The following is a 57,671-nucleotide window of genomic DNA, read 5'->3' on the forward strand; positions in this document are numbered from 1 at the left end:
AGGAAGGTGTAGTTGCGATCGCGCTCCTGTTCCAGGTTGCGGCGCTCGGTGATGTCCTCGATCGTGGCGACCCATCCGCCCTGTGCGAGCGGCGTGTTGATGACCTGAAAGGCGCGGCCATTGGCCAGTTGATGGGTCAGCGTCGCGACCGTGCCTTCTGCGACGACCCGCATGACCTCGGCGCAGAATGCCTCGACGTCGCCGTCGAAGGCGCCGCGCTCCTTGCGATGATACATCGCCTCACGAATGTGACAGCCGGGCTTGATGACGTCGTGCGACAGGCCGAACATGTCGGCGTAGCGGCGGTTGCAGGTGACGATGTATCCGGCGGCGTCGTACAGGATCAGCCCCTGCGACATGTTGTTGAGGGCGGTGTCGAGCCGCAGCCGCTCCGCCTCGATCCGCTGCTGAGCCTCGCGGTTCTGCCGGTTGATCTGGCGGATGATCAGATAGAGGATCAGCGCGATCACGCCTGCCGAGAAGCCTGCCGTTGCCACCATGAAGCCGGTCTGCTGCCGCCAGTCCGCAAGGGCTGCGGCCGTGGTGTTGGTGGCGATGATGACCAGCGGGAAATGCGTCAGCGACGCGGCCGAGCCGAGCCGCTCCTCGCCGGTGACGGGGCTCCTGCCGCGGAGCGTCTGCTGACCGCCTTCGACCAGCACTTTTTGCATCAGCGGGGCATCCTTGAAGTTCCGCCCGATCAGCTCCTCGTTATGCGGATAGCGCGCCAGCAACTTGCCCTCGCGATCGAGCAGCGAAATGGCCGTGCCGTCGGCGAGCGCGACCGATGCGAAATATTGCTGATAGCTGTCCGGATCGATTCGGCGGACCATGGCGCCCAGGAAGGTGCCTTCCGCGCCGCGCAGCCGGCGCGCGACGACCGTCGTCCATTTGCCGATGATGAAGCTGCGGACCGATTCCAGGATGACCGGCTCGGCCGCCGGATTGGATTTGAACGACTGGAAATAGGCGCGCGATGAGACGTTGATCTTGGGCAGCGGCTGGGCCCGCGACCAGTTGATCAGCTCGCCCTCGGCATCGTAGATCGCGATGTCGCCGAGATACGACACGGAGCTGATCTTGCTGCGCAGCATCTGGTTTGGCCCAGGCCCGGACATGCGCTCGCGGAACATCGCTGGCGAGGTGATCTCCGGCAGGTTCATCTGCCCGATCAGGTCGGCGGCGACGACGTCGGAATCCTCGAACTGCTGATCGAAATGCCGCGCGATCAGCTTCACCGTGTTCTCAAGCTCGCGTTCGCGGTTGGCGAGGGTCCGCTCGCGAAACTCGCCGATGGCGATGGCCGTAGCGATGAAGATTCCGGCGACCAGAAACACGCCGCACAGGGTCAGCCACAGGACGGGACCACGGCGCGCCAAGGCCTCCCAGCCGTTTCTCGCGGCTTGAGACATTCCGGCTGCTACCCTGGCAAAGACCTGGCGCATTCCCCCTCACTGGAGGACCAGGAATACACCGCACAAATGGCGCAAACCTTAGGAAAGCCAGTTACCTAAGCATTAATGCAGCTGGGCTGATCGCACATCCATATGCAGCACCGCGTGTATCACGCACGAGGATTGTGTCGCGCGCGCCGCAATCACAGCGCTGCATCATGAATCATCGGTTAATGCGAGGGCCCGGCGGTCTTCTTGCCGCCGCCATGGCGCAGCCGTCCGACCACGCCGGTCGGGAAGAAATAGACGCTGGCGATGAACAGCAGCCCGAGCCACAGCAGCCAGCGGTCGGGATGCAACAGCCCCGGCAGCAGCGGCAGGCCGGCTTCGTCCGCCGCCTTGGAGGCGACGCCCATCAGCGATTGCAGGTAGTTCTGGGCGAGGATGAAGATGGTGGCACCGATGATCGCACCGTAGATCGTGCCCATGCCGCCGATCACCACCATCAGCAGGATGTCCAGCATGATGGAGAAGCTGAGCGAGGTGTCAGGACCCGCATAGCGCAGCCACAGCGCGTTCAGGATGCCGGCGCTGGCGGCGACCAGCGCCGCGAGGCAGTTGGCGTAGGTCAGGTGGAACACGGTGCGGAAGCCGAGCGCCTCGGCGCGAAAGCGGTTCTCGCGGATCGCCTGCAGCACGCGCCCGAACGGCGAGTTCACCACGCGGAGCAGAGCGAGGATCATCAGGCCTGAGATCGCGAACACCAGGTAGAAGGTCAGGATGCGGCCGTTGATCTCGAATCCGAACAGGTTCTTGGGGATCAGCACCGTGCCCGGGCGCAGCAGCTCCGGCAGTTGGAAGCTGCGCCCGTCCTCGCCGCCGGTCAGCCAGGACAGCTGCGAGGCCAGCACCTGGAAGGCCGAGGCGACCGCGAGCGTGATCATGGCAAAGAAGATCGCGGCGACCCGCAGCGAGAACAGCCCGATCGCCAGCGCGAGCAGGGCGGCGAGCGGCAGGCCGGTGACGATCCCGGTGCCGACCGCCGCCCAGTTCGGGCCCATGCCGTACAGCGCGATCGCGATGGCGTAGCTGCCGATGCCGTAGAACATGGTGTGGGCGAACGACACCGACCCGGTATAGCCGAGCAAGAGATCGTAGGAAGCGACCAGCGCGGCGAAGATGCAGATCTTGGCCGCGACGTTCAGCGCCTTGGCACCCGGAAACAGGAACGGCGTCGCCGCCAGCGCCAGGATGATGACGACGAGAACGAGGGTCAGGACGCGGCTCTTCGGCGGATCGCCTGAGAGGATCATCATCGGCTGGTCACCGCATAGAGGCCGCGCGGCCGCCACATCAGAATGGCGACCATCAGCAGGATGTTGGAGACGAGGGCGAGCTTCGGCACCAGGAAGCCGCCGTAATTGGCGACCATGGCGACGAGGATGGCGCCGATGAAGCAGCCGCCGATCGATCCCAGCCCGCCGATGATGACGACGATGAAAATCAGCACGGTGAGGTCGTCGCTCATGGAGGCGTGGACCTGCTCGCGATAGAGCGCCCACATCACGCCGCCGAGGCCGGCCAGCGCCGATCCCGTCATGAACACGCCGAGGAACAGGCGGCGGATGCGATAGCCGAGCGCCTCGACCATCTCGCGGTTCTCGACGCCGGCGCGAATCAAAAGGCCGAGCTTGGTGCGGTTGAGCACGAGCTGGATCGCGATGAAGACAGAAAGCCCGATCAGCATCGCCAGCACGCGATACTTCGCGATCGCGACGTCGCCGAGGATGAAGGAGCCGCGCAGCGAGGCCGGCAGCGGCATCGGGATGATCTGCGGCCCCCACAGCGCATAGAGCGTCTGTTCGGCGACGATCAGGCCGCCGGTCGTCATCAGGATCTGCTTCAGGTGCTGGCCGTAGACGGGGAGGATCAGCACGCGCTCGACGACGAGGCCGAGCGCGCCGGAGACCGCCATCGAGAGCAGCGCAGCCGGGGCCAGCACCGCGAGGTTCGTCCAGAGCGAGTCGGCCTGGATGGACGCCGCGAACGGCGCCAGCACCAGGGTCGCGACATAGGCACCGACGGCGATGAAGGCGCCGTGGCCGAAATTGAGCACGTCCATCAGGCCGAACACCAGCGTCAGCCCCGAGGCCATGATGAAGATCATCATGCCCATTGCGAGGCTCGCGACGGTCAGGGTCAGCCAGGACGAGGTCGACCCGATCAGCGGGATCATCAGCAGGGCCAGCGCGAGCGGCAGCAGGATCGGCGCGAGGTCGCGCTTCGGCTTCGGCAGCGGATCGGTTGCGGCAAGGTCTGTCACTGATGCGCCTCCAGGCTCAGGCCGAGCAGCCGCTCCTGCAGCGGCACGTCGGCGGCGAGCGCCGCCATCTCGCCGCGATGAACGATGGTGCCGTTGTCCATGACCAGCACGTTGTCGCCGAGCTCGCGGGCGGCAAAGAAATTCTGTTCGACCAGGAGGATCGTCGCGCCCTTGCGCTTGATCTCCTTCAGGCACTCGATCAGCGCCATCACGATGGCGGGCGCGAGCCCCTTGGTCGGCTCGTCGATCAGGAGCAGCTTGCGCGGCTCGACGATGGCGCGGGCGATCGACAGCATCTGCTTCTGCCCGCCCGACAGGCTTCCCGCGCGCGACAGCCAGAAGCGGCGCAGCGCCGGGAAGAAGCCGAAGATCCAATCCAGCTGCTTGTCGTCGAGCGGCGCGTCGCGCGCCGCCAGCACCAGGTTCTCCTTCACCGTGAGGTCGGAGAACACCGCCATGCTCTCCGGGACATAGCCGACGCCGAGCCGCGCGATGTCCGGCGTCGCAAGGCTCTCGATGCGCTGGCCTGCGAGGGTGATCTCGCCCTTCGAGGCCTGCCACAGGCCCATGATGGTGCGCAGCGTCGTAGTCTTGCCGGCGCCGTTGCGGCCGAGCAGCATCGTGACCTGCCCTTGCGGCACCGTGAGATCGATGCCCTGGAGGATGTGATAGCGCCCGATATGGGTGTGCACGCCGGACAGCTTGAGGAGATCGCTCATGATGCGCTCCCTACCGCGCTCTCTATAGCGTTCTTGGGCGCGACGCCGAGATAGGCTTCCTGCACGATCGGCGAGGCGATCACCTCAGCCGGCGGACCATCCGCGACGAGCTGTCCGTTATGCAGCACGATGATGCGGTCCGCGAGCGAGCGCACCACGTCCATCTTGTGCTCGACCAGCAGGATGATCTTGCTCCTGTCCTGCTTGAGCTGCGCGATCAGGTTGAGGACGACGGGCACCTCGTCGATGCTCATGCCGGCGGTCGGCTCGTCGAACATGAACACCTTTGGCTCCAGCGCGATCATCAGGGCCACTTCCAGCTTGCGCTGGTCGCCATGCGACAGCGCGGTGGCAGTGACGCCGCGGCGGTTGCCGAGCGCCACCTGGTCGAGAATGGCATCGGCGCGCGCGATCAGGTCGCGCCGCACCATCCAGGGCCGCAGCATGTCGTAATGGGTGCCGCTGGCGGCCTGCACAGCGAGGCGGACATTCTCTTCCACCGTCAGGTTCGGGAAGAGATTGGTGAGCTGGAACGCGCGTCCGAGGCCCGCACGGGTCCGCATCGGTGCGGAATGCTGGGTGATGTCGGTGCCGTCGAACAGGATGCTGCCGCCGGATGCCCGCAGCTGGCCCGAGATCAGATTGAAATAGGTGGTCTTGCCGGCGCCGTTCGGCCCTACGATGGCGGTGAGCTCGCCCGGGCGAAACGTGCAGGAGACATTGTTGACCGCGACATGGCCGCCGAAGCGAATGGTGAGGTCGCGGGTTTCGAGGGTGAGCGGCATGGAGCGTCTGGCAATAGTGAGATGAGATAGATCCGCGGGGCACGCTGCGCTCCCTCCCCCGTGTGCGGGGGAGGGCGGGGGAGAGGGCTATGTCAGCAGGCGAGAACCCCCAAGAGGAGAGAGCCCTCTCCCGGCCTCTCCCGCAAGCGGGAGAGGTGAAGCAAGAAAGATCACCGCTTGTTCTTGATCGGAACGTCCATGTCCTCGATCTTCAGCTCGCGCACCGGCTCGAGCACGGCCCAGGCGATGTTCGGATCGACCTTGACCTTGAAGTGATACATGCTCTGCAGCGCCTGATGGTCTTCCTTGCGGAACACCATCTTGCCCTTGGGCGTATCGAACTCCAGGCCTTCCATCGCAGTGATCAGCTTCTCGGAGTCGGTCGACTTCGCCTTGGTGACGGCGGCGACGACGGACATCGCGGCCGCGAAACCGCCCGCGGTGAAGAAGTCCGGCGGCGCGTTGAAGCGCTTCTGGTGCTCGGCGACCAGCCAGTCGTTCACCGGGTTCTTGGGGATCTCATAGAAGTAATAGGTCGCGCCTTCCATGCCGGGCAGGCCCTTGTAGGCTGCGAGCGCCGGCAGGATGTTGCCGCCGGTGGAGAGCTCGATGCCATAGCGCTTCGGATCCATGTCCTGGAGCTTGGCCAGCGGATTGCCGGCGCCGGCCCAGATCACCCAGATCACCTTGCGACCGGGCTTGTCCTTCAGCGCGTCGAACAGGCGCTGGCCGACCGCGGTGAAGTCGGTGGTCGAGGTCGGGGCATATTCTTCGGCCGCGAGCGTCGCGCCGGTCTTGGCCAGCGCCTCCTTGAAGGCGGCGACGCCGTCGCGGCCGAAGGCGTAGTCCTGCGCCAGCGTTGCCACGGTGACGCCCTGCTTGCCGATCGCGACCGCGTTGGAGATCGCGTCCTGTGACGAGTTGCGCGCGGTGCGGAAGATGTAGCGATTCCACTTCTCGCCGGTAATCTGGTCCGCGACCGCGGGCTCGACGATCAGGATCTTCTTGTTCTCCTCGGCGACGGGAAGAATGGCCAGTGCTGCGGCCGACGACGTCGTGCCGATCGCGATGTCGGCCTTGTCGTCCTGATAGGCTTCAGCGAGCGCGGCCTTGGCCAGGTCCGGCTTGCCCTGGTCGTCCTTGGTGATGATGACGATCTTGCGGCCGTCGAGCGTCATGCTGCCCTTGGTGGCGTATTCGAAACCCATCTTCAGGCCGGTCTCGGTCTGCTTGGCGTAGGCCTCGAGCGGACCGGTCTTGCCGTAGATCAGCGCGATCTTGAGATCGTCGGCCAGCGCGGAGGTGCCCGCGCCGAGCGCGAGAATGGTTGTTGTTATGATGAGTGATCGACGCACGATGGTCCCTCCTGATTCAAAGTTTCTCTGCAACAGCGATTTGCACAACGTTACGAACATTGCAATTGAACCTTCCGCCTGAGTATCTCGGCCCTTCGAACATGCATCATTTTTGAGCTTGCCGCGCAGCCCCGGCGCCCTCGGCTTGACGCCGATCAGACTGCGCTTCCTCCGCGCTCTCGAAGATGTGCGGCGCGACGCCGCGCTTCTCCAGGGCTTCGCCGAGCTTGATGCGCAGGAAGCCCGACGTGGTGTAGCGCGACACGCCGGAATAGAAGCGGTCGACGAGGCTGCGCACCATCGCCGAATAATCGTCCATCAGCTCCGGCAGGATGGAAAAATTGTCATAATTGACGATGGCGTAGACCCGGCGTCCGAGCGGCGCGAGCCTCGCCTCGACGATGGCAGCGATGGTGTCGATCTCGGCCTTGCTGCGCAGCGGATAGCGCTCGAGATTGACGAAGAACAGGTTTTGCTGCTCGTCCAGCGTGAAGCGCTGGTCGAGCGGGATCGTGAGCAGGCGCTCGCGCAGCTCCATCAGCCCGTCGCCGAAAATGCGCGGGTCCATCAGCGCCGGATCGCGCGGGATCAGCGGCTTGAAATCCATCAGGCGCAGGATGTCGCGCTCGATGTCGATGCCGGGCGCGATCTCGATGAGCTCGAGCCCGCCCGGGCGGAGCTCGAACACGCAACGCTCGGTGACGTACAGCGTGCGCTGCTTGCGCGCGGCGGCAAACGGGCCGCTGAAGGTGACGTGCTCGACGCTCTCCACGAACTTGCGCGACGTGGCCTCGTCGAGGATGGCGAGCTTGCCGTCCTTCACCGCAATGCGCTGCTTGCCCGCGCCGAAGGTGCCGACGAAGATCACGTCCTTGGCGTTCTGGCTGATGTTGATGAAGCCGCCGGCCCCGGCAAGCTTCGGTCCGAACTTGCTGACATTGAGGTTGCCCACGCGATCGACCTGGGCGAGGCCGAGGAAGGCGGCATCGAGGCCGCCGCCGTCGTAGAAATCGAACTGATAGGGCTGGTCGATCACCGCCTGCGTGTTGATCGCCGCGCCGAAATCGATGCCGCTCGCCGGAATGCCGCCGATCACGCCGGGTTCCGCCGTCAGCGTGATGAGATCGATGATGCGCTCTTCGTTGGCGACCGAAGCGATCCCCTCCGGCATGCCGATGCCGAGATTGACGACGCTGTTGGCCTTCAGCTCCAACGCGGCACGCCGGGCGATGATCTTGCGCTCGCTGATCGGCATCATCGGCAGCGAGGCGGCGCGGACCCGGATCTCGCTCGAGAACGCCGGATTGTATTGCGTGCCGAACGTCTGCCAGTGGTTCTCGGGCTTCGCTACCACGACGCAGTCGACGAGGATGCCGGGAATCTTGACCTGGCGCGGATTGAGGCTGCCGGCCTCGGCGACGCGCTCGACCTGGGCGACGACGATGCCGCCGGAATTATGCGCCGCCATGGCGATGGTGAGCGCTTCCAGCGTCAGCGCTTCCTTCTCCATGGTGAGATTGCCGTCGGGATCGCCGGTGGTGGCGCGGATGATCCCGACATCGACGGGGAAGGTCTTGTAGAGCAGGCACTCCTCGCCGCGCAGCGTGATCAGCTCCACCAGGTCCTCGGTGGTGCGCGCGTTCAGCTTGCCGCCGCCATGCCGGGGATCGACGAAGGTGCCCATGCCGACGCGGGTGATGTGGCCGGGCCGGTGCGCAGCGATGTCGCGGAACAGATGCGTGATGACGCCCTGCGGCAGGTTATAGGCCTCGATCTTGTTCGCGATCGCGAGCTGCTGCAGTTTCGGGGCAAGACCCCAATGCCCGCCGATCACGCGCCGCACCAGGCCTTCATGCGCGAGATGATTGAGGCCGCGCTGCTTGCCGTCGCCCTGTCCGGCCGCATAGACCAGCGTCAGGTTGCGCGGCTTGCCTTGCGTATAGGGCGCATCGCCCTCGTGGGACAGATAGAGCTCCTCCAGCGCGACCGCGATCTCCTCGGCAAAGCCGATGCCGACGAAGCCGCCGGTCGCCACCGTGTCGCCGTCGCGGATCAGCATGACGGCTTCATTCGCCGAGACGACCTTGCCCTTCTCGGAGTTGCGTAAGTAAGGCAGAGCTGGATGATGGCTCACGGCGTTCCTCCCGCTCCCTGGACCGTAGGCCTTGTTTTGCTTGATCTTATCGCGAAGAGCTGCCCCGGAACAGGTTGCTCCTCGCGAATGAAAGACGGCAAAGCGGATAGCAAGGTCCGCGCCAGATCCCGCAGTGCCGCGCAAAACGGCTGAAATCTGCGGCAATTGCCTGCAATTCACCCCCCGAAGAGCGGCCGGATGCGGTGTCCGGGATCCGAGACTCCGGACACTCCCATGTCTCGAAACTCAGACGGGCGCCGATCCCGAGGCGAGGCCGAATTTGGCGAGCTTCTTGTAGAAGGTTGCGCGCGAGATCCGCAGCATCCTGGCGGCCTCGGTGATCTGGCCGTTGCTGGCGGCGAGCGCCTGTTCGAGTGTCTGCTTCTCGAACTCGGCCTCGGCCTCGGCATAGGGCACCACCGATCCGGCCGGGCGCTCGGGCGGTGCGAGCCTGACCTCGGTCTCGATCGGGAGGATGCGGGCGACATCCTCGCCGGTCAGCCGCCCGGAATCGCTGAGGATCAGAGCCCGCTCGAGGATGTTGCGGAGCTCGCGGACATTGCCCGGCCAGTCGTAACGGGCGAGCGCAGCGAGCGCGCTCGGCGTGATCTTCGCCTTGACGTAGTCGCCCGATGCGCTGATGTCGTCGAGCAGCCGGGCGCAGATGTCGGGGAGATCGTCGAGGCAGTGGCGCAGCGGCGGCAGGTCGACCGCAAGCACGTTGAGACGGTAGTAGAGGTCGGCGCGAAATGCGCCGTCGCTGACGCGCTTGCGCAGATCCACATTGGTCGCGGCGATGACGCGGACGTCGACCCTGGTGATCTTGTCCGAGCCGAGCGGCTCGATCTCGCGCTCCTGGAGCACCCGCAACAGCTTTGCTTGGAGCTGCAGCGGCATCTCGCCGATCTCGTCGAGGAACAGCGTGCCGCCGTCGGCAATGCGGAATTTGCCCTCGCGTCCCCGGCGGTCGGCGCCGGTATAGGCGCCCGGCGCAGTGCCGAAGAACTCCGACTCGATCAGCGTCTCGGGGATGGCGGCGACGTTGACGCTGACGAACGGCTTCTCGGCGCGCGAGGAGGCGTTGTGGATCGCCTGCGCCAGCATCTCCTTTCCCGTCCCGGTCTCGCCGGTGAGCAGCACCGTGACGCTCTGCCGCGCGGCGCGGCTTGCGAGCTCCTTGGCGCGCGCGATGGCCGGCGTCGTGCCGACGAAATCGGCGAAGGTGAAACGCGCCGCGCGGGCGTTGGACAATTGCCGCCGCGCCAGCCGCAGATCGCTCTCGAGCTGGGCGACGCGGGCGAGCAGGGGCTTCAGGCTTTCGAGATGATCGTAGAGCACGAAGCCGATCGCGCCGATCACCGTCCCGTTCTCGTCCTCGATCGGCATGCGGGTGACGACGAGCTGCTCGCCGCCGAGCTCCATGATGTCGAGCAGGATCGGCTCGCCGGTCTCGGCCACCTTCCGCATCAGGCTGTTGGGGATGACCTCCTCGATCGACCGGCCGATCGCCTCGCTGGGATGGTTGAGGCCGAGGGCTGCAAGGTATTTCTCGTTGACGTAGACGACGCGCCCGCCGCGATCGATCGCAATCGCGCCCTCGCAGAGCTTCTCCAGCCGCTCGAACAGCGTCTCCATCGCGCGCGCACGGAGATAGGCGGGATCGCTGATCGAGGAGGAAGCGGCAGGCATGTGATACCTCGGGGAGGTCCGCCTGTGTATTACCAAAAGTGTAGCGATTTCAAAGGGGGAAATGGGGATTGAGGTGCAGCCGCACCCGCCACTGTCGTGCCCCGGCTTGACCGGGGCATCCAGTACGCCGTGGCCTATCGATTCTACAACGACTGTCTCTGGAATACGGGGTCGCCCGGTCAAGCCGGGCGACGACACCGCGAAAAGAGGCGCCTTCGCCCCTACCGCCGATACCCGCTCGCCCGTGAATAGCCCTGGCGGTTCTGTTGCGCCGGGCGGCTTGCCACGCTGGCCCGCGCCTCGCTCGAGGAGGGCGTTGCGAGCTTCAGCTCCTCCAGGAAGATCGGCCGGGAGAAGTAATAGCCCTGGGCATAGCGGATCTTGGTGGCGGCCTGCAGATAGGCCAGCTCCTCGTAGGATTCCAGGCCTTCGGCGATCACCGTCATGCCGAGCGCCTCGCTCAAGGATTCGATCGCGCGCAGGATGCCCTGGCTGCGCGGGCGCTTATGGATGTCGGTGATGAAGGAGCGGTCGATCTTGATCTCGTCGGCGGTGATGTCGGCCAGCGCCGAGAGCGAGGAATAGCCGGTGCCGAAATCGTCGATGGAGATGCCGACGCCGAGCTTGCGGAACATCGGCAGGATCTCGGCCTGGAAGTGATTCTTGGCGACGAAGGCGTCTTCCGTCACCTCGATCATGAACCGCTGCGGAAAGCCGGTCTCCTCCAGCGCCTGCGCAAAGCTGCGCATGAACTCGGGATTGCCGGCCTGCTTGGCGGCGACGTTGATGCTGATGGTCGCTTCCGGGCCGAACGTGGCGTTGATCAGATCGATCGACTTGACGATCTCGGCGAGCACGAGATGGGTCAGCTCGTCGATCAGGCCGAGCTCGCCGGCAAGATTGATGAACGAGCCGGGTGCCTGGATCACGCCTTCGTCGTCACGCAGCCGCACCAAGGCCTCGATGCCCTTCACGGCCTGCGTGCGGATGTCGACCTTGGACTGGAAGGCGCAGCAGAAGCGCTTTTCCAGGATCGCGAGCCGCAGCGACTGCTCGACCTTCATCCGCGCCTGCGCCTCGCGCTCCATGCTGGCATCGAAGAAGGCGGCCAGTCCCTTGCCGTTGTTCTTGATGCGGTACATCGCGATGTCCGCGTTTTGCCGCAGCGTCTCGAAGCTGCCGCCATGGTCGGGATAGAGGCTGATGCCGACCGAGGTCGAGGCGAACACTTCCGAATGGTCGATGAAGAACGGCGCGGTCAGCCGCTCAAGCGTCGATTGCATGAATTCGGCGACTTCCCCCTGTCCCTGGATCGGTGACAGCAGCAGCAGGAATTCGTCGCCGGAGATGCGCGAGAGCATGTCGGAATCGCGCAAGTCACGTCCGAGCCGCTTCGACAGCTCGACCAGCAGCGCGTCGCCCACGGCGTGGCCGTAATAGTCGTTGATGTGCTTGAAATTGTCGACGTCGAGAAAGGCCAGCGCAAAGCGTTCGTCGCCGCGGTCGCGCGCGAGCAGGGCATTTGCGCGGTGCTCGATAACGCGCCGCGAGGGCAGCCCGGTCAGCTCGTCGAAATAGGCCGAGCGGAACAGCTGGTCCTCGAAATTCTTCTGCTCGGTGATGTCGGAGGATGCCGAGATCAGGAGCTCGCGTCCGTCGAGACGAACCGGACGATGAGTCGTGAGCAGCACCTTTCGCGCGGCGCCGACGTGAAGCGCTTCCTCGGTCACGACCGGCTGGCCGGCGCTCAGCGCCTGCCGGCAGGCTTCGCGGCGCGGCGTCAGATCGGGTGAAGGACGGCTGCCATCCAGGCCGAGCTGCGCGGCGGCGGCATCGTTGACCAGCAGCAGTTCGCCATGCGCGTCCTGCACGGTCAGGCCGGCCGGCAGCATTCTAACGATTTCCTTGAGAAAACCGAGCTCGGCTTCAGTCGCGCCGGAATATCGATTGTCGTTCATAGAAGTCATGAATCTTGTTGTTTGAGCGCGCCTTTAGCAATGGGCGCGATCTTCCGCGGTTCCCTCTTAAGTTTGGTTAAGGGGTCGGGAGAAATACGGGGGTGTTTTGGAGAAAACTTGCGACGATCCGACGCGCGCCGACGATCGTCATTAACAGAGCGTCAACGCGCTCAGCAAAACAGCGCGAGGTATGCGCGTGGGAGCGATTTCGCCTGCGGCCATCCTTCGAGACGCCCGCCGTCGGCGGGCTCCTCAGGATGAGGAGCGGAGTGCGCTGCGCCAGTTTCAACGAACACCGAGGCCGCTTAGCCTCATCCTGAGGAGACCGCGAAGCGGTCGTCTCGAAGGACGAGGCGCTTGCTCAGGTCGCGCAAATGCCGCACGCGATTGCGCCACCGCGCAAGCGGGGGGAAGGATTACACCTTTCATGTCGCGATGTTCTATTCGCTTCGTGGAATTCGACACTGCATGATGCAATGCAGACCGGTTTTCAGATACGAGATCTCAGTCCTGCCGTCGAAAGCCGAGAGTGCCGATTTCAAGAGCTTGGTGCCGAAGCCGGGCTCCGACACCTTGTCCACGCTCGGTCCTTCGGTTTCGTCCCAGGTGATGGTCAGGCGGTCGTCGATGATGGTCCATGACACCTGCAACAGACCGCGCGGGGCGGAGAATGCGCCGTACTTGCCCGCATTGGTGGCTAGCTCGTGAAACATCAATGACAGCGTGACCGCGAGCTTCGGCGGCAGGAACAGCCGCTCGCCGTTGAGCGTGAAGCGGACATGGCCGTAAGGTCCGAGCTCGGAGATCAGGAGGTCACGGATGTCGCAGCCGGCCTTGTCGATCCGCGAGATCAAATCGTCGGTTGCGGCCAGCGAGCGCAGCCGCGGATCGACCCGGGCCCAGACCTGCGGCTGGTCGTGCAGTACCTGGTGCAGCACGGCATGCACCGTGGACAGCTTGTTCTTCAGCCGGTGCTGGAGCTCCTCGACCAGCAGCTTGCGATAATCTTCTTCCTCGATCAGGCGTTTGGAAATTCGGCGCTGCTCGGCCAGCATGGTGCGATAATGCTCGACACCCCAGATGGTCATCGCGCACACGGCCCAGTAAAGCGCCAGCAGGGCAAACCGCGCGCGATCGGCAAAAGCATCGCCGAAATTGAGGACGACGCCGAGCACGCCGCCGACGAGCGCCGTCACGATGCCGATCCGGAATCCGCCCAGGGCCGCAGCAAAGAACACCGCCGGGAAGTAAGGCGTGAAATAGATGTCGGGGCGAACCTGGGCGAGGCCCCATCGGACCAGGGTCGAGAGCAGCAGGCAGAGTACCGCAAAGCCGATGCTCAGACCGAGCGAAGGCGGCGCCGTACCCTGCCAGCCCTTGCGGAACTCGTCGATCAGCTTCTTCATGCGCTGCCCGGTTGCGATGGGCGTTCGACGATCGAGCGGCCGGTGAGGATGTTACGCATGCCGCCCGTGCAAGCATAGCTTGCCTTGTCGGAAGCGGGCAGGAATAGTGACCGCTGCGGCGACGGCGGCCGGCATTCGCCATTTGGCATCAAATCGCTCGAAAACAGGAACATTCCATGGGCAGGCTGGACGGCAAGGTTGCGGTGATTACGGGAGCGACGAGCGGCATCGGATTGCGCACCGCGGAAGTCTTCGTTGCCGAAGGTGCCAAAATTGTGATCGCGGGTCGGCGCGTGCCGGAAGGCGAGGCGTTGGCGAAACAACTCGGGGAGAGTTGCATCTTCCGTCAGACCGACGTCACCGTCGAAGCGCAGATGCAGGCGCTGATTGCGCTCGCGGTGGACAAGTTCGGCAGGATCGATTGCCTGTTCAACAATGCCGGCGGGCCGGCACAGACCGGCGGCATCGAGGGCCTCGAGGTCGAGCGGTTCGATGCGGCCATGGCGACGCTGGTGCGCAGCGTCATGCTCGGCATGAAGCACGCCGCGCCCTACATGAAGAAGCAGGGCGCGGGCAGCATCATCAACAATGGCAGCATTGCTGGCCGCCTCGCCGGTTTCTCGTCGTCGATGGTCTATAGTGCGGCAAAGGCGGCGGTGATCCACCTCACCAAATGCGTGGCGATGGAGCTCGGCGAATCCAACGTCCGCGTCAACGCGATCTCGCCCGGTGCGATCGCGACCGGCATCTTCGGCAAGGCGCTGGGGCTCTCGACCGATGCCGCCGAGAAGACGCCGGCAGTGATGCGCGAGGTCTACAAGACCGCGCAGCCGATCCCGCGTGCCGGCCTGCCCGACGACATCGCGCAGGCCGCAGTGTTCCTGGCCAGCGACGAATCCAGCTTCATCAACGGCCACGACCTCGTCGTCGACGGCGCCATGACCGGCGGCCGCAATTGGAGCCAGCAGCAGCAGGGCTATGTGGCCCTGCGCAAGGCGTTCGACCAGGGGGCGTAGAAGCCCCATCGACAGCGCCGTAGGGTGGGCAAAGGCGCGCTCTTCGCGCGCCGTGCCCACCATCGATGTTTGAACCCGGAGAGGCGTGGTGGGCACGCTTCGCTTTGCCCACCCTACGAAACTCACGTGCCCCGGACGCGGTGCGGCGCGAAGTGCCGCTCCGCAGAGCCGGGGCCCATCTCTCCAAGATGACCGTGTCGCAAGATCCTGGGTCCCGGCTCTGCGCAGCAGCGCTACGCGCTGCAGCGCGTCCGGGACACGAGAGGCTAAACCGCCCTCACTCGCACCCGCAGCCCGTCCCGCGGCTTCGGGATCGGCCACATCTGCCAGTCGGGCTTGTAGCCTGGCGCGAGCGACACCTCGATATTCTCCAGGAAGTGCCGCGCGAAACACTTCGCCTGCATGTAGGCGAAGTGCAGGCCGAGGCACATATGCGCGCCGCCGCCGAACGGCACGAAGGCGAAGCGGTGGCGGCCGCGCTGCGCGTCCTCGGTGAAGCGCAGGGGATCGAAACGGTCCGGCTCCGGCCAGATCTCCTTCATGTGGTGCGTATAGAGAGGATTGATGCCGACCGCCGTGCCGGCGGGGATCGCAAAACCCTTGAAGCTGAAATCGCGCATCGCGCGGCGCGGCATCGACGGCACCGGCGGCTTGATCCGCAGCGCTTCCTTGAACGCCATCTCGGTCAGCGGCATCTTTTCCAGATCGTCGAAGCTGGTCGGCGCGCCGGAGACGAGACCGAGCGCGAGCACCTCCGCGCGCAGCCGGTCCTGCCAGTCCGGATTGGCGGCGAGCTCGCCGATGAAGGAGGTCAGCGACGAGGTCAGCGTGTCGTGCGCGGCCATCATCAGGAAGCTCATATGGTCGATGATGTCCTGGTCCGACAGCAGCGCACCGTCCTCATGGGTGGCGCGGCAGAGCTGCGAAAACAGATCGTCGCCGCCGTGATTGCCGCGCCGCAGCGGAATCTGCTCGCGGAAATAGGCGATGATGCGCTTGCGTCCCTTCACCCCTCGCGCCATCTGGGTGCCGGGCAGGGGACGGCGGATCGGGGTGACTGCGGCCGCCACCATGTCGATGAAGGCGCGGTTGATCTCGTCGACCTCAGGCCCGATGTCGGCGCCGAGGAACGAGGCCGCGGCGAGATCGAGCGTGAGCTGCTTCATCGCCGGATAAAGCTGCATCTCGCCCGGCTTTGCCTTCCATTGCGCGACGCGCGTGGAAATGCCGCGGTCGAGATCGCCGAGATAGGACTTCATCGGCCCGGACTTGAACGCGACCGAGAGCGCCTTGCGATGCAGGCGATGCTCCTCGAAATCCAGCAGCATCAATCCGCGCGGAAACAACAGCCCCAGCACCTTGTCCCAGCCATGGGTCGAGGAGAACAGCTTCTGCTGGTCGAACAGCACGAGCTCGTTGGCCTCGGGCCCGAGCAGCACGACATTGGTCTCGCCGAAAAAGTGCGTGCGGTAGACCAGGCCGTACTTGGCGCCGTTCGCTTCGATATGGCCCTTGGGATCGGCGAGCACCTGAAAGGTCTTGCCGATGATCGGCCAGCCTTCGTCGCCGGGAATGTGGGTCAGCTCGTTGCGCCGCGGCGGAGTGAACGGAAGCGGCGGGGCGGCCACATTCTGCATCGACATGACGATTGCTCCGATTGGCTGGCTCGGCCAGCATAGCACGATCCGGCTGCGATGAGCTGCGGTCGTCTTGCGCACAAAGTCGTCACACAACCATCGTTGCCCCGGCTGGGGCCGAGACAACGATGATTCCGCGCCCTACCGCTTCGCCGCTTCCTTCTGCAGATCCGGCGCGTTGACGGCGGGAATGGCGACGCGGCCGGGGCCGGTGACCTTCAGCGCCTCGGCGGCCTTCTCGTTCTCCATGATCTTGGCCATCACGGCCTGGCCCGCACGCTCGAAGATCGCACGGTTCTCGATCACGAATTTTTGCGACCTGCGCAGCCCGTCGATGTAGCCGTTGATCTCGGGCACGACGTAGCGCGCCACCATGTCCCAGCTTCGGCGTGTGTTTTCCGGATTGGCCCAGTCGTGCACGAAGCCGATGATGGCGCCGACGCCGCCGGAGACCTGCATCACGTTCTTGATGGTTTTGACGAGATCGTCGGGCGTGCCGATGGTGGACGCCGCGCCCTCGACGAAGGCGGTCTTGTCGACGGCCTCGTCGGGCGAGGAGAACGCGGTGAGGCCCGGCCGCTGCAGCGTGCCGACATTATATTCGTTGTGCCAGCGCATCAGGCCCGCGCCGGCCTCACGGCGGGCTTGTTCACGCGTCTCGGCGATGTGCCAGGTCAGGAGCACGCGCCAGTCGGCGCGGTCGACCTTGGTGCCGTGCTTCTTGGCGGCATCCTCGGCGAATTGCCATTGCTGCTGCAGCGACATCAGGCCCTGTGTCGTCATCGAGCCCAGCGAGATGATGCCGATGCCGTATTTGCCGGCCAGCGTCATGCCGGAGGGCGAGATCTGCGAGGCCACCACGAACGGCATCTCCTCCTGCAAGGGCAGGATCTGCAGCGCCGCGTCGTTCATCGTGAACCAGTCGCTCCTGGCGGTGACGCGCTCGCCGTTGAAGAGGCGGCGGATCACGCCGATCGCCTCGTCCTGGCGGTCGCGCTGCGTCATCGGATCGATGCCGAGCGTATGCGCATCGGAGGCGAGCGCGCCCGGTCCGGAGCCGAAGATGGCGCGGCCGCCGGTCATATGATCGAGCTGCACCATGCGCTGGGCGACGTTGAAGGGATGGTGATAGGGCAGCGACACCACGCCGGTGCCGAGCTTGATCCGCTTGGTGCGCTCGCCGGCCGCGGCCAGGAACATCTCCGGCGAGGCGATCATCTCCCAGCCCGAGGAATGATGCTCGCCGCACCAGAACTCGTCATAGCCGAGCGCATCCAGCTGCTCGACGAGGTCGAGATCGCGCCGGAACTGCAGCATCGGATGCTCCCCGATCGGGTGATGCGGGGCAAGAAAGGCTCCGAACTTCAGGCGCGCCATGGCGTTCTCTCCGGATGAATTTTCTGGTTGTTGGTCGTGTCAGGCTACGTGCCTGACGGCGCGAACGCAATCACGCGATGTCCCGCGTGGTGGAATGCAGGCATGCGCCGAAGCGAGGAGGGGAGCCTCAGCGGGGGCGGATGTAATTCAGTGTCTCGATGGTGCCACGCCGTCATTGCGAGCGCAGCGAAGCAATCCAGAGTATCTCCGCGGAAATACTTTGGCTTGCTTTGCTGCGCCCGCAATGACGTGTCGAGAGGGCGTCGCTCAAGTGATATCGGACGCGCGGAGAGGCGAAGCGATCTGCGATCGAATGAAGAGGCGCACGCGCTGGCGCCCACGATGATCGTCTTCAGCTATGGCGCGACGATCAGATCGGAAATGCGGCCGGAATGGCCGCAATCAGCACGCGTAGCCTTTCTCGTCTCGCTCGCGCTGTTTGTGACATTAATCGCGACCCCGCGCCGCATTTCCGGCGCGGATGCGCCGCGCCTCTGCAAGAAGTCGAGGCATTGCTGTTAATACGTGCGGAATCCTGCGGTCTTCCCGCGAATTTCACCGAGATCAACAGCGCACGGTCTTTTTATTTTGCAACGCAGCAACTATCTGGTTGGGCTGTACGTTGAACGTCGCCCACCAGGAAGTTGCCGTGTCGTTAGCCAGAAATATCGATCTCTTGAGACGTCTGCCCAGGCTGGATGGACTGCGCTTCGCCGAGCCCGGCCGCGGTGCAGATGGATTCAGCCCGCTGCAGGAGGTCACTGGCTTCGGCGACAATCCCGGCGCCTTGCGCATGTTCGCGTTCGTGCCGGCGCAATTGCAGCGGCCGCGCGCGCTCGTCGTCGTGCTGCATGGCTGCGGGCAGACGGCGGCCGGTTACGATCTCGGCGCGGGCTGGTCGACTCTCGCGCAGCATTACGGCTTTGCGCTGCTGATGCCCGAGCAGCAGCGCATCAACAACGCCAACACCTGCTTCAACTGGTTCAATCCGGAGGACACCGCGCGGGACAGCGGCGAGCCGCGTTCGATCCGCGCGATGATCGCGCACATGGTGAAGGCGCATCGCATCGATCCCAGGCGCGTCTTCATCACCGGCCTGTCGGCCGGCGGCGGCATGACCTCGGTGATGCTCGCGACCTATCCGGAAGTCTTTACCGCCGGCGCGATCATTGCCGGGCTGCCTTACGGCATCGCCTCCAATCTGCGCGAGGCGCTCGACGGCATGTTTCATTCTCCGGCGCGTCCCGGGCGCGAGCTCGGCGATCTCGTGCGCAGCGCCTCTGATCATCGCGGGCCATGGCCGAGGGTTTCGGTGTGGCACGGCAGCGCCGACCGCACCGTCAATCCCGGCAATGCCAACGAGATCGTCAAGCAGTGGCTCGACCTGCACGGTCTGCCCGAACTGCCGATGGCGGAGACCAATGTCGACGGCTATCCGCGCCAGGCCTGGTGGGACAAGGACGGCGAGACGCTGGTCGAGTCCTTTGCCATCACCGACATGGCGCACGGCACGCCGCTTGGGCTGGCCGACAACGATCAGCGCTACGGCATCGAAGGCGCCTTCCTGATCGAGGCCGGCATCTCATCGTCCTACCACATCGCTAAGTTCTTCGGCCTCACCGGCTGGATTCCGGACGCCGCGACGAAGAAGGCGGAGGCCAAGCCTGCCATGAAGTCCGCCACGAAGCCTCCGGCGAAACCGGCGCTCTCGCCTGCGCCGCATCTCGCCCGCTCGATCCGCACCGCGGTTGCCGCAGAGCCGGCCAAGCCGCAGCGCGAGCCCGCCGGTCGCTTCGATCTCGGCCAGATCATCACCCGCGCGCTCACGGCCGCGGGGTTGATGAAGTAGTTGGTCGACACACATTCAGCCGTCGTCCCGGACAAGCGCGCCTCAAGCGCGCGCAGATCCGGCACCCATAGCCACAGGACAAAGTTGGGCACGAAGAGGTAACTCCGAGTCCCCGTAACCACATCTCCCTGTAGTTATGGATCCCGGATCTGCGCTTGCGCTTGTCCGGGATGACAGCGGAGTTTGTAGCGCCTCACATCTCGCCGGTGATGAACGGATTGGTCATCCGCTCCTGGCCGATGCTCGAGCCGGCCCCGTGGCCGCAGATGAAGCCGACGTCGTCGCCGAGTGGCAGCAATTTCGTCTTGATCGAGTCGATCAGCGTGGCGTGACTGCCGCCGGGCAGGTCGGTGCGTCCGACCGAACCCGCGAACAGGACGTCGCCGACATGGGCAAAGCGCAGATCCCCGTTGAAGAACACCACGCTGCCGGGCGAATGACCCGGGCAATGCAGGATGTCGAACTGCAAGCCGCCGATCGACACGCTGTCGCCCTCGTCGAGCCAGCGGTCGGGCGTGAAATCGCGCCCTCCGGTCATGCCGAAGCGCGCGCCGCTCGCCACGACGTTGTCGAGCAGGAACTTGTCCGCGACGTGCGGACCCTCGATCGGCACCTTCAGCGCATCGCGCAGCTCGGCCGCGCCGCCGACGTGATCGATATGGCCATGGGTCAGCCAGATCTTCTCCACGGTGACGCCGGTTTGCTTGATCGCATCCAGAATCTTCGGCACGTCCCCGCCGGGATCGATCACCACGGCCTTCTTGGAAGGCTCGTCCCAGATGATGGTGCAGTTCTGCTCGAACAGCGTCACGGGAACGATGATCGCGCCCGCCTTGGCTTTGGTGTCGTTTTGCTCGGTCATGGCCTCACAATGCCGATTTTTGCCGGGCCGCCAAGCAAAAGATTCGTGCCCGCGCCGGGGAACAACCGTCACACGGCCGTCCCAATTGGCCTGCCAATTTGAACCGGGGCGTTGCTGTCGCGTTCTCCCGCGCAAGGCGGCGGATTTGGGTGGTCTTCGGCATGGCTCACAACAACGAGAATTGGTGGCGCGACGGCATCTTCTATCAGATTTATCCGCGCTCGTTTCAGGACTCGAACGGCGACGGCGTCGGCGATCTCGCCGGCATCCTGCAGCGACTGCCTTATGTCAAATCGCTCGGCGTCGACGCGATCTGGCTGTCGCCGATCTTTCCCTCGCCGATGGCGGATTTCGGCTACGACATCTCGGACTATGTCGGCATCGAGCCGCTGTTCGGCACGATGGCGGATTTCGACGCGTTGCTCGCGGCCGCCCATGACAATGGCCTGAAGCTGATCCTCGACCTCGTGCCGAACCACACCTCCGACCAGCATCCCTGGTTCGTCGAGAGCCGATCCTCGCGCGACAATCCCAAGCGCGATTGGTACATCTGGCGCGATCCGGCAGAAGGCGGCGGCGTGCCGAACAATTGGCTGTCCGAGTTCGGCGGCAGCGCCTGGGCGTTCGACGAGACCACGGGCCAATATTACTATCACGCCTTCCTCGCCGAGCAGCCGGATCTCAACTGGCGCAATCCGGACGTCCGCGCCGCGATCTACGACGTGATGCGGTTCTGGCTGGACCGGGGTGTCGACGGCTTTCGCGTCGACGTGATCTGGCACCTGATCAAGGACGCCGAATTCCGCGACAACCCGCCCAACCCGCATTATGTCGAGGGCCGTCCGCCGAACGAGAGGATCCTGACGCAATACTCGACGGACCAGCCAGAGGTGCATGATGTCATCGCCGAGATGCGGCGCGTCACCGATTCCTATGGCGCGCGCGTCCTGATCGGCGAGATCTATCTGCCGCTGCACCGGCTCATGGCCTATTACGGCAACGACCTCACCGGCGCGCAGATGCCGTTCAACTTCGCGCTGCTCTCGACCTTCTGGAGCGCCCGCTCGATCGAAAAGATCATCGAGGATTACGAGAAGGCGCTGCCGCGCGGTGCCTGGCCGAATTGGGTGCTCGGCAACCACGATCGCCCGCGCGTCGCGAGCCGCGTCGGGCCCGAGCAGGCCCGCGTTGCCGCCATGCTGCTGCTGACGCTGCGCGGCACGCCGACGCTTTACTACGGTGACGAGATCGGTATGCACCAGCTCGCGATCGCGCCGGAGGACGTGCGCGATCCCTTCGAGAAGAACGTGCCCGGCATCGGTGTTGGCCGCGACGGCTGCCGCACGCCGATGCAGTGGGATTCCTCGAACTTCGCCGGGTTTTCAGAGGTGAGGCCGTGGCTGCCGCTGCCGGAGGACCACATCCGCGAGAACGTCGCCAATCTCGAATCCGATGCGCGCTCCATCCACAGCCTCTACAAGCGCCTGATCGGCTTGCGGAAGAGCTGTCCCCCGCTGGTCGCAGGCGATTATCATCCGATCGCCGCGCAAGGCGATCTCCTGATCTATCGCCGCGAGGCCGGCGGCAAGACCATGATCGTGGCGCTCAATCTCGGCCCCGATCCGGTCGCGGTGACCACCAGCGCGATCCGTTTCGGCAGCAGCATCCTGCTGTCGACGTTCCTGGATCGCGAAGGTGAGGAGATCGAAGGCGTGCTGAACCTGCGCGGCAACGAGGGCGTGGTGGTGGCGTCGCCCTAGGCATCGCTTTCGCCGGGAGAACGGCGGAGAAGTGGCCACTCCTATCTCCCCGTCATTGCGAGCGCAGCGAAGCAATCCAGTCTGTCTCCGCGGAAGCAGACTGGATTGCTTCGTCGCAAGAGCTCCTCGCAATGACGATTGTTGAAACAGCGGAGCAAACGACGGCGTCTCGACCTCACCCCGGATGCTTCTTCCCGCCCACCGCGTCGTCGTCGATATCGCTCCGCTTCAACAGATAATCCAGCCCGCCGACGCGGTACCAGCGGTAGCCATATGGCTCCAGCACGATGCGATGCTGGCCGCGCTTGTCGGCGTGGCTGTGGTCCTCCGCGAGCAGATTGATCAGGTGCGCGCCGGTCTCGCCCGACAGCCCCGTCGAGAACGCGACCTCGCGCGGCTTCTCGTCGAGATTGTGCACGAACAGCACCGAATTGTTGCGCCAATCGTAGCGCATGATGAACACCGCGGGATCGCGCACGGCAATGACGGTGAAATCGCCCCAGCCGACCTCAGGCACTTCCTTCCGCATGCGGATGATGCGCTCGGTCCAGTTCAGCATGGAGTTCGGATCGCGCCGCTGTTTTGCGACATTGACGTGCGGAAAGCCGTAGGGGCCCTCGTCGATGACGGGACATGCGGGCTTGTCGCTCTTGGTGAAGCCGCCATGCGGCTCGGTCGACCATTGCATCGGCGTGCGCGCGCAATTGCGCTCGGGCAATGAGAGATCGTCGCCCATCGCGATCTCGTCGCCGTAGCGGATCACAGGCGTCCCCGGCAGCGTGCACATCAGGCTGTAGGCGAGCTCGAGCCGCCTGCGGTCGCCGCCCAGCATCGGCGCAAGCCGCCGGCGGATGCCGCGGTCGTAGAGCTGCATGCCCTTGTCGGGTCCGAACGCTTTGAACACGGTGTCGCGCTGGGTCTTGGTCAGGCGGCCCAGATCGAGCTCGTCGTGATTGCGCAGGAACAGGCCCCATTGCGCCGTCGCCGGCCGCGGCTTGGTCGCCTTCAGCGCCTTCGCCAGGGGGCGCGTATCGGCGGATGCCAGCGCATAGAACAGGTGCTGGTTGACGTGGAAGTTGAACATCATGTGCATGCGATCGCCGTCGCGCCCGAAATACTTCATGTCGGTCTTCGGCAGCACGTTGGCTTCGGCGAGGATGATGGCGTCGCCCTGCCGCCATTGCAGGAATTCGCGGAAGGCGCGCAGCATGTCGTATTGTTCGACCGGCTTTTTCACCTTCGCGCCTTTGGTGGCGATGATGAAGGGCACGGCGTCCATGCGGAAGCCGGAGACGCCGAGCTGGATCCAGAAGCCCATGATCTTCAGGATCTCGGCCTGCACATGCGGGTTCGAGGTGTTGAGATCCGGCTGGAAATCGTAGAAGCGGTGGAAGTAGTACGCGCCTGATTCCTTGTCGCGCGTCCAGGTCGATTTCTGCACGCCGGGAAACACCATGCCCTTGTTGGCACCGGGAGGCTTCTTGTCCGACCAGACGTACCAGTCGCGATAGAACGAAGCCTTGTCGCGCCGCGCTTCCTTGAACCAGTGGTGCTGGTCCGAGGTGTGATTGACGACGAGGTCGATGATGACGCGGATGCCGCGCTGCTTGCAGCCATGGGTGAATTCGACGAAATCGCCGAGCGTGCCGTAGCGAGGATCGACGCTGTAATAGTCGGCGACGTCGTAGCCGTCGTCGCGCCCGGGCGAGGTCTGGAACGGCATCAGCCAGATCGTGGTGATGCCGAGCCCGTGCAGATAATCCAGCCGCCGCAACAGCCCCTTGAAATCGCCGACGCCGTCGCCGTTGGCGTCCATATAGGAGCCGACGGACAGGCAATAGATCACGCCGTTCTTGTACCAGAGATCGTCGATCATGCGCGAGCCGCTCGGTGGGTGGTTCCGCCGGGGTGGGCGGCTGCGTGATAAGTGTTAAGGCCGAGCGCGGTTCCGCGCTCTCACGTCACACTCGCCATCGTCCCGGGGCGCGCAAAGCGCGAGCCCGGGATCCATAACCACAGGCAGCAATTTTGCGAAGACTCGGAGTACCCGCTTTGCCCCACACGTCGTCCCGTGGTTATGGATTCTCAGATGCGCAATTGCGCATCATAACTCGCGCTGCGCGCGCCCCGGAATGACGGGCGAAATGGAATCGGCTATCCTCCCGCCATGGACAACACCGCCCGCATCACCCTCGTGCCGCCGCCGGATCGCCGCCAGTCGGAGACGGCGCTGGCCATCGCGCGCGGCACCGCGCGTCTGCTGCGCTCGCTCGGCTTCTCCTGCATCAGCGAATTGCCGCTGCCGTCGGGCCGGCGCGCCGATCTCGTCGCGCTGAACGAGCGCGGCGAGATCTGGATCGTCGAGATCAAGTCCTCGGTCGAAGATTTGCGCGCCGATCAGAAATGGCACGAATACCGCGCCCATTGCGACCGGCTGTTCTTCGCCTTCACCCAGGATCTGCCGTGCGAGATTTTCCCCGAAGACACCGGCCTGATCATCGCCGACGCCTACGGCGCGCACCTGCATTGCGAGGCGCCCGAGCACAAGCTCGCCGCCGCCACGCGCAAGCAGATGACGGTGCGGTTCGCGATGGCGGCGGCGTTGCGGATCAACCGCCTGGTCGATCCGCAGGGCCACGCGGATTTCTGGGAATAGAGGACGGTCTCGTGTCCCGGACGCGCTGCAGCGTGAAACGCTGCTGCGCTGAGCCGGGACCAGAAAGCGGCAATGTACGTGCAGCCATGGGCCCCGGCTCTGCAGCGCACCGCTGAAGAAGCGCTGCGCTGCGTCCGGGGCATGAGATACCGTAGGGTGGGCAAAGCGAAGCGTGCCCACCATTCAAGCCGATGAGGATTGAAGCAGAACGGTGGGCACGGCGCTGCGCGCCTTTGCCCACTCTACGACACCCTTACCTCGGCGCGCGCTTGGCCAGGATCCGCTGCAGCGTACGCCGATGCATGTTGAGCCGGCGCGCCGTTTCCGAGACGTTGCGGTTGCACATCTCGTAGATGCGCTGGATGTGCTCCCAGCGGACGCGGTCGGCCGACATCGGGTTGGCCGGTAGCTCGGATTTCTCGGTGTTGGTCGACAGCAGCGCGGCGACGACGTCGTCGGCATCCGCCGGCTTGGAGAGATAATCGATCGCGCCCATCTTCACCGCGGTCACGGCAGTGGCGATGTTGCCGTAGCCGGTCAACACGATGGCGCGTGCATCCGGGCGCTTCTTCTTCAGCGCCGAGACCACGTCGAGGCCGTTGCCGTCGCCGAGCCGCAGATCCACCACGGCGAAGGCCGGCGCCGATTTGCCGATCTGCGCCAGTCCGTCCGACACCGTGTCGCACGACGTTACGGCAAAGCCCCGTGTTTCCATGGCACGCGACAGCCGCTCCAGAAACGGCTTGTCGTCTTCCACGATGAGAAGCGAGCGGTCGGTCTGTTCGTTCAGTTCGGCAATGGCGTTCAAGGTTATGTCCTCTCTCCAGCGCATTGACATATGGCGTCGCAATCGCGCGGTGCCAAGGCGGCAAATGGTCGACCCGGCCCGTTGTGCGACGCAAGGTCGCGGCTATCCTATTGTTTCTTCGAGCGTCTCGATAGCCTCAAAACGCTGTCTCGGCCATGTGATCTGAACCACCGCACCGTGGTCCGGAAAGATCCGGTTGGTAAACGAGACCTTGGCGCCGGTGCGTTCCAGCAAGGTGCGCGCGATGAACACGCCGAGGCCGAGGCCGCGCCGTTCGCCGCCGCCGTCGTCCTGGGGGCGCCGTCGCGACAGATAGGGCTCGCCGATCCGGTTGAGGATATCGGGCGGAATGCCCGGTCCGTCGTCGGAGATCAAGAGCTCGATATGGTCATTGTTCCACCAGGCATTCACCTCGACCGTGGTGCGGGCGAAATCGACCGCGTTCTCGACGATGTTGCCGATGCCGTAGAGGATCGCGGGATTGCGTGAGCCGACCGGCTCGGCCGCCGCGGCCACCGCGATCCGCACCTTGATCTCGACGCCGAAATCGCGGTGCGGCGCCACCACCTCCTCGATCAGCTCCGACAGCTTCATGTGGTCGAACGGTGCGCCGGTGGAGGAGAGCTGGGTGATCTTGCTGAGGATGTCGCGGCAGCGCTGGGTCTGCTCGCGCAAGGTCTTCAGGTCGGCGGCGATGCTTGCGTCCTTCACGGTTTTTTCCAGCTCGCGCGAGATCAGGAAGATCGTCGCGAGCGGCGTGCCGAGCTCGTGCGCGGCCGCGGCAGCAAGGCCGTCGAGCTGGGTCAGATGCTGCTCGCGTGTCAGCACCAGCTCGGTTGCGGCCAGTGCGTCCGCGAGCTTGCGCGCCTCCTCGGTCACCTGGAACGAGTAGAGGCTGGTAACGCCGATCGCGAGCGCGATCGAGAGCCAGACGCCGACGAGATAGATCGGCGGCAGCACCAGCGGATCGTCGGAATCCCACGGCAGCGGAAAATGATAGAAGAACAGCACCGACGCGCAGGCCACCGCGAGCAGGCCGAGGCCGAACGTGAAGCGGGCCGGCAGCGCCGTGGCCGAGATCAGCACGGGCGCGAGGAACAGGAACGAGAACGGGTTCTGCAGTCCGCCGGTGAAGAACAACAGGCCCGCCAGCTCGACGATGTTCAGCGCCAGCAGGCCGGCCGCCTGCAGCGGCTCCAGCCGCTGCATCGGATTGGCCGCGGTCTGGAGCGCGAGGTTGAGCGCCGCCGAGAGCGCGATGATGCTGACGCAGGGGATGATCTCGACGTTGAACTCCAGCCCCTGGGCCACGATGAAGATCGCCGCGAGCTGTCCCAGCACCGCGAGCCAGCGCAGCCGCAGGATCGTGTCCAGCCGGATATGCCGCTGCGCGTGGCGGAAGTCGGAATCGGCAATTTCGGTCATATCGGCCAATGTAGCGGCGCCTTCCAAGGTCACGAACGCTGGGCTTTCGGAACCGCCCGCTGAGGAGCCCTTACATCAAGCCTTGCGCTCGCCGATGCAATAGCAGAAGAACGGCCAGCATGACCGAGAATGGCAAGGCTTCAAGTCGGCCGACTGTCGCGGATCGAAATTCGTCCGCGGCAATTGCGGTCGAGCACCTCGTCAAGGTCTACAAGCAGACCCGCGCCGTCGACGACATCTCCTTTTCGCTGCCGCGCGGCAGCATCACGGGGCTTCTCGGCGGCAACGGCGCCGGCAAGACCACGACCATCGCGATGATCATGGGCCTGGTGCTGCCGACCTCCGGCCGCGTGCAGGTGCTCGGTCATGAGATGCCCGACGAGAGCGCGTCCGTGCTGGGGCGGATGAATTTCGAAAGCCCCTATGTCGACATGCCGATGCGGCTCACGGTGCGGCAGAACCTCACCGTGTTCGGCAAGCTCTATGCCGTGAAGAACCTCGCCGACCGCATTGCCAGGCTCGCCGCCGATCTCGACCTCGGCGATTTCATCGACCGCGCCAACGGCAAGCTCTCCGCCGGGCAGAAGACCCGCGTTGCGCTGGCGAAGGCGCTGATCAACCAGCCCGAGCTGCTCTTGCTGGACGAGCCGACCGCCTCGCTCGACCCCGATACCGCCGATTGGGTGCGGGCGCATCTGGAGCGGTATCGCCGGGACAACAACGCCACCATTCTGCTCGCCTCGCACAACATGCTCGAGGTCGAGCGGCTCTGCGACCGCGTCGTCATCATGAAGCGCGGCCGCATCGAGGACGACGATACGCCCGAGGCGATCATGGCCCGCTACAACCGCACCACGCTGGAGGAGGTGTTTCTGGACGTTGCCCGCGGCCGGGCAAACGGCGCGAAGGAGGCGGTGCGATGAGGGGGCTCCTATGTCGGTCCTCGTCATTCCGGGGCGCGCGAAGCGCGAGCCCGGAATCCATAACCACAGGCCGCTGTAGTCGGGCGAGGCGGTCAACTCCGTGTCTTCGCCAAATTCGATCCTGTGGCTATGGATCCCGGGCTCGCGACTTCGTCGCGCCCCGGGATGACAAGCTCCTCCTGGGTACGCGGCGTCGATATGAATGACCTCTCCTTCGCCCGCGGCATCTCCGTCCACCGCATCGGCGCGATGATCCTGCGCTATTGGTATCTGCTGCTGTCGTCCTGGCCGCGGCTGCTCGAGCTGCTCTATTGGCCGGCGCTGCAGGTCATCACCTGGGGCTTTCTCCAATATTACATCGCCGAGAACGCCAACTTCTTTGCGCGCGCCGGCGGCACGCTGATCGGCGCCGTCATCCTCTGGGACATCCTGTTCCGCGGCCAGCTCGGCTTCTCCATCTCCTTCCTGGAGGAGATGTGGGCGCGCAACATCGGCAATCTCATGATGAGCCCGCTGCGGCCGATCGAGTTTCTGCTGTCGCTGATGGTCATGAGCCTGATCCGGCTTGCGATCGGGATCATTCCGATGACGCTGCTTGCGCTGTTCCTGTTTCACTTCAACGTCTATGCCCTTGGCCTGCCGCTGATCGCGTTCTTCTGCAATCTGATCTTCACGAGCTGGTCGGTCGGCATCTTCGTCTCGGGCCTCGTGCTGCGAAACGGCCTCGGCGCCGAGAGCATCGTCTGGACCTTGATGTTCGCGATCCTGCCGCTCGCCTGCGTCTACTATCCCGTCAGCGTGTTGCCGGTCTGGCTGCAATACGTCGCCTGGGCGCTGCCGCCGACCTATGCCTTCGAGGGAATGCGCGCGCTCTTGATCGAGCAAACCTTTAGGAGCGATCTGATGCTGGAGGCGTTGCTCATCAACGCCGTCCTTTTGGTTGCATCATTTGGGGCATTCCTTGCCCTTTTGCGCAGCGCAAAGCGGCACGGCTCGCTGCTGTCTGGCGGTGAATAACGTCACTTTTCCGTGGATTCAGGCTGATTTAGCCGTACCGGGCACGTAGATGTACGGAACCATGCATTGACGCATTATTGCGCATTCGGCAGTATGCTGCGATGCGAAGAGGATTATAATATGCCTATTGGTGAGTTTGGCGGCGCGCCGCCCCTGGCGGCAGAAGGCAGTCCGGTCCTGACGACGCCGATGTACTGGATGTACGAGATGGCGCACGCCTCTCTCAATCCGGCTCGTGCTGTCACCGACGCGACCAAGCTGCTGTTTCAGAATCCGCTCAATCCCTGGTCGCGCACCGAGGTCGGCAAGTCGGTCGCCGCGGCCTGCGAATTGTTCGAGCGCACCACGCGCCGCTACGGCAAGCCGGAATGGGGCCTCAACGACACCGAGGTCAACGGCATCCGCGTCCCGGTCGAGATCCGCTCGGTGTGGGAAAAGCCGTTCTGCAAGCTGCTCTACTTCGATCGCAAGTTCGCCCGTCCACTGCGCAGCCCGCAGCCGCGCGTGCTGATCGTGGCCCCGATGTCCGGCCATTATGCGACGCTGCTGCGCGGCACGGTCGAGGCCTTCCTGCCGGCGCATGAGGTCTACATCACCGACTGGGCCGATGCCCGCATGGTGCCCTTGAGCGATGGCCGCTTCGATCTCGACGACTACATCGACTATGTCATCGAGATGCTGCATGTGCTCGGCGGCAACACCCATGTGATGGCGGTGTGCCAGCCCTCCGTGCCCGTCGTCGCGGCGGTCTCGATCATGGAAGCGCGGCGCGATCCGTTCGTGCCGACCTCGATGACGCTGATGGGCGGCCCGATCGACACCCGCCGCAATCCGACTGCGGTGAACAACCTCGCGCAGGAGCGCGGTATCGACTGGTTCCGCAACCACGTCATCACCAAGGTGCCGTTCCCGCATCCGGGCATGATGCGCGACGTCTATCCGGGATTCTTGCAGCTCAACGGCTTCATCAGCATGAATCTCGACCGGCACATGGATGCCCACAAGCAGCTGTTTGCCCATCTGGTGAAGGGCGACGGCGACCTCGTCGACAAGCATCGCGACTTCTACGACGAATATCTCGCGGTGATGGATCTGCCGGCCGAGTATTACCTGCAGACCGTCGACACCGTGTTCGTGAAGCACGCGCTGCCCAAGGGCGAGATGACCCATCGCGGAACCCGCGTCGATCCTTCCAAGGTCAAGCGCGTCGCGTTGATGACGGTCGAAGGCGAGAACGACGACATCTCCGGTCTCGGTCAGACCGAAGCGACGCACACATTGTGCAGCGCGATTCCCGACCATCGCCGCGTTCATTACGTCCAGAAGGGCGTCGGACATTACGGCGTGTTCAACGGATCGCGATTCAAGTCGGAGATCGTGCCGCGGATTCACGACTTCATGGTTTCGGCTGCGAATCCTGCATCGTTGCAGGCGCTCGCGGCCGAATAACCCTGAATTTCGGCTTTCCCGCCGAAATTTCGGCCCCTGCCAAGGCTTCCGGCAGGGGCAAGTTCCCGCCAGATTCGCGGTATTTAGGTAGCCTTATAGGAGTGAGTCTACCCTCACCCCTTGGGGGTGTCGCATGCGTCCAGCGGGGGCGAAAAAAGCCGGTTCCAACCCCAGTCTGTAGGGTCTCCCGGACGCCTGACCGCTGTATATTGGGCAAATGATTTGTTTTTGCGCCGAGCGCTTTCCCTGGCGGCGGTTATGGCAGAATCCGGGCGACCTCCTGCCCCCCGGACTGACAGACATGGCCACCCGCGCACTCCTTTATCGTCGGCCCCACGAACCAAAGACCCTCGTCATCACCCACGGATCGCAATTTTTTGCGATTCGGCTGCGTCGGCACCGCCGCGCGCGCCGCTACACGCTCAGAATTCATCCGAGCGACCGCGAAGCCATTCTCACCATGCCGCCGCGCGGCACGCTCGCCGAAGCAAAAGACTTCGCACAGCGTCACGGTGCGTGGATTGCCGCGCGTCTCGGCCGCTTGCCGAAGGCCGCGCCGTTCCAGCCGGGCACGGTGATACCGCTGCGCGGCACGGCGCATCGCATCGTTCATCGCGCCGGTCAGCGCGGCACGGTGTGGACCGAGATGCGCGACAGCGGTGAGCGCATTCTCTGCGTCGCCGGCGGCCTCGAGCATGTCGACCGCCGCGTCAGCGATTTCCTCAAGCGCGAGGCGCGCCGCGACCTGCAGCGCTCGGCGGAAGCCTACGCCGGCGAGCTCGGCGTCAGGGTCAAGCGGCTCTCGATCCGTGATCAGTCCAGCCGCTGGGGCTCCTGCACCTCGGCCGGCTCGCTGTCGTTCTCCTGGCGCCTGATCCTCGCCCCGCCCTTCGTGCTCGACTACCTCGCCGCGCACGAGGTCGCCCATCTCGTTGAGATGAACCATTCTGCGCGCTTCTGGCGCGTCTGCGGCAAGGTCTGCCCGTCGATGGAGCGCGCCAAGAAGTGGCTCGACACCTATGGGAATGACCTGCACCGGTATGGTGTGGAGGATTAGGGTTCAATCACGCTGTCTTTTATGAAGACAGGCGACGACAGCGCAAATACGCGCAACTGCCTCCACATCGTCATTGCGAGCGCAGCGAAGCAATCCAGCCTCTTTCCGCGGAGGGATTCTGGATTGCTTCGCTTCGCTCGCAATGACGGAGGATGACGCGACATCAGCGCGTCTCGCTCGATTTTCGCCACACTTCGCGAGGATTGCGCCGTCTGCCCGATTAACCCCGTCGCATCAAATGCTTCGAGCGATCCACCCCGCGTCGCGCCGGACGTCGCGTTCTACTGTGCATGGGGTTGTTTTCGCAGTTTTTGTTGTGAGGCCCCGAATGGCCTCAGCCTGCGGCTACCGATTCCCGCCGAACAGCCGATCCATCAGCCAGCCATCGAGCCCGGCGGCTGCCTCGGGCCGCACATTGGCGCGCGTCGGAGGCGGCGGGCGATAGCCGCCGGCGTTCGCTTGTGGCGGAGCCGCCGGGGTCGGCGGCGACACCTGCGAGGCCGCCTGCGCGAGGTTCGATAGGCCCCAGCCGCTCGGCGAGCTCGGCAAGGCTGCCACTGGCACGCCCTCGTGCGCGGTCTTCATGAAGCGCGACCAGACTTCCACCGGCAGGCCGCCGCCGGTCGCCTTCTTGGTCGGCGAGTTGTCGTCGTTGCCGAGCCAGACGCCGGTGACGAGGTTCGCGGTGTAGCCGATGAACCAGGCGTCGCGGTAATCCTGGCTGGTGCCGGTCTTGCCGGCGGCCGGCCAGCCCGGGATCTCCGCCTTCTTGGCGGTGCCCGATATCAGCGTCTCCCGCATCATCGCATTCATCATGCCGACATAGCGGGGGTCGATGACCTGGTTACGCTCCTCCGGCTGGCGCATGTAGAGCAGCTTGCCGCTCAGCGTCCTGATCCGCGTCACGACATGCGGCGCCACCGCGAGGCCGCCATTGGCGAACGGCGCATAGGCGCCGACCAGCTCGACGACGGAAACTTCGGAGGTGCCGAGCGCGATCGAGGCGTTGGGCTCGAGTTTTGAGGAGATGCCGAGCCGGTGCGCGGTGCGCACCACGTTCTTCGGCCCGACCTCGAGGCCGAGGCGGATGGCGACCGTGTTGAGCGACATCGCCAGCGCCTGCGTCAGCGTCACCGCGCCGAAATATTCATGGGTGTAGTTCTCAGGTCTCCAGCCCTTGACCTCGATCGGCGCATCCTGGCGCATCGTATCGGGCGTCAGCCCCTGCTCGAGCGCGGTGAGGTACACGAACGGCTTGAACGAGGAGCCCGGCTGGCGCCTGGCGGTGACTGCGCGGTTGTACTGGCTGTCGGAATAGTTCCGACCGCCCACCATGGCGCGGACGGCGCCATCGGGCGTCATCGCCACCAGCGCGCCCTGGCTGACGTTGAACTTCACGCTCTTGGCCGCGAGCTCGTCGATGATGGCGGCTTCGGCGACGCTCTGCAGCTTCGGATCGATCGTGGTCTCGACCTTGATGCTCTCGTCGATCTGGCCGACCAGATCGTCCAGCACCTCGCCGATCCAGTCGGCGACGTAGTTCACCGTGCCGGCGCCCGCCGGCTTCACGTTGTAGGAGGGATGGCCGATCGAGGCCTTCGCCTGCGCGTCGGTGATGAACTTCGCATCCGCCATCGCTGCGAGCACGATCTGCGCCCGCGCTTCGGCGCCTTCTGGATTGCGGTTCGGGGCAAGGCGGGACGGCGACTTGACGAGGCCGGCCAGCATCGCGGCTTCCGCGACCGTCACGTTCTTCGCCGACTTGCCGAAATATTTCTGCGCCGCTGCCTCGACGCCGTAGGCGCCGGAGCCGAAATAGACGCGGTTGAGATAGAGCTCCAGGATCTCGTCCTTGGAGTGCTTGCGCTCCAGCCAGATCGCGAGCTCCACCTCCTGCAGCTTGCGCTGGATGGTGCGCTCCTGGGTCAGGAACAGGTTTTTCGCGAGCTGCTGCGTCAAGGTCGAGCCGCCCTGCGACACGCCGCGATGGAGGACGTTGGTGACCAGCGCGCGCAGGATGCCGACCGGATCGATGCCGAAATGCGAATAGAAGCGGCGGTCCTCGATGGCGATGAACGCCTTCGGCAAAAACGGCGGCAGATCCTTCAGCGCGACATTGGCGCCGGCCATCTCGCCGCGCTGCGCCAGAATGCTGCCGTCGATGCCGACGATCTGGATCGTCGGTGGGCGTTTTGGAATCTCCAGCGACTGGATCGGCGGCAGATGCGCGCCGACATAGATCACGACGCCGATCACGGCGATGACGCCCCACAGGCTCAGCACCGCGCCCCAATAGACCAGGCGGCCGAGGCCGGCACCGAAACGCGACTTCGATCGCCGCTTGGCGCCGCTGCGGCCGGCTGGCGCTTTGCGCTCGCGCGGCGGCTCGTCGCCGGCATCCTCGCTCTTGCGCTTGGCGGATGGTTTGCCAGATTTCTTCGGCTTGTCGTCGCCGCCGGGAACGCGGTCCGCCGCGGTCAGGCGCAGATCGGCGAGCGCCGCGGGCAAGCCGAACAGCGGCTCCTTCCGCGCACCCTTTTTCTTTCCCCACGCCATACGCCAAACGCCCGGTCAGCCCGCCCCGCCGAGACGCTAGCGGTCGCTGTTTAAGGCCGGGTTACCCCGGCGTTAACGCGCGATTAGGAGATGCGGCATTCGCCGGCCGCAGTTCCGCTTCCGGCATGCCGGAGCTAGGATCGCCCGCGTCAGTAAAAAGAGGGAGCGCCATGGGCCATATCGATCCGACCAAGGAGATCTTCGCGCAATTCCGGGAGAACGATCGCCCGGGCCCGATCCACATGCTCAACCTGGTCCGCCTGCGCAAAGAGGCTGCCTATCCCGACGGACGCAAGGCCAGCGGCGCGGAAGCCTATGCGGCCTATGGCCGCGAAAGCGGCCCGGTGTTCGAACGTCTCGGCGGCCGCATCGTCTGGCAGGGCAAATTCGAGCTGATGCTGATCGGCCCGCAGGAGGAGCGCTGGGACCATTGCTTCATCGCCGAATATCCGAGCGTCGCCGCCTTCGTCGAGATGATCCGCGACCCCGTCTATCGCGAGGCGGTGAAGCACCGCCAGGCCGCTGTCGAGGATTCGCGTCTGATCCGGCACGCCGTGCTGCCGGTCGGGAAGAATTTTGGGGAGATACCGACTTGAGTTCGTAGGGTGGGCAAAGCGCCGGGTGCGCGAATGCGCATCCCGGGGCGTGCCCACCATGTCCGTCGCGGAGAAGATGGTGGGCACGACGCTTGCGCGTCTTTGCCCACCCTACGAAAAGGTTCTCTCCTCGCCTAGCCCGACGGACCAGTGTCCTCGATGATCGGTCCGAACAGCTCCCAGCGTTCGCCGTTGAACTTCATCATCTGCATCTGCTTGTTGACGCGATAGTCGTTCGCGCCGGTGTTGATCTTGATGCCGGGCAGCCCCAGGCTCGGTACGAAGCCCTTGATATTGGCGGCCTGCTTCATGACGTTCTCGCGCGTCAGATCGTCGCCGCATTGCTTCAAGACCTGCACCAGCAGCTCGGCGACCGAATAGGCGTAGGTGTTGACGGTGTTGAGCTTGTCGCCTTCCGGAAAATACTTGTCCATGAAGGCGAAGAAGGCCTTCACGCCCGGATCATCCTTCCACTGGGGATCGCCCGGATCCTTGCCGTAGTTGGTCGAGATGATGCCCTTGGAGATGTCGAGGCCGGCCGGCTTCAGCGTCGCCGACACCGGGCTCGCATTGATGTCGAGGATGTGCACGGGAGTCCAGCCGAGGTCGGCGAGCTTCTTGATCGCCTGCGCCGCGAATTTCGGCGTCGAGGCGTCATAGAACAGATCGACGCCCATCGACTTCAGCTTGACCACCTGCGAGTCGACGGTCGGGTCGGTTACCTCATACGAGACCTCGCCGACGATCATGCTGGCGGCCTTGTCGCCGAGGCCGCTCTTGAGGCCGGCGAGATAGTCGCGGCCCATATCGTCGTTCTGGTAGAGCACGCCGATCTTGGCGTTGGGATGATTGGCGAGAATGTATTTTGCGTAGATCCGTCCCTCGGACACGTAGTTCGGATTGTAGGCCATGGTCCAGGGATAGTTCTGCGGATCGTTGAAGCGGGCGGCGCCGGTCGAGGCGAGCAGCTGCGGCACCTTCTTGCCGTTGAGGTATTTCTGCACGGCGGCGTTCGCGGCTGTGCCGATCAGCTGGAAGGTGAAGAGCACCTCGTCGCCTTCGACGAGCTTGCGCACCTGCTCCACGGTCTTCGGCGGCGAATAGGCGTCGTCATATTGGATCAGGTTGATCTTGCGGCCGTTGATGCCGCCCTGATCGTTGATCATCTTGAAGTACGCGGCCTGGGTCTTGCCGATATTGGCATAGACGGAATAGGCGCCCGAGAACGGCACGGTCTGGCCGACCTTGATCTCGGTGTCGCTTGCGCCGGTGTCGTATTTCTTCTGGGCGAGGGCCTGGCTGGTCGAGACTGCGACAGCGAACGCCGCCGTGGCCGCTATGAAGGCTCTGCGATTGTTCATGTTGGTTCGTTCCTCCTGACGGAATTTTAGGCCGATGGTCTTTCTCAAACGGTCGCCATCGCTGCGAAGATTGTGGAGGAAGGTTCGCCGCAGCGCAAGGATCGCGGCGCTGCGCCGTAGCGTCTCAGGCGAGAAACATTGCAATCAGCGCGATTGCCGCCGGCAGCGCCTGCACCATCAGGATCCGCGTGCTGACGGTCGCCGCGCCATAGGCGCCGGCCGCGATCACGCAGAGCAGGAAGAATACCTTGATCTGGAACGCGAAGGCCGGGTTGCCGTGGACGAGGCCCCAGACCAGGCCGGCCGCGAGAAAGCCGTTATAGAGGCCCTGATTGGCGGCCAGCACCTTGGTGATCTCGGCCTTCTCGGGCGAATTCCGAAACACCTTCAGGCCCAGCGGCTTGTCCCAGAGAAACATCTCCAGGGCCAGGAAGAAGACGTGCAGCGCGGCGACCAGCGCCACCAGGACATTGGCGATCAGGATCAAGGTGAGCTCCCCCAAAGCATCAGCTTTCGGGTGGACGTTAGCACGGCCGCCATGGCAAGTGCGATCGATGTGTTTCGCTCCCCTGGTGCCGCATGCCCATCCGATCAACCAAGATGCCTGAACGCTTCGGCCTCGATCGCCTGGCGACGCCGATCGGGATCGCGCTGCTGGTCACCGATGCCGAGGGCAAGCTGCGGGCGCTCGACTGGCATGATTACGAGCATCGGATGCGCGAGCTATTGCGCCTGCATTACGGGACGGTCGACCTCGACGATCGGCCGGCGCCGGCAGAGATGCGCACCGCGCTGTCGGGCTATTTCGAAGGCGAGCTCGACCAGCTCTCCGGGATCGCGTGGCGCACCGCCGGCACGCCGTTCCAGCAGAAGGTCTGGACCGCGCTCGCGCAAATTCCCGCCGGCATCACGCTGAGCTACGGCGCGCTCGCCGCAACCATCGGCATGCCCAACGCGATTCGCGCCGTCGGCCACGCCAACGGCTCCAACCCGATCAGCGTGGTGCTGCCCTGTCACCGCCTGATCGGTGCGGACGGCTCGCTGGTGAAATACGGCGGTGGCCTCGCGCGCAAGCGCTGGCTGCTGCGGCACGAGGGCGTGGAGGTTTGAAGACGCAACGCGCCAACTCCTCCACTCGTCATTCCGGGGCGCGCGAAGCGCGAACCCGGAATCCATTCACCGGCACTGTCGGTGTTGCTTGATGGATTCCGGGTTCGCCGCTGCGCGGCGCCCCGGAATGACGGCGAGAGTCACGCCGCCGGCTGCACCGCCTTGTCGCCGGCCATCACATGGGTCAGCGCGCTCTTGATCGCGGCCTGGCGCGTCGGCGCATTGATCTGCGCGCCCAGGAGGTCGGTGACGTAGAACACGTCGCGCGCGCGCTCGCCGAAGGTCGCCACATGGGCCGAGGCGATGTTGAGGTTGAGCTTCGAGATCGCGGTGGTCAGCTCGTAGAGCAGGCCGGGGCGGTCGAGCCCGGAGACCTCGATCACGGTGTAGCGATCGGACCATTGGTTGTTGATGGTCACCTCCGGCTCGATCACGAACGGCCTTGCCTTGCTGCGCACGGTGCGCCGCGCCACCACTTCCGGCAGGCGCAGCTTGCCCTCCAGCACGTCCTCGATCATCTCGCCGATGCGCGTGGCGCGCCGTCCCTCGTCCTCGTCGCGGTCGTATTCCCTAGAGATCGAGATCGTGTCGAGCGCACGGCCGTCGGTCGTGGTGTAGATCTGGGCGTCGACGATGTTGGCGCCGGCGGAGGCGCAAGCGCCGGCGATGATCGACAGCAGCCAGGGATGGTCGGCGGCGAAGATCGTCAGCTCGGTGACGCCGCGCACCTCGTCGAACCCGACATTGATCGCGAGCTTGTGGCCGGCCTGCTCGCTGGAGCGGACGAAGCGGGCGTGACGGATTTTTCGCGGCAGCTCGACCTTGAGCCAATAGGCCGGATAGTGCCGGCCGATATAGGCGTCGAGCTCGTCCTTCGGCCATTCGGCGAAGGCCATGCGGAACTCGGTGTGCGCAACGGCGAGGCGCTTGCCGCGGTCGACTTCCGAGAAGCCGCCGGTCAGCACCGGCTCGGTCTCGTAGTACAGCGAGCGCAAGAGCTGCGCCTTCCAGCCGTTCCACACGCCCGGGCCAACGCCGCGGATGTCGGCGGTGGTCAGGATGGTCAGGAGCTTCATCTGCTCCACCGACTGCACCACGGCGGCGAAATTCTCGATGGTCTTGCGATCGGATAGGTCGCGCGACTGCGCGACCGTGGACATCGTCAGGTGCTCCTCGATCAGCCAGGCCACGAGCTCGGTGTCGGCCGGGCTGAAGCCGAGCCGCGCGCAGAGCCGCCGCGCCACCTTGGCGCCGGCGATGGAGTGGTCCTCGGGCCGGCCCTTGGCGACGTCGTGCAGCAGCGTTGCGATGTAGATCACCGCGCGGTGCTCGGGCCGGATCTTGCGGAACAGGTCGCTCGCCAGCGCGAACTCCTCGATGCCGCCGCGCTCGATGTCCTGCAGGAAGCCGATGCAGCGGATCAGGTGCTCGTCGACGGTGTAGTGATGATACATGTTGAACTGCATCATCGAGACGATCTTGCCGAAGGCGCGAATGAAGTGGCCGAGCACGCCGGTCTCGTTCATCCGCCGCAGCACGATCTCGGCATTGTCGGAGGTCAGGATCTCCATGAACAGCCGGTTGGCCTCGGGATTTTCGCGCAAGCCCGCGTTGATCAGGCCGAGCGAGCGCGTCACGTCGCGCATCGCGTCCGGGTGGAAGGCGAGGTTGTTCTTCTGCGCGAGGCGGAAGATGCGGATCAGATTGACCGGGTCGTGCTTGAACACGTCGGGCGCGGCGACGTTGATGCGGTTGTTGTCGACGATGAAGTCGTCGCTGTCGGGGACGCGCCGCTTCACCGCGGTCGGTCGCAGCCGCGCCATCACCCGGCTCAGCACCGGCGCGGGCTTGGCCTGCTGGTCCTCGAGCTTGGCGCAGAGGATGGCGGTGAGGTTGCCGACTTCCTTGGCGACCAGGAAGTAGTGCTTCATGAAGCGCTCGACGTCCTGCATGCCCGGATGCGAGGTGTAGCCGAGACGTATCGCGATCTCGCGCTGGAGATCGAAGGACAGGCGCTCCTCGGCGCGGCCAGAGTAGAAGTGCAGATTGCAGCGCACCGACCAGAGGAAGTCGGCGCAGCGGCGGAAGGTGCGATATTCCTGCGCGTCGAACACGCCGCGCCCGACCAGCTCGTGGGTATCGCGCACGCGGTAGACGTATTTGGCGATCCAGAACAGCGTGTGCAGGTCGCGCAAGGCCCCCTTGCCGTCCTTGACGTTGGGTTCGACCAGATAGCGCGACTGGCCGCCGCGGCGATGTCGCTCCTCGCGCTCGGCGAGCTTTGCGGTGACGAATTCGGACGCGGTGCCCTGCACCACCTCCTTGTCGAAGCGCTCGACCAGCTCGTCATAGAGCGGCTTGTCGCCGGTGAGGAAGCGCGTCTCCAGGATCGCGGTACGGATCGTCATGTCGCCCCGCGCCTGCCGGATCGATTCGTCGACCGAGCGCGTGGCGTGACCGACCTTCAGTCCCATGTCCCAGAGGCAATAGAGGATGGCTTCGGCGACCTGCTCGCCCCAGGCGGTCTGCTTGTAGGGCAGGATGAAGAGCAGATCGATGTCCGATTCCGGGGCCATCAGGCCGCGGCCGTAGCCGCCGGTCGCCACCACCGCCATGCGCTCGGCACCGCTCGGGATCGGCGAGCGGTAGAGATGGCGCGTCGCGGCCGAATACAGGATGCGGATGATCTCGTCCTGCACGTGGCACAGCCGCTCGGCGCAGCGGCGGCCGTGGCGGTCCTTCAGAAGGATCGCCTGCGCGGCGGCGCGCGCCGCGATCAGCTCGGCCTTGAGCAATTGCGCCATCGCCGTGCGGAACGCGTCCTCGCGCCCCTCGTGCTTCTCGGCGAGCGCATCGACCGCGGCGGTGATCCGCGCGGTATCGAAGCGATCGTCCACCTGTGGCTTCTGCTCAGTCGCGACGCTGTCCATGTCTCACCGGATATAAGAGGTGACAGGCGCTGTCACCCGCCATTCTCTGCCAATAGGCGTTCCATGCTGGAAAGCTGCGGCTTCGGGCAAATCTGTTCTCGGCCGGCGCGCTTTCGGAGGGCGGATTTTCTCGTTGACCTCTAGATATAACTCATTGAAAAACAATGAAGTTTTCAGGAGGGCGAGCATGGCTGGGATTGCACGAATTATTGTTCTGGCGGGAGCTTTGGCACTCGCATTGACCCAAGCGGCCAGGGCGGCTGACCCGCTCAAGGAAATCCGCATCGACTGGGCGACCTACAATCCGGTGTCGCTGGTGCTGAAGCAGAAGGGGCTCCTGGAGAAGGAGTTCGCCAAGGACGGTATCACCGTCACCTGGGTGCAGTCGGCCGGCTCCAACAAGGCGCTCGAATTCCTCAACGCCGGCTCGATCGATTTCGGCTCGACCGCGGGCTCGGCGGCGCTGGTCGCCCGCATCAACGGCAACCCGATCAAGTCGATCTACGTCTATTCGCGCCCCGAATGGACCGCGCTGGTGACCGGCAAGGAGTCCAAGATCGCCGGCGTTGCCGACCTCAAGGGCAAGCGCGTTGCGGTCACGCGCGGCACCGACCCGCACATCTTCCTGGTGCGCGCACTGCTCGGTGCGGGCCTCACCGAGAAGGACATCACGCCGGTGCTGCTCCAACACGCCGACGGCAAGACCGCGCTGATCCGCGGCGACGTCGATGCCTGGGCTGGGCTCGATCCGATGATGGCGCAGGCCGAGGTCGAGGAGGGCGCCAAGCTGTTCTATCGCAAGGCCGACGCCAACACCTGGGGCATCCTCAATGTGCGCGAGCAGTTCCTGAAGGATCATCCCGACATCGCGCGCCGCGTCCTCGCGGTTTACGAGGAGGCGCGCAAATATTCGCTGGCGAATTACGACGAGCTGAAGAAGACCTTCATCGCGGTGACGAAGCTGCCCGAGGCCGTGGTCGACAAGCAGCTCAAGGAGCGCACCGAGCTCACCCACAGCCGCATCGGCGCGCCGCAGCGCGAGTCGATCCTCGCCGCAGGCCTTGCGCTCCAGCAGGCCGGCGTCATCGATGCCAAGGTCGACGTCAAGGCGACGCTGGATGCATTGATCGACGACCAGGTTCCGCTGCCGACGAATTGATTTCTCTCTTACCCTCCCCTGGAGGGTCCCTGGAGGGGGAGGGTCGATCGCGCGCAGCGCGAGCGGGGTGGGGTGACGGTCTCTCCGCAACGAACAGTGTCCGTGTGGAGAGATCACCCCACCCCGACACGCAATCTCGCTTCGCTCGATCGCGTGCCGACCCTCCCCCTCCAGGGGAGGGTAAGGGGCACCCTTGCATTCCCCCACCAGACGCGCTTCCTACCGGCCATGATCTCCGACGCGCCAGTGCTGCAACAATCATCGGAACCAGCCGAGAGCGCCGCCGCTCCTTCGCGGCTGTTGCGTTACGCGCGGCCGCTGCTGGGCGTGGTGCTGCCGCTGACGCTCGCGTTGGGCTGGGAGCTCGTGGTGTGGCTCGGCTGGTCCAACGGGCGCCTGGTGCCCCCGCCTTCGCGCGTGTTTGCTACCATTACCGAGCTCGCCCGTTCCGGCGAGCTGGTCCGCCACATCACGGCAACGCTGGGGCGCGTCTCGCTCGGCTTCGCCTTTGGCGTGGTCGCGGGCACGCTGTTAGGTGCCATCTCCGGTTACTGGTCGCTGGCGCGCCGGCTGCTCGATCCGACGGTGCAGGCGTTGCGCGCGATTCCCTCGCTCGCCTGGGTACCGCTGTTCATCCTCTGGCTCGGCATCTTCGAGACCTCGAAGATCGCGCTGATCGCGGTCGGCGTGTTCTTCCCGGTCTATCTCGGCGTCATGGGCGCCATCCTCTCGGTCGACCGCAAGATCGTCGAGGTCGGCCGCACCTATCGCCTGTCGGGACCCGCAATGATCCGCCGCATCCTGCTGCCGGCGGTGCTGCCGGCCTATGTCGTATCCTTGCGCGTCGGTCTTGGCCTCGGCTGGATGTTCGTGGTCGCAGCCGAATTGATCGGCGCCTCCGAAGGGCTCGGTTATCTCCTGCTCGACGGCCAGCAGCTCGGCAAGCCCGCGCAGATCCTGGCCGCCATCGTCATCTTCGCCATCCTCGGCAAGCTCACCGACTGGCTGATCGAGCTTGCCGCCGCACCGTTCCTGCGCTGGCAGGACGCCTTCGGGCGGGCAAAGGGAGCTTGAGGCGATGCTGGCGCTCGACCGGGTCAGCAAGACCTATCCCAACGGCGTCGAGGCGCTGGCGCGCTTCTCGGCCGAGATCAGGCAAGGCGAGATCATCGCCATTATCGGCGGCTCCGGCTGCGGCAAATCAACATTGTTGCGCGCCATCGCCGGCCTTGACCGCGCCAGCTCGGGCACGGTGACGCTCGACGCCGAGGCGATCGCCTCGCCGCATGCCAAGATCGGCATCATCTTCCAGGAGCCGCGGCTGCTGCCCTGGCTCAGCGTCGCCGACAATATCGGCTTCGGCCTTGCCGGCCTGCCCGCGGCCGAGCGGCGCGAGAAGGTGGCGCGTGCGCTCGCGCGCGTCGGCCTCGCTGATAAGGCGCAGGCCTGGCCGCGCGAGCTGTCGGGTGGGCAGGCGCAGCGCGTTGCGATCGCGCGGGCGCTGGTGCCGCAGCCGGAGGTGCTGCTGCTCGACGAGCCGTTCTCCGCGCTCGATGCGTTCACCCGCAGGGATCTCCAGGATCACCTGCTCGACCTCTGGGCCGATACGCGGCCGACCTTGATCCTCGTTACGCATGACGTCGACGAGGCCGTGGTGCTGGCCGACCGCGTGCTGGTGATGCGGCCGCGACCGGGCCGGCTGTTCGATCAGATCGAGATCAATCTCGGCCGGCCGCGCGACCGCAATTCGCCGCTGTTCGAGAATTTCAAGCGCAGTGTGCTGACGTCACTCGACCGGTCGCTCGACCGCAGCGTGCCCGACCGCGACGCAACCCAGGGTCCCGGTCAGGCCATGTGGTGGTGACAATCTCGCCGCGAGCCGGTACATCGGCAGGCATCATATTCCGGGAGAGAACGAGATGGACGCCGCAGAGCTGCGCCAGATGCAGGCCCCGATCAAGGAGCGTTACAAGGCCGATCCCAAGGCTGCGCTGATCACGCTGAAAGCCAAGGGCTCCACCGATAGCGAAGGCATCGCCTGCAAGGTCGAGACCGGCCGCGCCATCGCAACGGCTGGTCTGCACCCCGCCACCGGCGGCTCCGGCCTCGAACTCTGCTCCGGCGACATGCTGCTCGAAGCCCTGGTCGCCTGTGCCGGCGTCACGCTGAAATCGGTCGCGACCGCAATCGAGGTGCCCTTGAAGACCGGCAACGTCTATGCCGAGGGCGATCTCGACTTCCGCGGCACACTCGGCGTCGACAAGGAGACGCCGGTCGGCTTCGCCGAGATCCGCTTGCGCTTCGAGGTGGACACGTCAGCGCCGCAGGACAAGCTCGATCTGCTGCTCAAGCTCACCGAGCGCTATTGCGTGGTCTATCAGACCATCAAGAACGGCCCGAAAGTTTCGGTGTCGATGCAGCGGATGTGAGGACGCAGGTCGTCATCCCACCAATTGGCGTCGTCCCGGGGCGCGCCGCTTGGCGCGAGCCCGGGACCCATAACCCCAGGCCGTCGTGATTTCGGGCGGTCGTTGCTCCAGCTCTCAAGATCATTACGGCCTGTGGCTATGGATTCCGGGCTCGCGCTTCGCGCGCCCCGGAATGACAGACAGAATGCCCCTCGACCTCCACGTCCTCCTCTTCCTCTTCCTGCGCATGGCGATCGCGGCGGCGTTCGTGGTGACGGCGTCGATCATCACCGAACGCTCGGGGCCGGTGATCGGCGCGCTGATCGCGACCCTGCCGGTGTCGGCGGGGCCGTCCTACGTCTTTCTTGCGATCGACCACGACGCCGCTTTCATCGCGCAGGGCGCGCTGGCGAGCCTGCCGGTCAATGCGGCGACGATCTTCATGTGCCTCACTTACGTCGTGCTGTCGCAGCGGCACACTCTCGTGGTGAGTTGCGGAAGCGCTTTCGCGGTGTGGATCGGGATGGCCTCGATCATCCGCCAGTTCGACTGGACGCTCACCGCGGGGCTTGCCGCCAATCTGATCGCATTCGGCATCTGCATTCCACTGCTCGCGCGCTATCGCCATGTGAAGATGCCGCTGGTGACGCGCCGCTGGTACGACGTGCCGATGCGCGCTGCGCTGGTTGCGACCCTCGTCGCCATCGTGGTGTCGACATCGAGCTGGGTCGGTCCCCGCATCAGCGGCATCATCGCACTCTTTCCTGTGGTGTTCTCCAGCATCATGGTGATCCTGCATCCGCGCATCGGCGGACCGCCGACCGCCGCCGTGCTCGCCAACTCCGCCTGGGGCCTGCTCGGGTTTGGCATGGCCATCGCCGTCCTGCACGTTGCAGTCGTGTGGTTCGGTTCCGCCGTCGGCTTGTGCGTCGCACTCGGGACCTGCGTGGCCTGGAATCTGACGCTGTGGTGGCGTGGACGCAGAAGGCTGCGCATCGAAACGTAAGCTTTGGTACGGGACCTTTGCGGTGCTCAGCCGGTAGTTCTGCGGTGTTCGACTGCGCGTTTCCGATAATGTCGTTAATTTAATCTTTGTGTCTTGACCCTACGCTTGCTCGTCAGCTGTCGCGACGGCCCGTTGGATAACGGGGCTAGAGTTCCATCAGTTCGAAAGTCGTAAACGACGAGCGAAAGCTTCGAGCGCAAGCGCGACGCTGCGCGCCAATAATGATTTCTCAGCGAGGAGACACCTGAATGTTCGGCCGTAAGTCCCACAGTGATGCACAGGCGCGGCTCGATGCCATCGGTCGTTCGCAGGCGATGATCGAATTCAAACTTGATGGGACGATCATCACGGCGAACAAGAATTTTCTCGACGCGCTCGGCTATCGGCTCGAGGAGATCCAGGGCAAGCATCACTCGATGTTCGTGCCGGCCGACCAGCGCGACAGCGCCGAGTACAAGGCGTTCTGGGCCGCATTGAATCGTGGCGAGTATCAAGCGCGCGAGTTCAAGCGAATCGCGAAGGACGGCCACGAGGTCTGGATCGAAGCATCCTACAATCCGGTGCTCGACGGCGACGGCAAGGCGGTGATGGTCGCCAAGATCGCGACCGACATCACCGAGAAGAAGATCCGGAGCATGACGGAGGCCTCGAAGATCGCCGCCAGCAGCCGTGCCCAGGCCGTCATCGAGTTCAAGCTCGACGGCACCATCGTCACCGCCAACGAGAATTTCTGCAAGGCGCTCGGCTATTCGCTCACCGAGATCCAGGGCAAGCATCACAGCTTGTTCGTGGCCGAGGCTGACCGCAACGGCGCTGCCTATCGCGAATTCTGGGCCAAGCTCAACCGCGGCGAATTCCAGGCCGGCGAGTTCAAGCGTATCGGCAAGGGCGGCCGCGAGGTCTGGATCCTCGCTTCCTACAATCCGCTGCTCGACGAGAGCGGCAAGCCGTATGGAGTCGTCAAGTTCGCAACTGACGTCACTGCCGAGAAGCTGAAGACCGCCGATATCGCGGGTCAGATCGCGGCGATTGACAAGGCGTAGGCCGTGATCGAGTTCAACATGGACGGCACGGTCATCACGGCCAATGTCAACTTCCTGGGCGCACTCGGCTATTCGCTGGCCGAGATCAAGGGCAAGCATCACAGCATGTTCGTCGAGCCCAGTGAGCGCGACGGCGCCGCCTATCGGGAATTCTGGGCTGCGCTTGGTCGCGGTCAATACCAAGCGGGGGAATACAAGCGCATCGGCAAGGGCGGCAAGGACGTCTACATCCAAGCCTCCTACAACCCGATCTTCGATCTCAACGGCAAGCCGGTCAAGGTCGTGAAATATGCCACCGACACCACCAAGCAGGTGCTGGTCCGCATGGGTAACGAGCGCGTTCGCGGCATGATGGAATCGGTCGCCGCCGGCTCGGAGGAGCTCAACGCTTCGGTTCGGGAGATCTCTGAGGCCATGACCAAGTCGCGCGAGACCGCGATGAGCGCCGTGGACCAGGTCGCCGCGGCCGATGCCCAGGCCCAGCGCCTCACCGAAGCCGCGCAGGCGATGAGCGGCATCGTCGAGATGATCAACAGCATCACCGGCCAGATCAATCTGCTCGCGCTGAATGCCACGATCGAATCCGCCCGCGCCGGTGAAGCCGGCCGCGGCTTTGCCGTGGTGGCGTCCGAAGTGAAGAGCCTTGCCAACCAGGCCAAGCAGGCCACTGACAAGATCGGCCAGGAAATCGGCAGCCTCAACGGCATCTCGGGTGACGTCGTTAGCGCACTCGGCTCGATCAAGCAGGCGATCAACAACGTCAGCGAATACGTCACCTCGACCGCAGCGGCCGTCGAGGAGCAGAGCACGGTGACCAACGAGATGTCGACCAGCATGCAGCGCGCCGCCGCGGAAGCCGCGGCGATCGCGGCGCGGGCGTAGGCGGGCGTTTGGTTTTGTAGGGTGGGCAAAGGCGCGCCCTTCGCGCGCCGTGCCCACCATATCTCAGTTGTTACGCGTGGGCACGCTGCGCTTTGCCCACCCTACCGCACCATCACTGCTTCGGCAGCTTGGCCTTCAACGCATACAGCGCATCCAGCGCCTCGCGCGGCGACATCTCGTCGGGGTGCAGCGCCTTCACCGCCTCCATCAGCAGCTCCGCCTCGCTCGGCGGCGCGGCTTCACTGGCGGCGCGTGAGGGGACCGCGAACAGCGGCAGGTCGTCCACCAGCGCGCGCGCGGTCTGGCCGCGGTCCTGCGCCTCCAGCTTGGAGAGCACGGATTTGGCGCGCGTGATCACCGCCGGCGGCAGGCCGGCGAGTTTCGCCACCTGGATGCCGTAGGAGCGGTCGGCCGAGCCCGGCAGCACCTCGTGCAGGAACACGACATTGCCCTGCCATTCCTTCACCCGCACGGTCGCGTTGAACATGCGCGGCAGTTTTGCCGCGAGCGCGGTCAGCTCGTGATAATGCGTCGCGAACAGGGTGCGGCAGCGGTTGCTCTCGTGCAGATGCTCGATCGCGGCCCAGGCGATCGAGAGGCCGTCGAAGGTCGCGGTGCCGCGGCCGATCTCGTCGAGGATGACGAGCGAGCGCTCGCCGGCCTGGTTCAGGATCGCCGCGGTCTCGACCATCTCCACCATGAAGGTGGAGCGGCCGCGGGCGAGATCGTCGGCGGCGCCGACGCGCGAGAACAGGCGGTCGACGATGCCGATCCGCGCGCGCGTCGCCGGCACGAAGCTGCCGATCTGGGCCATCAAGGCAATCAGCGCGTTCTGGCGCAGGAAGGTCGATTTACCCGCCATGTTGGGACCGGTGAGCAGCCAGAGCTGGCCTGCCCCCACCCTACCCTCCCCCGCTTGCGGGGGAGGGTAGGGTGGGGGTACCGGCGACAGGTCGCAGGCATTGGCGATGAACGGCTCGCCGTTGCGCTTGAGCGCCTGCTCGACCACGGGATGGCGGCCGGCCTCGATCGCAAAGCTGAGCGAGCCGTCGACCTCGGGCCGCACATAGTTCTCGTCGACGGCGAGCTTGGCCAGCGACGTCGCGACGTCGAGCAGCGCGAAGCCTTGCGCCGCGGCGCGCAGATCGTCGCTGATCGCGAGCGCCTTGCCACAGAGCCGCTCGAAGATCTCGAGCTCGAGGCCGAGCGCACGGTCGCCGGCATTGGCGATCTTGGCCTCGATCTCGCCGAGCTCGGCGGTGGTGAAGCGCACCTGTCCCGCCAGCGTCTGGCGATGGATGAAGGTCGCGTTCAGCGGCGGCGACATCAGCTTGTCGCCGTGCTGGGCGGTGACCTCGACGAAATAGCCGAGCACGTTGTTGTGCCGGATCTTGAGGCCCTTCACGCCGGTGTCGTCGGCGTAGCGCGCCTGCATCGAGGCGACCACGAGGCGCGAGGCGTCGCGCAGGTTTCGCGCTTCGTCCAGCGCGGGCTCGTAGCCCTGGCGCACGAAGCCGCCGTCGCGCTTGATCAGCGGCAGCTGCTCGTCGAGCGCGCTGGCGAACTCGGCAGCAAGCTCGCGCGACGGCCGCTGCAGCGCCGCCATCACTGCCGCGATTTCCTGCGGCGGTTGATCCAGCTCGGAGAGCCGCGTCAACACCTGGTCGGCGGCGATGATGCCGTCGCGGATGCCGGCGAGGTCGCGCGGCCCGCCGCGGCCGACCGAGAGCCGAGCCAGAGCGCGCGACATGTCGGGCGCGCCGCGCAAGATGCTGCGGATGTCCTCGCGCGCAGCGGAATCGGCCACGAAGGCGCTGACCGCATCTAACCGCCGCGCGATCGCCGGCGCATCGGTCATGGGCGCGGCCAGGCGCTGCGCCAGCAGGCGCGAGCCCGCCGAGGTCACGGTGCAGTCGATGGCGTCGAGCAGCGAGCCGCGGCGTTCGCCGGCGAGCGTCCGCGTCAGCTCGAGATTGGCGCGCGTGGCCGGGTCGATCGCCATGGTCGCGCCCGAGGCCTCGCGCGCGGGCGGCGACAGCGGCGGATGCTTGCCGACCTGGGTGCGGTCGACATAGGTGACGGCAGCGGCCGCGGCGGTGGCTTCCAGGCGCGTCAGCTGCGCCAGCCCGTCCATGGTCGCGACGGCAAAGTAGTCGCACAGGCGCTTCTCGGCAGTGGCGCCGTCGAAGACGTCGCGGGTCAGCGGCGTCACCGCCGGCAGTTCGCGCAAGGTCTGGCCGAGCTCGTTGTCACTATAGAGCGCGTCGGTGACGATCGCCTCGTTCGGGTTGATGCGCGCCAGCGTCGCGGCGAGCTCGCCGCCCGAGACCTCGGTCACCATGAATTCGGCGGTCGAGATGTCGATCCAGGCAAGGCCGAAGCGGTCGCCGCCGGCGGAGGAGCGGGCGCGCGCGATCGCCAGCAGGTAATTGTTGGCACGCGCATCGAGCAGCGTGTCCTCGGTCAGCGTTCCCGGCGTGACCAGCCGCACCACGCCGCGGCGCATCACGCTCTTGTTGCCGCGCGCTTTCGCCGCCGCGGGATCCTCGGTCTGCTCGCAGACCGCGACCCGATGCCCGGCGCTGATGAGGCGATGCAGATAATCCTCGGCGCGCTCGACCGGCACGCCGCACATCGGGATATCCGCGCCCTGGTGCTTGCCGCGCTTGGTCAAGACGATGCCGAGCGTCCGCGAGGCGATCTCGGCGTCCTCGAAGAACAATTCGTAGAAGTCGCCCATCCGGTAGAACAGCAGCAAGCCCTGATGCGCTGCTTTGATCTCCAGATACTGCTCCATCATCGGCGTGACGCGCGCGGTAGCCTCGGCCTGCGGCGCGGGCGCTTCCTCGGGCGGCGGAACGGGTATCGGTTGTTGCATGGTCATGGGCGGCGCAACCTACAAAATTTCGGCACCTGCTCCTATCGCTTTGGCTGGGAAGCGGAGGTTTTCCACGTTGTCCGCAGTGGGAGCGAGATGGCGTCACATTCTCGGCCGTCATTCCGGGATGCGCCGCCAGGCGCAGGCCCGGAATCCATCGGGCCACGCGTCACGCGGACAAATGGATTCCGGGCTCGCGCCAAGTGGCGCGCCCCGGAATGACGTCTGCCCCGCGAAACCGTCAATTGACCTGCCGCAGGCGCCCTCCTAAAACTCCGCCGACATTGAAGAATTTGGCCGGATCGCGGCATTCAGGGAGAACAACGATGCGTGACGTCTTTATCTGTGATGCCGTGCGGACCCCGATCGGCCGTTTCGGCGGCTCGCTCGCCAAGGTGCGCGCCGACGATCTCGCCGCCGCCCCGATCAAGGCGCTGATGGCAAAACACCCCAAGCTCGACTGGGCGCAGGTGGATGAAGTGTTCTTCGGCTGCGCCAACCAGGCCGGCGAGGACAATCGCAACGTCGCGCGCATGGCGCTGTTGCTCGCAGGCCTGCCGGATTCGGTTCCCGGCCAGACCCTGAACCGGCTCTGCGCCTCCGGCCTCGATGCGGTCGGCGCCGCGGGCCGCGCCATCCGTTCCGGCGAGATCGAGCTTGCGATTGCTGGCGGCGTCGAGTCGATGACGCGCGCGCCCTTCGTGATGGGCAAGGCGCAGGAGGCTTTCTCGCGCTCGGCCGAGATCTTCGACACCACCATCGGCTGGCGCTTCATCAATCCGCTGCTGAAGGCGCAGTACGGCGTCGATGCGATGCCCGAGACCGGCGAGAACGTGGCCGAAGAGTTCCAGGTCTCGCGCGCCGACCAGGACGCCTTCGCCATCCGCTCGCAGCAGCGTGCAGGCGCCGCGATCGCAGCCGGTTATTTCGCGGAAGAAATCACACCCATCACGATTCCTGGCGGCAAGGCCGGTCCTGTTACGGTCGACAAGGACGAGCATCCGCGTCCCGAGACCACGCTGGAAGGTCTGGCCAAGCTGAAGCCGATCGTGCGCAATCCGGGCACCGTCACGGCCGGCAATGCCTCAGGCGTCAATGACGGCGCCGCCGCCATGATCCTGGCCTCGGAAGCCGCGGTGAAGAAGCACGGCCTCACGCCGCGAGCGCGCATCCTCGGGCTCGCCTCGGCCGGCGTGCCGCCGCGGATCATGGGCATCGGCCCGGTGCCGGCGACCCGCAAGCTGATGGAACGCCTCGGCAAGAAGATCAGCGATTTCGACCTGATCGAGCTGAACGAAGCTTTCGCCTCGCAGGGCATCGCCTGCATGCGCCAGCTCGGCGTCGCCGATGACGCCGATTTCGTCAATCCGCATGGCGGCGCCATCGCGCTCGGCCATCCGCTCGGCATGAGCGGTGCCCGTCTCGCGCTCACCGCCGTGCACGGCATGGAGAAGCGCGGCGGCAAGCTGGCGCTCGCCACCATGTGCGTCGGCGTCGGCCAGGGTGTCGCGGTTGCGATTGAAAAGCTGAATTGACGAGACGCGTCGCGTCTCGTCATCCCGGGGCAGCCCGAAAGGGCTGAACCCGGGATCTCGAGATTCTCAGGTGCGCAATTGCGCACCAGAGTTCGATGCTTCGCATCGCCCCGGAATGACCGCGTTTGTTGTCGCTTCAAGGGACCGTCCCATGATCATCGAGCGCGAGAAGGACGTCACGGCCGCGGCACTGGCGGTGATGGAGCGGACATCCGATCCGCGGCTGCGCGAGATCATGGTCTCCCTGGTCAAGCATTTGCACGCCTTCGTGCGCGACGTTCGCCTGACCGAGAAGGAGTTCCGCGATGCCACGGCGATCGTGGCCGAGCTCGGCAAGCTGACCACCGACACGCACAACGAAGTCGTGCTGATGGCGGGGTCGCTCGGCGTCTCCTCGCTGGTGTGCCTGCTCAACAACGGCGATCAGGGCAATACGGAGACCGATCAATCATTGCTCGGGCCGTTCTGGCGGTTGAATTCGCCCCGGGTCGAGAATGGCGGATCGATCGTGCGCTCGGAAACGCCGGGGGCCACGCTGTTCGTCAGCGGCCGCGTCGTCGACAGGGACGGCCAGGCCGTCGCGGGTGCCGAGATCGATGTCTGGCACGCCTCGCCGGTCGGCCTCTACGAGAACCAGGACCCCGAGCAGGCCGACATGAACCTGCGCGGCAAGTTCACGTCCGATTCCGACGGGCGCTTTTCCTTCCGCTCGGTGATGATGGTCGGCTATCCCATTCCGACCGATGGTGTCGTCGGCCGCCTGCTCGAGGCGCAGGGCCGCCACCCCTATCGTCCCGCACATCTGCACGCCCTGATCTTCAAGCCGGGATTCAAGGTGCTGATCTCGCAGGTGTATGATCCGAGCGACCCTCATATCGACAGCGACGTGCAGTTCGGCGTGACACAGGCTCTGATCGGCAAGTTCGTGCGCCACGATACGCCGCATCCGACCGCGAAGGACGCCTCCGTGCCCTGGTATTCGCTCGACCATACCTACCGGCTCGAGGCCGGAGAGGCCGTGCTTCCGCGTGCGCCGATCAGGTAGGAGCGGCCGGCTGCCATGCGCGGGAACGCCGCTAAACCGGCTTTCCCAAATTAGTTATATCCTATAATGATTGGCGGAGCGTTGACCGGCCGGATCTAAAATGGCCGGGGAGGAGTTCGCCAATGACATTCATCTATCCGACCGGCAGCAACGCGGCGCATCCGCTGCCGCTGTCGCCCGACTACAAGAGCTCGATCAAGCGCGCGCCGCAAAAGCCCTTGATCCCGATGCCGCATACGCTGTCGGAGCTGACCGGTCCGGTCTACGGCCACGAGACCGTGCGCGAGGGCGACAACGATCTCACCCGCCAGCACGCGGGCGAGCCGCTCGGCGAGCGCATCATCGTGCACGGCCATGTCCGGGACGAGGACGGCCGCGGCGTGCCGAACTCGCTTGTCGAGATCTGGCAGGCCAATTCCTGCGGCCGCTATGTCCACGTCCGCGATCAGCATCCGGCGCCGCTGGATCCGAATTTCACCGGCGCGGGGCGCATCGTGAGCGATGCGTCCGGCTATTATCGCTTCGTCACCATCAAGCCCGGCGCCTACCCCTGGGGCAATCACCACAATGCCTGGCGTCCCGCGCATATCCATCTCTCGGTGTTCGGTCACTCCTTCGTCACGCGGCTGGTGACGCAGATGTACTTTCCGGCCGATCCGCTGTTTCCGTTCGATCCGATCTTCAACTCGGTGCCGGACGAGAAGGCGCGGGCGCGGATGGTCTCCTCGTTCGACTTGGAGAATACCCAGCCCGAATGGGCGTTGTGCTACCGCTTTGACATCGTGCTGCGCGGCAAGAACGCCACGCCCATGGAGAACCACTAACGTGCAGGATTCTGTGAAGCCCGACGGGATCACCCCATCCCAGACCGTCGGTCCGTTCTTCAAATACGGACTGACGCCGACCGGCGAGTACGCGTGGAACGACGCATTCACCAACTCGACGCTGACACCCGATGTCACCGGCGATCGCGTTCGCATCGAGGGCCGTGTCTTCGACGGTGATGGCGTTGCCGTGCCGGATTGCATGCTGGAGATCTGGCAGGCGGATGCGCAGGGCCGCTTCGCCGATCCCCAGGACAAGCGCGCGCTGCCGAATGCGAGCTTCCGCGGCTTTGCCCGCTGCGGCACCGACAAGGACGGCAACTATTCGTTCGAGACCATCAAGCCCGGTGTCGTGCCCGATCCCGCCGGCAAGCCGCAGGCGCCGCACATCCTGCTTGCGGTGTTTGGCCGCGGCATGCTCAGGCATCTCTACACCCGCATCTATTTCAGCGACGAGGCCGGCAACGCCGCCGATCCCGTGCTGGCGCTGGTGCCGGGGGACCGCCGGGCCACGCTCACTGCGATCCGCGAGGCCGGCAAGCCGGTCTACCGGCTCGACCTGCACCTGCAGGGCGACAACGAGACGGTGTTCTTCGACGTATGACGGCAGGGCGTGCCGGGGAAGATTGCTCTCCCGGCACGCACATCTCATTCAGCGCATCGATCGAACTCAAACGTTGTTTTTGCGCGTTTGTGCGTCAGCCTCGCTGACTCAATACCGATGAGTTGACGTCAATTCCCGTATGGCGGGGCTCGCGAAATACAATTCCCGCGCGAATCAATCCCGTATTTACCGTAGTCGTCTAGGGTGGTGGCAGTTTCGACGCTGACCTGGATTGTTTCATGAAATTTCGTCTGTCCTTGTCCTCTGCGATCGTCGCGTTCGGCGTCGTTCTCGCCGTTGGTTTTGCCGCCGTTGTTTCGACCAGCCTGTACGCCCTAAAAGAGCTCAAGGTCGGCGGTCCGCTCTATTCCGACATCAAGCTCGGCAACGACCTCATCGCCGACATCCTGCCGCCGCCCGAATATGTCATCGAAGCCTATCTCGAGGCGACGCTGGCCATGCGCGAGCCGGACCAGCTGGCCGCCCATGGCGAGCGCCTGGTCCAGCTCCGCAAGGATTACGACGAGCGCAAGGCGTTCTGGGTCTCCTCCAGCCTCTCGGCCGACCTCAAGACCGCGCTGGTGTCGAAGTCCGATGCGGAGGTGCAGAAGTTCTGGAAGGCGTCCGATCAGCTACTGCCGGCGCTCAAGGCCAAGGACACGGCGGCCTCCGAGCGCGCCTATGCGCAGCTCAAGGACGCCTATACCGCGCATCGCGCCGTCATCGACAGCATCGTCGACAGTGCCAACAAGCAGAATGCTGCCATGGAGAAGCTGGCCGCAGACCGCGACAGCGCAATGCTCTATATCCTCCTCGGCGTCTCCATTGCCGTCCTCGCCTTCGTTACCGCCGGCCTGCTGGGTGTTGCGCTCGGCGTGGTGCGCCCGATCGTGCGCATGACGGACACGATGCAGAAGCTCGCGACCGGCGATCTCGCCGCCGACATTCCGTTCACGCAGCGCCAGGATGAGGTCGGCTCGATGGCGGGCGCGCTTGTGGTGTTCAAGCAGGCGGCGGTCGAGAATTCCCGTCTGCGCGAGGAGCAATTGCGGCAGGAGCAGGCGGCGGCGCTCGCCAAGCGCTCGGCCCTGCACCAAATGGCGGAGACGGTCGAGCGCGAGACCGGCCGCTCGGTCGATACCGCGACGGCGGCGACGCAGGGCGTGGAGCAGGCCGCCTCTGGCCTGTCGGAGATCGCAAAGTCGCTGTCGGCGCAGTCGCAGGCGGTCGCGGCGGCCTCGACGCAGGCGCTCGGCAGCTCGCAAGCCGTCTCGGCTGCGGCCGAAGAATTGAGCGCCTCGATCCGCGAGATCGCGGGCCAGGTGGCGCGGACCAGCAGCGTCACCAAATCGGCGGTCGCCGGCCGCGAGCAGGCGCGTTCGACCATTCAGGCGCTGGCCGGATCGGTGAAGAAGATCGCGGAGGTCTCCGACCTCATCGGCGGCATTGCAGGCCAGACCAACCTGCTCGCGCTCAACGCCACGATCGAGGCGGCGCGTGCCGGCGAGGCCGGCCGCGGCTTCGCGGTGGTTGCCGCCGAGGTGAAGTCCCTGTCCGACCAGACCGCGAAGTCCACCGAGGAGATCGGGCGGCTGATTGCCGAGATCCAGGCCTCGACCCAGGCCGCGGTCGACGCCGTCGAGGCCATGGGAGGCCACATCATCGAGATCGACGGCGTGGCGACCTCGGTCGCTGCCGCGATGGAAGAGCAGGATGCTGCGACCCGGGAGATCACGCGGTCGATTTCCGAATCGGCCTCGGCGGCGAAGGAGGTCTCGGCCAAGATCGGCGACGTCAGCCGCGATGCCGCCTCCGTCAACGCGCGCGCCGCGGATGTGAGGCAGGCGATCGCCGGGATGGCGGCCAATCTCGAGCAGCTGCGTTCGGTCGTCGTGCGGACCGTGCGCGACTCGACCGCGGCAGCCTGACCCGGCGGCAGCCGCTGGTGCCCGGGCGGGTGATCGTGCAGTATGGCGCGGCACCGGGGGGCGCTGCATGACATCTTCACAACTGCCTGCGGTTTCTGAGCCCAGCTACCTGACAGCTGCGCTGCGCAAGGCGGGTGCGCTGGACGCCGGCGCCGTGCGCGAGGTCAAGGTGCTGGATGAACGCGACACCCTGGTGTCACATATCACCCGACTTGGCCTGCGCTATGTCGGGCAGTCCGCCGGTTCGCCGCAGACCCTGATTCTCAAAACGCCTCATGCCAATTTTGCCAAGACGCTCGCGCATGGCGGCCGGCACGAGGTGGCCTTCTACACGAAACTCGCACCGCACATGCCACCGGGGCTGGTGCCGCGTTGCTTCGACGGACGTTTCGACGAGGAGGGCCAGAGCTGGCATCTCCTGCTCGAGGATCTCACGGATAGTCACGAAGTGGCGACCCAGTGGCCGCTGCCGCCGGCGCGAGCTCAAGCAATGGCGATCGTCACGACACTCGCGGGGTGGCACGCGGTCTGGTGGGATCATCCCGATCTCGGTGAGACCGTCGGTGACTGGATGAGTGCCGAAGACTCCGCAAAACTTATGGAGACGTTCGCCGGTCACTACGATCGTTTCGCCGATCTCCTTGGCGATCGCCTGAGCGAGGAGCGGCGCATTCTCTACCGGCGGTTCATCGAGCAGTCAGATCGCCTGTTCGAGCGCTATCATTCTCGCCGCCACGTCACCATTGCTCACGGCGATGCCCATACCTGGAATTTCTTGCTGCCACGCACCGGTGTGAACGACAGCGTGCGCATTTTCGACTTCGATCAGTGGCGCATCAATGTGCCGACTGGCGACCTCGCTTACATGATGGCGACGCAATGGTATCCCGAGCGTCGCCAGGCTCTCGAACGTTCACTCCTCAACCAATACCACGAAACCCTGATCGCGCGCGGCGTCGCCGGCTATACGCGCGGCGCGCTCGACCAGGATTATCGACGGTCGGTGCTCTGGCACATCACCAAGCCGGTCTGGCAATGGAGCATCAACATCCCGCCACTGATCTGGTGGAACAATCTGGAGCGGGTGTTCGCGGCCGTAGATGATCTGGGCTGCGAGGAGTTGTTGTAGCGCCGCTGTGTCCCGGGCGCGGTGCAGCGTGTAACGCTGCGCCGCAGAACCGGGACCCAGGGTGCCACAAGCTTGACCCCGGCTCAGCAGCGCATCACTTGCGTGCTGCCATAGCGCGTCGAAGACGCGCGTAAACGCGCTGATGGCGTCCGGGGGCACGAGATGTCCCGCTACTCCATCACCGCATGCTCCGGCCCCGCCGCCTGCTTGCGCAGCGTGGCCTTGGTCGAGCCGATCAGCAGAGCGAGCGGGATGGTGCAGAGGACGAAGAGCATCACCAGCTGGTAGTCGTGTGCGAAGGCGATGATCTGCGCCTGCACGCTGACCATCCGATCGGCCATGGCGCGGCCGGCGTCGGTGGAGAGATTGATCAGGCCGCTGACGCCGGGCATCTGCAGCGCGTGGTTGAACGGGTTGACGTGCTCGGAGAGGATCGCATAGGTCCGCCGCGTGCCCTGCGTCAGCTCGGCGATGACCACGGAAATGCCGACCGAGCTCGCGACGTTGCGCATCAGGGTCAACATCGCGGTGCCGTCGGTGCGAAGCTCGTTCGACAACGTCAGGAACGCCACGGTCGAGAGCGGCACGAAGACAAGGCCAAAGCCAAAACCCTGGATGACGCTGACGGTGACGATCTCCGGCACCTGGGTCAGATCGGTCCAGCCGGTCATCTGGAACAGCGAGCCCGCGGTCAGCGTCAGGCCGGAGATGATCAGCGTGCGCGCCTCGAAGTAGCGCATCATGCGGCCGACCAGCATCATGGCGAAGAACGTGCCGATGCCGCGGCTCGCCAGCAAGAGGCCGGCGGTGACGATGGGATAGCCGATCACGTTCTGCATGTAGGGCGAGGCCAGCGCCATGGTCGAGAACAGCACGAGCCCCATCACGATCATGAACAGGCAGCCGGTGACGAAGTTGCGGTCCCGGAACAGGGCGAAGCGGATGAACGGGGTCGAGGCCGTGAAGGAATGCGCGAGGAAGAAGTAGAACGCGACGGCCGAGACGATGAACTCCGCGACGATCTCATTCGATTCCAGCCAGCCCAATTGCTCGCCGCGGTCGAGTGCGAGTTGCAGCG

43 protein-coding genes and 1 pseudogene (2 of these 44 only partly in view) are annotated in these 57,671 nt (G+C 65.1%); 22 read left to right on the forward strand and 22 right to left on the reverse strand.

The genetic code is table 11. The features are described 5' to 3' along the window. From XI05_RS20100 to XI05_RS20145, 10 genes are all read right to left on the reverse strand, one after another. Positions 1-1,445: the start of a bifunctional diguanylate cyclase/phosphodiesterase gene (locus XI05_RS20100; protein ID WP_271504996.1), read on the reverse strand. The gene continues 1,678 nt to the left of window position 1, outside the view; the window shows 1,445 of its 3,123 coding nt (coding positions 1-1,445); the start codon lies at positions 1,443-1,445; the stop codon falls past the left edge of the window. A gap of 179 nt (positions 1,446-1,624) precedes the next feature. Further along, positions 1,625-2,710, reverse strand: coding sequence for a branched-chain amino acid ABC transporter permease (locus XI05_RS20105; protein WP_271504998.1), 1,086 nt, complete (start codon positions 2,708-2,710; stop codon positions 1,625-1,627). Then, positions 2,707-3,717 carry a branched-chain amino acid ABC transporter permease gene (locus XI05_RS20110; protein WP_271504999.1) on the reverse strand — a complete coding sequence of 337 codons (1,011 nt, stop codon included), beginning with the start codon at positions 3,715-3,717 and terminating at the stop codon, positions 2,707-2,709. Before XI05_RS20110 ends, XI05_RS20105 begins: the two co-directional genes overlap by 4 nt. After that, the gene (locus XI05_RS20115) at positions 3,714-4,436 is read right to left on the reverse strand and encodes an ABC transporter ATP-binding protein (RefSeq protein ID WP_271505001.1); all 723 of its coding nucleotides are present in this window, start codon (positions 4,434-4,436) and stop codon (positions 3,714-3,716) included. Before XI05_RS20115 ends, XI05_RS20110 begins: the two co-directional genes overlap by 4 nt. After that, positions 4,433-5,221, reverse strand: a complete 789-nt coding sequence (locus XI05_RS20120; protein ID WP_271505003.1) for an ABC transporter ATP-binding protein — start codon at positions 5,219-5,221, stop codon at positions 4,433-4,435. Before XI05_RS20120 ends, XI05_RS20115 begins: the two co-directional genes overlap by 4 nt. Positions 5,222-5,391: 170 nt before the next feature. Further along, a complete protein-coding gene (locus tag XI05_RS20125) occupies positions 5,392-6,576 on the reverse strand; it encodes a substrate-binding domain-containing protein (protein WP_271505006.1) in 1,185 nt (394 codons plus the stop codon). Positions 6,577-6,682: 106 nt separating this feature from the next. Further along, on the reverse strand, positions 6,683-8,710 hold the full coding sequence (locus XI05_RS20130) for an acyl CoA:acetate/3-ketoacid CoA transferase (RefSeq protein WP_271505008.1): 2,028 nt from the start codon (positions 8,708-8,710) through the stop codon (positions 6,683-6,685). Between the two features lie 246 nt (positions 8,711-8,956). After that, positions 8,957-10,399, reverse strand: coding sequence for a sigma-54 interaction domain-containing protein (locus XI05_RS20135; RefSeq protein WP_271505009.1), 1,443 nt, complete (start codon positions 10,397-10,399; stop codon positions 8,957-8,959). A 221-nt stretch (positions 10,400-10,620) separates the two neighbouring features. After that, positions 10,621-12,357, reverse strand: coding sequence for a putative bifunctional diguanylate cyclase/phosphodiesterase (locus tag XI05_RS20140; RefSeq protein ID WP_271505010.1), 1,737 nt, complete (start codon positions 12,355-12,357; stop codon positions 10,621-10,623). 440 nt (positions 12,358-12,797) lie between these two features. Next, positions 12,798-13,763 (reverse strand): sensor histidine kinase, encoded by a 966-nt coding sequence (locus tag XI05_RS20145; RefSeq protein ID WP_271505011.1) that lies wholly within the window; start codon positions 13,761-13,763, stop codon positions 12,798-12,800. 176 nt (positions 13,764-13,939) lie between these two features. Here XI05_RS20145 and XI05_RS20150 point away from each other — a divergent pair, with 176 nt between their 5' ends. Beyond that, positions 13,940-14,779, forward strand: coding sequence for an SDR family NAD(P)-dependent oxidoreductase (locus XI05_RS20150; protein WP_172787927.1), 840 nt, complete (start codon positions 13,940-13,942; stop codon positions 14,777-14,779). Positions 14,780-15,045: 266 nt separating this feature from the next. On the opposite strand, the gene XI05_RS20155 is transcribed toward XI05_RS20150, so the two are convergent. Both XI05_RS20155 and XI05_RS20160 read right to left on the reverse strand, forming a co-directional pair. Next, positions 15,046-16,422, reverse strand: a complete 1,377-nt coding sequence (locus XI05_RS20155) for a cytochrome P450 (protein ID WP_271505012.1) — start codon at positions 16,420-16,422, stop codon at positions 15,046-15,048. Positions 16,423-16,557: 135 nt separating this feature from the next. Further along, the gene (locus tag XI05_RS20160; protein WP_172787925.1) at positions 16,558-17,793 is read right to left on the reverse strand and encodes an LLM class flavin-dependent oxidoreductase; all 1,236 of its coding nucleotides are present in this window, start codon (positions 17,791-17,793) and stop codon (positions 16,558-16,560) included. A 649-nt stretch (positions 17,794-18,442) separates the two neighbouring features. Here XI05_RS20160 and XI05_RS20165 point away from each other — a divergent pair. Then, entirely contained in the window at positions 18,443-19,642 is a 1,200-nt protein-coding gene (locus XI05_RS20165) for an extracellular catalytic domain type 1 short-chain-length polyhydroxyalkanoate depolymerase (protein ID WP_271505013.1), read from the forward strand. 193 nt (positions 19,643-19,835) lie between these two features. On the opposite strand, the gene XI05_RS20170 is transcribed toward XI05_RS20165, so the two are convergent. Next, positions 19,836-20,504, reverse strand: coding sequence for an MBL fold metallo-hydrolase (locus XI05_RS20170; protein WP_271505014.1), 669 nt, complete (start codon positions 20,502-20,504; stop codon positions 19,836-19,838). 161 nt (positions 20,505-20,665) lie between these two features. Here XI05_RS20170 and XI05_RS20175 point away from each other — a divergent pair, with 161 nt between their 5' ends. After that, the gene (locus XI05_RS20175) at positions 20,666-22,264 is read left to right on the forward strand and encodes an alpha-amylase family glycosyl hydrolase (protein ID WP_271505015.1); all 1,599 of its coding nucleotides are present in this window, start codon (positions 20,666-20,668) and stop codon (positions 22,262-22,264) included. A 175-nt stretch (positions 22,265-22,439) separates the two neighbouring features. On the opposite strand, the gene XI05_RS20180 is transcribed toward XI05_RS20175, so the two are convergent. Beyond that, positions 22,440-24,140 (reverse strand): alpha-amylase family protein, encoded by a 1,701-nt coding sequence (locus tag XI05_RS20180; RefSeq protein WP_271505017.1) that lies wholly within the window; start codon positions 24,138-24,140, stop codon positions 22,440-22,442. Between the two features lie 291 nt (positions 24,141-24,431). Here XI05_RS20180 and XI05_RS20185 point away from each other — a divergent pair, with 291 nt between their 5' ends. Further along, positions 24,432-24,920 (forward strand): MmcB family DNA repair protein, encoded by a 489-nt coding sequence (locus tag XI05_RS20185; RefSeq protein ID WP_172788010.1) that lies wholly within the window; start codon positions 24,432-24,434, stop codon positions 24,918-24,920. Positions 24,921-25,173: 253 nt separating this feature from the next. On the opposite strand, the gene XI05_RS20190 is transcribed toward XI05_RS20185, so the two are convergent. Both XI05_RS20190 and XI05_RS20195 read right to left on the reverse strand, forming a co-directional pair. Then, positions 25,174-25,728, reverse strand: coding sequence for an ActR/PrrA/RegA family redox response regulator transcription factor (locus tag XI05_RS20190; RefSeq protein ID WP_271505019.1), 555 nt, complete (start codon positions 25,726-25,728; stop codon positions 25,174-25,176). A gap of 102 nt (positions 25,729-25,830) precedes the next feature. After that, the gene (locus XI05_RS20195) at positions 25,831-27,153 is read right to left on the reverse strand and encodes an ActS/PrrB/RegB family redox-sensitive histidine kinase (protein WP_271505199.1); all 1,323 of its coding nucleotides are present in this window, start codon (positions 27,151-27,153) and stop codon (positions 25,831-25,833) included. A gap of 119 nt (positions 27,154-27,272) precedes the next feature. Between XI05_RS20195 and XI05_RS20200 the strand changes: the two genes are divergently transcribed. From XI05_RS20200 to XI05_RS20215, 4 genes are all read left to right on the forward strand, one after another. Continuing rightward, positions 27,273-28,076 carry an ABC transporter ATP-binding protein gene (locus XI05_RS20200; protein WP_271505021.1) on the forward strand — a complete coding sequence of 268 codons (804 nt, stop codon included), beginning with the start codon at positions 27,273-27,275 and terminating at the stop codon, positions 28,074-28,076. Positions 28,077-28,274: 198 nt separating this feature from the next. Further along, complete coding sequence (locus XI05_RS20205; RefSeq protein ID WP_271505023.1) at positions 28,275-29,093, forward strand: ABC transporter permease; 819 nt, start codon at positions 28,275-28,277, stop codon at positions 29,091-29,093. A gap of 120 nt (positions 29,094-29,213) precedes the next feature. Further along, on the forward strand, positions 29,214-30,542 hold the full coding sequence (locus XI05_RS20210) for a polyhydroxyalkanoate depolymerase (RefSeq protein ID WP_271505025.1): 1,329 nt from the start codon (positions 29,214-29,216) through the stop codon (positions 30,540-30,542). A 217-nt stretch (positions 30,543-30,759) separates the two neighbouring features. Further along, the gene (locus XI05_RS20215; RefSeq protein WP_271505027.1) at positions 30,760-31,599 is read left to right on the forward strand and encodes a M48 family metallopeptidase; all 840 of its coding nucleotides are present in this window, start codon (positions 30,760-30,762) and stop codon (positions 31,597-31,599) included. 345 nt (positions 31,600-31,944) lie between these two features. On the opposite strand, the gene XI05_RS20220 is transcribed toward XI05_RS20215, so the two are convergent. After that, positions 31,945-34,155, reverse strand: coding sequence for a transglycosylase domain-containing protein (locus XI05_RS20220; RefSeq protein WP_271505029.1), 2,211 nt, complete (start codon positions 34,153-34,155; stop codon positions 31,945-31,947). A 170-nt stretch (positions 34,156-34,325) separates the two neighbouring features. Between XI05_RS20220 and XI05_RS20225 the strand changes: the two genes are divergently transcribed. Further along, positions 34,326-34,751 (forward strand): DUF1330 domain-containing protein, encoded by a 426-nt coding sequence (locus tag XI05_RS20225; RefSeq protein WP_025033272.1) that lies wholly within the window; start codon positions 34,326-34,328, stop codon positions 34,749-34,751. 134 nt (positions 34,752-34,885) lie between these two features. On the opposite strand, the gene XI05_RS20230 is transcribed toward XI05_RS20225, so the two are convergent. Both XI05_RS20230 and XI05_RS20235 read right to left on the reverse strand, forming a co-directional pair. Further along, positions 34,886-36,112: an ABC transporter substrate-binding protein gene (locus XI05_RS20230; protein ID WP_271505031.1), complete on the reverse strand. Its 1,227-nt coding sequence runs from the start codon at positions 36,110-36,112 to the stop codon at positions 34,886-34,888. Between the two features lie 124 nt (positions 36,113-36,236). Next, a complete protein-coding gene (locus tag XI05_RS20235) occupies positions 36,237-36,593 on the reverse strand; it encodes a DUF1304 domain-containing protein (protein WP_271505201.1) in 357 nt (118 codons plus the stop codon). Positions 36,594-36,691: 98 nt separating this feature from the next. Between XI05_RS20235 and XI05_RS20240 the strand changes: the two genes are divergently transcribed. Next, a complete protein-coding gene (locus XI05_RS20240; protein WP_271505033.1) occupies positions 36,692-37,222 on the forward strand; it encodes a methylated-DNA--[protein]-cysteine S-methyltransferase in 531 nt (176 codons plus the stop codon). 140 nt (positions 37,223-37,362) lie between these two features. On the opposite strand, the gene XI05_RS20245 is transcribed toward XI05_RS20240, so the two are convergent. After that, entirely contained in the window at positions 37,363-40,152 is a 2,790-nt protein-coding gene (locus XI05_RS20245) for a [protein-PII] uridylyltransferase (RefSeq protein ID WP_271505035.1), read from the reverse strand. A gap of 187 nt (positions 40,153-40,339) precedes the next feature. Between XI05_RS20245 and XI05_RS20250 the strand changes: the two genes are divergently transcribed. The 6 genes and pseudogenes from XI05_RS20250 (at position 40,340) to XI05_RS20275 (ending at position 46,650) form a co-directional block, all read left to right on the forward strand. Continuing rightward, positions 40,340-41,311, forward strand: a complete 972-nt coding sequence (locus XI05_RS20250) for an aliphatic sulfonate ABC transporter substrate-binding protein (RefSeq protein WP_271505038.1) — start codon at positions 40,340-40,342, stop codon at positions 41,309-41,311. Positions 41,312-41,539: 228 nt separating this feature from the next. Next, on the forward strand, positions 41,540-42,385 hold the full coding sequence (locus tag XI05_RS20255; RefSeq protein ID WP_271505040.1) for an ABC transporter permease: 846 nt from the start codon (positions 41,540-41,542) through the stop codon (positions 42,383-42,385). Between the two features lie 4 nt (positions 42,386-42,389). Beyond that, on the forward strand, positions 42,390-43,175 hold the full coding sequence (locus tag XI05_RS20260; RefSeq protein WP_271505042.1) for an ABC transporter ATP-binding protein: 786 nt from the start codon (positions 42,390-42,392) through the stop codon (positions 43,173-43,175). 55 nt (positions 43,176-43,230) lie between these two features. Further along, positions 43,231-43,740, forward strand: a complete 510-nt coding sequence (locus tag XI05_RS20265; protein WP_271505044.1) for an OsmC family protein — start codon at positions 43,231-43,233, stop codon at positions 43,738-43,740. Positions 43,741-43,924: 184 nt separating this feature from the next. After that, on the forward strand, positions 43,925-44,725 hold the full coding sequence (locus tag XI05_RS20270; RefSeq protein ID WP_271505046.1) for a hypothetical protein: 801 nt from the start codon (positions 43,925-43,927) through the stop codon (positions 44,723-44,725). 248 nt (positions 44,726-44,973) lie between these two features. Beyond that, positions 44,974-46,650: pseudogene (locus XI05_RS20275) on the forward strand (methyl-accepting chemotaxis protein). 112 nt (positions 46,651-46,762) lie between these two features. On the opposite strand, the gene mutS reads toward XI05_RS20275, so the two are convergent. Further along, the gene (gene mutS, locus XI05_RS20280) at positions 46,763-49,534 is read right to left on the reverse strand and encodes a DNA mismatch repair protein MutS (RefSeq protein WP_271505048.1); all 2,772 of its coding nucleotides are present in this window, start codon (positions 49,532-49,534) and stop codon (positions 46,763-46,765) included. A gap of 320 nt (positions 49,535-49,854) precedes the next feature. On the opposite strand from mutS, the gene pcaF reads away from it, so the two are divergent. The 6 genes from pcaF (at position 49,855) to XI05_RS20310 (ending at position 56,593) form a co-directional block, all read left to right on the forward strand. Next, positions 49,855-51,063 (forward strand): 3-oxoadipyl-CoA thiolase, encoded by a 1,209-nt coding sequence (gene pcaF, locus XI05_RS20285; protein WP_212255815.1) that lies wholly within the window; start codon positions 49,855-49,857, stop codon positions 51,061-51,063. A 151-nt stretch (positions 51,064-51,214) separates the two neighbouring features. Next, complete coding sequence (locus XI05_RS20290; RefSeq protein ID WP_271505050.1) at positions 51,215-52,108, forward strand: dioxygenase family protein; 894 nt, start codon at positions 51,215-51,217, stop codon at positions 52,106-52,108. A 122-nt stretch (positions 52,109-52,230) separates the two neighbouring features. Continuing rightward, positions 52,231-52,932 carry a protocatechuate 3,4-dioxygenase subunit beta gene (gene pcaH / locus XI05_RS20295; RefSeq protein WP_271505052.1) on the forward strand — a complete coding sequence of 234 codons (702 nt, stop codon included), beginning with the start codon at positions 52,231-52,233 and terminating at the stop codon, positions 52,930-52,932. Between the two features lies 1 nt (position 52,933). Then, positions 52,934-53,536, forward strand: coding sequence for a protocatechuate 3,4-dioxygenase subunit alpha (gene pcaG / locus XI05_RS20300; RefSeq protein WP_271505053.1), 603 nt, complete (start codon positions 52,934-52,936; stop codon positions 53,534-53,536). A gap of 239 nt (positions 53,537-53,775) precedes the next feature. Further along, the gene (locus tag XI05_RS20305; protein ID WP_271505055.1) at positions 53,776-55,464 is read left to right on the forward strand and encodes a methyl-accepting chemotaxis protein; all 1,689 of its coding nucleotides are present in this window, start codon (positions 53,776-53,778) and stop codon (positions 55,462-55,464) included. 67 nt (positions 55,465-55,531) lie between these two features. Next, a complete protein-coding gene (locus XI05_RS20310; protein WP_271505057.1) occupies positions 55,532-56,593 on the forward strand; it encodes a phosphotransferase in 1,062 nt (353 codons plus the stop codon). A 170-nt stretch (positions 56,594-56,763) separates the two neighbouring features. Here XI05_RS20310 and XI05_RS20315 read toward each other — a convergent pair whose 3' ends face one another. Further along, positions 56,764-57,671: the 3' portion of an MDR family MFS transporter gene (locus XI05_RS20315; protein ID WP_271505059.1), read on the reverse strand. 649 nt of this gene lie beyond the right edge of the window; only the last 908 of its 1,557 coding nucleotides appear in the window; its start codon lies beyond the right edge, outside the window; the stop codon is at positions 56,764-56,766.

This window comes from Bradyrhizobium sp. CCBAU 11357, assembly GCF_028128865.1.
Lineage (GTDB): Bacteria > Pseudomonadota > Alphaproteobacteria > Rhizobiales > Xanthobacteraceae > Bradyrhizobium.

What these genes read in the sequence shown, in the direction of transcription:
- XI05_RS20105 (WP_271504998.1), bottom strand. Translation starts at nt 2,710, where the DNA reads ATGATGATCCTCTCAGGCGATCCGCCGAAGAGCCGCGTCCTGACCCTC.
- XI05_RS20115 (WP_271505001.1), bottom strand. Translation starts at nt 4,436, where the DNA reads ATGAGCGATCTCCTCAAGCTGTCCGGCGTGCACACCCATATCGGGCGC.
- XI05_RS20120 (WP_271505003.1), bottom strand. Translation starts at nt 5,221, where the DNA reads ATGCCGCTCACCCTCGAAACCCGCGACCTCACCATTCGCTTCGGCGGC.
- XI05_RS20135 (WP_271505009.1), bottom strand. Translation starts at nt 10,399, where the DNA reads ATGCCTGCCGCTTCCTCCTCGATCAGCGATCCCGCCTATCTCCGTGCG.
- XI05_RS20140 (WP_271505010.1), bottom strand. Translation starts at nt 12,357, where the DNA reads ATGAACGACAATCGATATTCCGGCGCGACTGAAGCCGAGCTCGGTTTT.
- XI05_RS20145 (WP_271505011.1), bottom strand. Translation starts at nt 13,763, where the DNA reads ATGAAGAAGCTGATCGACGAGTTCCGCAAGGGCTGGCAGGGTACGGCG.
- XI05_RS20150 (WP_172787927.1), top strand. Translation starts at nt 13,940, where the DNA reads ATGGGCAGGCTGGACGGCAAGGTTGCGGTGATTACGGGAGCGACGAGC.
- XI05_RS20155 (WP_271505012.1), bottom strand. Translation starts at nt 16,422, where the DNA reads ATGTCGATGCAGAATGTGGCCGCCCCGCCGCTTCCGTTCACTCCGCCG.
- XI05_RS20160 (WP_172787925.1), bottom strand. Translation starts at nt 17,793, where the DNA reads ATGGCGCGCCTGAAGTTCGGAGCCTTTCTTGCCCCGCATCACCCGATC.
- XI05_RS20170 (WP_271505014.1), bottom strand. Translation starts at nt 20,504, where the DNA reads ATGACCGAGCAAAACGACACCAAAGCCAAGGCGGGCGCGATCATCGTT.
- XI05_RS20175 (WP_271505015.1), top strand. Translation starts at nt 20,666, where the DNA reads ATGGCTCACAACAACGAGAATTGGTGGCGCGACGGCATCTTCTATCAG.
- XI05_RS20180 (WP_271505017.1), bottom strand. Translation starts at nt 24,140, where the DNA reads ATGATCGACGATCTCTGGTACAAGAACGGCGTGATCTATTGCCTGTCC.
- XI05_RS20185 (WP_172788010.1), top strand. Translation starts at nt 24,432, where the DNA reads ATGGACAACACCGCCCGCATCACCCTCGTGCCGCCGCCGGATCGCCGC.
- XI05_RS20195 (WP_271505199.1), bottom strand. Translation starts at nt 27,153, where the DNA reads ATGACCGAAATTGCCGATTCCGACTTCCGCCACGCGCAGCGGCATATC.
- XI05_RS20200 (WP_271505021.1), top strand. Translation starts at nt 27,273, where the DNA reads ATGACCGAGAATGGCAAGGCTTCAAGTCGGCCGACTGTCGCGGATCGA.
- XI05_RS20205 (WP_271505023.1), top strand. Translation starts at nt 28,275, where the DNA reads ATGAATGACCTCTCCTTCGCCCGCGGCATCTCCGTCCACCGCATCGGC.
- XI05_RS20210 (WP_271505025.1), top strand. Translation starts at nt 29,214, where the DNA reads ATGCCTATTGGTGAGTTTGGCGGCGCGCCGCCCCTGGCGGCAGAAGGC.
- XI05_RS20215 (WP_271505027.1), top strand. Translation starts at nt 30,760, where the DNA reads ATGATTTGTTTTTGCGCCGAGCGCTTTCCCTGGCGGCGGTTATGGCAG.
- XI05_RS20220 (WP_271505029.1), bottom strand. Translation starts at nt 34,155, where the DNA reads ATGGCGTGGGGAAAGAAAAAGGGTGCGCGGAAGGAGCCGCTGTTCGGC.
- XI05_RS20225 (WP_025033272.1), top strand. Translation starts at nt 34,326, where the DNA reads ATGGGCCATATCGATCCGACCAAGGAGATCTTCGCGCAATTCCGGGAG.
- XI05_RS20230 (WP_271505031.1), bottom strand. Translation starts at nt 36,112, where the DNA reads ATGAACAATCGCAGAGCCTTCATAGCGGCCACGGCGGCGTTCGCTGTC.
- XI05_RS20240 (WP_271505033.1), top strand. Translation starts at nt 36,692, where the DNA reads ATGCCCATCCGATCAACCAAGATGCCTGAACGCTTCGGCCTCGATCGC.
- XI05_RS20245 (WP_271505035.1), bottom strand. Translation starts at nt 40,152, where the DNA reads ATGGACAGCGTCGCGACTGAGCAGAAGCCACAGGTGGACGATCGCTTC.
- XI05_RS20250 (WP_271505038.1), top strand. Translation starts at nt 40,340, where the DNA reads ATGGCTGGGATTGCACGAATTATTGTTCTGGCGGGAGCTTTGGCACTC.
- XI05_RS20255 (WP_271505040.1), top strand. Translation starts at nt 41,540, where the DNA reads ATGATCTCCGACGCGCCAGTGCTGCAACAATCATCGGAACCAGCCGAG.
- XI05_RS20260 (WP_271505042.1), top strand. Translation starts at nt 42,390, where the DNA reads ATGCTGGCGCTCGACCGGGTCAGCAAGACCTATCCCAACGGCGTCGAG.
- XI05_RS20265 (WP_271505044.1), top strand. Translation starts at nt 43,231, where the DNA reads ATGGACGCCGCAGAGCTGCGCCAGATGCAGGCCCCGATCAAGGAGCGT.
- XI05_RS20270 (WP_271505046.1), top strand. Translation starts at nt 43,925, where the DNA reads ATGCCCCTCGACCTCCACGTCCTCCTCTTCCTCTTCCTGCGCATGGCG.
- mutS (WP_271505048.1), bottom strand. Translation starts at nt 49,534, where the DNA reads ATGACCATGCAACAACCGATACCCGTTCCGCCGCCCGAGGAAGCGCCC.
- pcaF (WP_212255815.1), top strand. Translation starts at nt 49,855, where the DNA reads ATGCGTGACGTCTTTATCTGTGATGCCGTGCGGACCCCGATCGGCCGT.
- XI05_RS20290 (WP_271505050.1), top strand. Translation starts at nt 51,215, where the DNA reads ATGATCATCGAGCGCGAGAAGGACGTCACGGCCGCGGCACTGGCGGTG.
- pcaH (WP_271505052.1), top strand. Translation starts at nt 52,231, where the DNA reads ATGACATTCATCTATCCGACCGGCAGCAACGCGGCGCATCCGCTGCCG.
- XI05_RS20305 (WP_271505055.1), top strand. Translation starts at nt 53,776, where the DNA reads ATGAAATTTCGTCTGTCCTTGTCCTCTGCGATCGTCGCGTTCGGCGTC.
- XI05_RS20310 (WP_271505057.1), top strand. Translation starts at nt 55,532, where the DNA reads ATGACATCTTCACAACTGCCTGCGGTTTCTGAGCCCAGCTACCTGACA.